Here is a 54737-nt window from a genome sequence, read left to right as displayed (position 1 = left end):
CGGCGCGCCAGACGCTTGCCGACCCGCGTCTTGCCGGCCGCGGGCGGGCCGATCAGGACGACGGGCGTCGTGAGCTCGGACGACACGGCGTCAGGCGTAGGGGGCGCTGACGCGCTCGGTCGTGAGGTTCTCCGGGATGCTGGCCAGGTACGCGTGGAGGTTGCGGGCCGTCTCGCCGATCGAGTCGCCGCCGAACTTCTCGAGCACGGCGTTCGCGAGGACGAGAGCGACCATGGCCTCCGCCACGACTCCGGCGGCCGGAACCGCGCAGACGTCGGAGCGCTGGTGGTGCGCCGGTGCGGCCTCGCTGGTCGCCACATCCACTGTGCGCAGCGCGTGCGGGACGGTCGCGATCGGCTTCATGCCGGCGCGGACGCGGAGCACGCCGCCGGTGCTCATTCCGCCTTCGGTGCCGCCCGCCTTGTCGCTGGTGCGCGCGATGGTGCCGTCAGCGGCGACGAGCTCGTCGTGCGCCTCCGACCCGCGACGCGTCGTGGTGAGGAACCCGTCGCCGATCTCGACGCCCTTGATCGCCTGGATGCCCATGAGCGCCGCGGCGAGCTGTGCGTCGAGCTTGCGGTCCCAGTGGACATGCGAGCCGAGCCCCGGCGGGACGCCGTACGCGAGCACCTCGACGACGCCGCCGAGCGTGTCGCCGTCCTTGTGCGCGGCATCCACCTCGGCGACCATGCGCTCGGAGGTTGCCGGGTCGAAGCAGCGCAGCGGGTCGGCGTCGAGCGTGTCGACGTCGGACGGTCGCGGAAGCGGGGCATCCTCCGGTACGCGGACCGGACCGATGGAGAGCGTGTGGCTGACCAGGGTGATGCCCAGTTCGTTCAGGAACGAGCGCGCGACGGCGCCGAGGGAGACGCGGGCGGCGGTCTCACGGGCGCTCGCGCGCTCCAGGATCGGTCGGGCCTCGTCGAAGCCGTATTTCTGCATGCCGACGAGGTCGGCGTGACCGGGACGCGGACGCGTGAGTGCGGCGCCACGGCCGGACTTCAACACCTCCGGGTCGACCGGCTCGGGGCTCATCACGTCGACCCACTTCGGCCACTCGGTGTTGCCGATGCGCAGGGCGATCGGGCTGCCGAGGCTCAGACCGTGACGGACTCCGCCGGACACCTCCAGCGCATCCTGCTCGAACTTCATGCGCGCGCCGCGGCCGTACCCGAGCTTGCGACGCGCCAGATCGGCACGGATCGCGTCGAGCGAGACCGGGACCCCGGCGGGAAGACCCTCCAGGACGGCGATGAGTTCGGGACCGTGGGATTCCCCGGCCGTGAGCCAACGAAGCATGATTCGATTCTGGCACAGCGCAGTGACTTCACCGGCAGCGTGACGGCCCACCGCGTCGGCTCCGAACTGTCCTGAATTGGGCCGCTAATGGCGGTGGCCTCTGAGGATCGCTTGCGGGACGACACCCGCCGCGAACCCCGCCCCGCTCTGGAAGACGAGTTCCGAAGGGTGGTTCTCCCAGGCTTTCGCAGTCGGCGCTGAATCCGGACGGACTGGACCCGGACAAGTCGTGGGCGGCCGCAATCCTTAGCCTGTACGGACCAGGGGTGAGGAATGATCCATTGAAACTAACGTCTAATGTCGCTGCCGCACAAGATGCTGTAGCCGGTATCGCTGAGATCACAACGGATGTGCAGGCGCAGAAAGTGGAACTCCGTTCCAGCAATATCGCGAGCATGAAGGATGCGGCAGTCGTGACGAACACCGCGCTGGAGGGCATCCTCAAGCTGTCTGCGACATTGATCAGTCACTCCCGGAATGTCGATTCGCTCGCAAAGAAGATCGAGCAGCGCGACAGTCTGGACGCAGCGATCTGGGGTGCTGAGTCATGAGCGGTCACGATCGCGAGAGCCAGGGATCCAGCGCGTCCGAGGAGGAGATCGCGGAGGCTCTTGCACAGGTTCGCGTGCAGGAAGAGCGGTGGGACGAGTATCGGCGCGCGATGAGGGAGCACACCTCCCGGTTCGAAGAGGCGGCCGCTGCCCTGGGCCCGACGAACTACTTCGTACAGAAAGGGCTGGCGGCGCGAAGAGAGCTCGACAGCTACGTCGGCCAACTCACGTATCAGCAGACGGAGCTCCTGAACGAGGCCGAACGGGCGATCACGTCGTCCTCGGAAGTGGGTGCCTGATGGGGTTGATTTATGACGCGGCCGACTCGAACAACCTGAAGACCGCACTCACCGGGAATCTGACCTCGGCGTTGTCAGTGTTGCAGGCGACGGAGAATGCCTCTCGTCGTCTCGTCGAGGCACTGAGTGGCGGTGAGCTGTCCGGTAAGGGCTATTCGGCCGCGCAGCTCGTCCTTACGCGGGATATCGTCCCTCAGATCACGGCTGCCCGGAGTGAGATCGACATCATCCAGAACGACCTCACCAAGTACACCTACGAGGACAGCAAGGTCAATCGTTTCGGCGTCCTGAAAGAAGACGAGCTGAACGCACAGCTCACCGCCACCCGGGCGCAGCGGGATCTCACCGAGAGCCTCAAGGAGATGAACAGCGCGCTCGTCACTGCGGTGAATGCTGTCCTGCCTGGCACAGCGGAAGCCTTGGGCGCCGTGAATTCCCAGTTGGACCTGGTGTTGACGCAACTGGAGAACGACCTCCGCGATCTGACGGACAGGCTCGATGCACTCCATGGGTTCCATCAGGCGACCACCGGGCTCTTCCATAAGACCGTGTCCAAGGGAAAAGGCGTCGACATGTTCGCCCTGAAGGAGGCGAAGCCGGACCCGAAGAAGGACGCACAGTATCTGACGGAACTCTTGAAGGGGATGACTCCGGAGCAACGGTCTGCGTATCTCAACAGTCCGGAGTTCCGGGAGTGGGCGTCGAAGTATTGGGAGGGCGCGAAAGTCGCGATGGACGCGGCCGCCGATTCCGGTCTCATCGCCGTGAAGTCGCCGGAATATGCACACTTCCTCACCGGATATTGGAACCACAAGGCTCTCCTCAAGGCGGGGATCGACCCGGCGACCTGGGACCTCCGTCGTGGAACGGAGGCGAACTGGGAGACGATCAAGAAGGTCTACGACTACTACGGCCGCCTCTATCTGAACAATCCTGATCTTCAATGGGCGGGGATGGCGAACATGATCGGCCCGTCGTTCGCCGGCGGGTTCCGTGACCTGGCCATGCTGCGCAGCATCCTGAAATCGGGAGTGCAGCCCCCATTCATTCCTGACGCCCTGTGGGGGCAGTTGAGACAGTTCAGCGACGAAGAGTTGCGGTTCTACGAAACGACTCTTCTGGGGATGCAGAAGGAGATCTTCCTCGATCAGGCCCGTCAGCACGAGGCGTTCCTCGGTGGCGGCATGAAAGAAATCGAGCGCCTCCGCGCGTCCGGTGCGATCGACCAAAAGACGGAGATTGCCTGGGGTCAGATCGCATCCGGAGATCCGGCACAGGTCTCTCAGGGGAACGGGTACCTGCTCGAGCGTGAGCAGAACGAGATCATCAATGACAATTACGATGCCATGCGGAATCGCGCGCCCACGGGAGGGGCGATGACGCAAATGATCACGCTGATCGGCGCCGCGTCGATACCGGGGGCGAAGACGTTCCCCGAGGTGTTCTCCGAAGGGAACATCTCCGTCAAGGAGGACCGCTGGTCGTTGATCAAGGAAGACACCCTGCCCGTCTATCGGGAACTGCTGAAGAACCAGCCAGAGAAGGTGCGGGAGATCATCGAGTCCGACTTCACCAACCGCACCGAGGGGATGCGCATCCCCAACCGGCTTCCCGAGATTGTGGACCGGTTGCGGCAGGGGTTCACCGGGAAGGAGAACCCATGAGGTACACGAGACCGGCCCGCGCTGCGGTGGCGGGGATGCTGGTGTTCACACTGACTGGGTGCGGAGTTGTCCAGGTACTCACGGCTGACACCTCCCTACCGCAATGCGACACCCGACCGAAACAGGAAGCAACCATGACTAGCGCGACAAACTCGCAACTGGACGAGACAGGACTGAAGAAGGTCTACGAAACCTGTCAGGTCACCTTCGACATCAGCAGGAACGAACTCCTCAAGGAAGACCTCGGCCTCCCCGCCACTGCCCGTTACGTGCCCAGCGTCACGACCGACGGCCCCATAGCCCTCACCCTTCAGGGTTCCAAAGGGACACTCACTGCACGCACTGACCACATCAGGTTCTTCTCAGTGGAGGAAGAACCTTGGGTTGATATCACGTACTTCCTGACCGCCGAGACTTTGGAAGAGTTCGTCACGATCATCCGTGACGGCGTCGAGGCCTACGGCTTCGACAAGACCAGTGCGGAATATCAGATCAAGGCTATGAAAGACCGTCCCAATGATGGTTTCAAAATTGCACTTGATCCCGGCTACAAACTCGGGTTCGAAGTGATCTATGACCTCCGCTATAGGGGTCCAGGGCATGTCAACACCGTCATCGTCTTGGTCACTCCGGCGGTCAGCGAGCCGAGGCCGCATCCCTATTCTGAGCCGACCTCCTGAGATCGCGGACCGCATGCGGCAGGCATGCACGGAAACAAGAACCATGACATACAGCAGGCTGGCCCGCGCTGCGGTGGTGGGGATGCTGGTGTTCACACTGACCGGGTGCGGAGTGGTCCAGGCACTCACGGCAGACTCCTCCCTACCGCGATGCGACACCTCACCGAGACAGGGAACCACCATGAACGACCCGAAGAACTCGCGGCTAGACGAGACAGGTCTGAAGGAGATCGCCAAGACGTGCCAGGTCACCTTCGACCTCACCAGAAACGAACTCCTCAAAGAGGATCTCGGCATCCCCGCCACCGGCTACCCACCCAACCTCTCAACCGATGGCCCGATGACTCTCACACTCCACGGCTCCCACGGAACACTCACCGCCCAATCCGACCACATCAGGTTCTTCACGGTCCCGGAAGAAGCGTGGGTTAGCGAGATCTCGTACTTCCTGACCGCGGACACCCCGGAAGAGTTCTTCGCCATTATCCGAGACGCCGCCGAAGCCTATGGCTTCGATAAGACCAGCGCGGAATATCAGATCAAGGCCATGAAAGACCGCCCCGATGAGGGTTTCGAGATTGCTCTGGATCCCGGTTACAAGCTCGGGTTCGAAGTGGTCTATGACCTCAGCTACAGGGGGCCGGGCCATGTCAACACCGTCATTGTCTCGGTCGATCCGACCGCCAGCGAATTCCAACCCCTGCCAGGACTCTGAGCACCGCGTTTCCCGACCTGAGAAGCGGCCGACACGCTGGTCTCGTCCTCCTCTCAACGCTCTGAGCGCCTGAGGTGTCCGGTCGGAGCTCGTGGGCCTCCGCCCTCAGACCTCCAGCGGAGCGCCCTGCGCGTCGATGCCCACCGCGTCCAGCATGGCCGCGAGCACGGCCTCCTCGTCCTCCAGCGGCTGCAGCGGGTCGCCCGAGACGAACACACGCACCTGCAGAAGGGCCTGGTGGGCCAGCATGGCGAGGCCCGAGACGACACGGCCGCCCACGGACTCCCACTGGCGGGCCAGCGGCGTCGGCCACGGCTCGTACGCGACGTCAAACAGGACGGACCGGCGCCGCGTGGAGTCGGTGTAGACCGCCTCGGTGGTGGTGCCGCCCGGCAGCGTGCTGATGACGAGGTCCGGCACGTCGAGTGAGCGGTCCGCCTGCGCGAACGGACGAATGCGGACTCGCAGGCCGAGCTGGTTCGCCAGCGGTTCGATCCAGGCGCTGCGCTCCAGGTCGCGCACGTGCGCATCCACACGGTCGGCGCCGAGCTCCGCCGCCGCGACGAGCGCCGACGCTGCGGTCGCACCCCCGCCCAGGATGTGGACGTAGTGCGCCTGCTCGAGCCCGGCCGCCTGCAGGGCGCGCACGATGCCGGCGACGTCGGTGTTGAAGCCGCGGACCGCCTCGCCGTCGAGGAGCACGGTGTTCGCTCCTCCGGTCTGCTCCGCGATGCGGTCGGTCTCGGTGAGGAGCGGAAGAACAGCCTTCTTCAGCGGCATGGTCAGCGACAGCCCGCGCCACTCCGGGCCGAGGCCCGCGATGAACTCCGGCAAGGCGTCCTCGGTGACGTCGATGGCCTCGTACGACCAGTCCATCCCGAGCGCCTCGTACGCGGCCCGGTGGAGCTGCGGCGACTTCGAGTGGCCGATCGGCGAGCCGAGCACGGCCAGCTTGCGGCTCGGGGCCTTCGGCTTGCGGGGCTTGGATGCTGTCGACTTCGCGGGGGCCTTGGTCGGCTGCTTCGTCGGAGCCTTCGCAGGCTCCGGCTCGGTGGCCGTCTCGGACTCCGGCTCCGGCTCGGCGGCCGTCTCGGACTCCGGCTCCGCCTCGTCCTCCGGCTCGTCGTGCGGGGCCTCCCGCTCGACGGCCTCCTCCGCCTCCTCGACCGCGGCCTCCTCGGCTTCGCGCTCCCGCTCGGCCTCGACGAGCGCGGCGATCGACGCCTCCGCCGACGCCTCCGAGACGCCGTCCTCGACCGCGGCCCGCTCGTCGGCCTCGTCCGTCTGCGACTCCTCGACCGTGTCGTCTTCGAGCACCGCGGGCTCCGCCAGGTCCTCGTCGCGCCGCTGCTTGCTCGTGTCACTCATAGCCGGGGTTGTCCCTCATCCACTGCTGCCATTTCTCCACCGCTGCCTCGTGTTCGGCCTGCGTGGTGGAGAAGATCGTCTCTCCGGTCTGGAGGTTCCAGGTCACGAAGTACATCCAGGTGCCGTCGGCGGGATGCTGCACCGCGTTGATCGCCAGGTCGCCCGGATTCGAGATCGGGCCGACCGGAAGGCCGGGATGCACATAGGTGTTGTACGGGTTCCCGGCGTCCTCGCGCTCGGCGTCGGTCGTCTCCACCCGATCGGTGTGGCCGGTGCCGTAGGCGACCGTCGCGTCCGACTGCAGGTCCCATCCCTGGGCCAGCCGGTTGAGGAAGACCCGGGCGACCTTGGGGTAGTCGTCCTTCAGGCCGGCCTCGCGCTGCACGACGGATGCGAGCACGACGGTGTTCCAGCGGTTCTGCGGGGCCACGCCGGCCTCGTCGAGCGCCTGGAACATCCGGTCGACCATGGTCTTGATCGCCTGCTGCGCCGTCGTCCCCGGTGCGAAGGTGTAGGTCGCCGGGAACAGGAAGCCCTCGAGCGACTTGGCCTCGGCGGGCAGACCATACGCGGCCGGGTTCGCGGCGGCGCTCTGCAGGTCGGCGAGGGGGATCTTGGTCGCGTCCGACACCGTCTGCAGGATGTCCTTCTCCGGAGTCCCCTCCGGGATGACCGCGGTGTTCTCCACGCGCGACGACGGATCCTTCAGGGCGGCAAGCGCTGCCGCCGCGCTCATCTGCTTCGCGAGCTTGAAGACGCCGGGCTGGAACTCCACATCCGGCTTCTGCCGCAGCAGCAGCGAGTAGAACGCGTCGTACGTCTTGACGACACCCGCCTTCGCGAGGTTCTCCGAGATCGTCGAGCCGTCGTCGCCAGACTTGATCGTGAACATGACCTCGCCCGTCCCTGTGCCCTTGTAGTCGTTCTCGGGCGGGAAGAGCGCGTTCTGCACCTTGGCGATCTGCGGCTGGAAGATGGCGTACGCGGCGCCGGCCATGCCGCCGAGGATGCCGAGCACGACGATGGTCACGATCAGCCGCTTGACCCACCGGCGCTTCTTCGGCGGCTCGTCATGCGACAGATAGTTCTGCTGCCGCCAGACGAGTGGATGCTCGTCCTGGGCGGAATCGTCTTCGGTCTCCTCCAGCACTCCGAAGATGGTACGCGCAGGATGGTCATGGTGCGATGGCGTCTGATCGTCCGAGCCGTGGCGCGCCGCGACGGAGACCGTCTCGGGCTCCTCGACGTGGGCGATGGGGCCGGTGATGACGGCGTCGAAGTCGAGGCCGTCGAGCGCCGCGCGATCCGCCGGCGTCTCCTGGGACGGGATCGGCGAGGAGATCGGCGTGCTGTCGTCGAACAGCGACCACGGCGCCGCGGACGGGGATTGCGCGGCCGAGACGGGAGCTCCGGCGGCGGACGCTGACGGCTCCTCCGGCTGCTCGGGCTGCGACGAGGATGGCTGCTGCTGCACCTGCTCCGGCTGCGCCTGCGACTCCTCCGCCCGGCGCTCCTGCGCCTCGCGGGCGGCCCGCGCCTCGCGGCGCGTCATCGGCGGACGCTCGCCGCTGTCCGTCGCCGGCGTCTGCGGCGGCGACGGCGGCCGGTTCACGGCCGGGAAGGCGGGCGGCTCGGGCCGCTCTGGGGGGTTCTGAGCCAAGCTACTGTCCAATGCTCGATTCGACGGGGTCACCCGGCGGACGGCCTGTGGCCCGTTCCGCATCGAGGGCGTGCTGCAAAATTATCGTGGCCGCGACCTGATCCACCACCGGACGCGCCTTCTTCGCATTCCTGCCCGACGCGCGGAGCGCCGAGGCCGCCGACACGGTCGACAGGCGTTCGTCGACCAGCCGTACCGGGATCCCGACCTCGACGGCCAGGGACTCGGCGAAACCGATCGCGTCCGCCGTGGATGCGGTGTGCGCGCCCGAGAGCGCCAACGGCAGTCCGACGATAACCTCGAAGGCTCCGAGTTCGCCGACGATCTCGGCGATCCGCCGGCGGTCCGCAGCGTCCTCGGAGCGAGGGACCGTCTCGACCGGGGTGGCCAGCATCCCGTGCAGGTCGGACCGGCTCACGCCGATCCTGACCTTGCCGACGTCGATGCCGATCCGCACCCCGCTGCGCACGCGGTGCTATCCGATCGCCGAGACGACGGCGCTCAGCGCCGCGGGGATCGCGTCCGCGTCGGTCCCGCCGCCCTGCGCCAGGTCGGCCTTGCCGCCGCCACCGCCGCCGAGCACGCCCGCCGCCGTCTTCGCGAGCGCACCCGCGTTGACGCCCGCGTCACGAGCGGCCTGGTTGGTGCCGACGATCACGACCGGCTTGCCGCCGGCGCGGGCCGCGAGGGCGACCGCCGCGGCGTCCGAGCCGAGGCGCTCGCGCACCGTGGTGACCAGCATCCGCAGGTCATCGGCGCTGTTCAGCGTGCCCGCGTCCTCGGCTACGACGGTGACCGCTCCGCGGCGCGACGCCGACTCGAGCAGCGTCGGCACCTTGTCGAGCACCGCACGGGCCTCGAACGCCTGGATGCGCTTCTCCGCCGCCTTGAGGCTCGCCATCAGGTCGGCGATCTTCTCGGGCAGCTGCTCGCGCGGCGTCTTGAGCGAGCTCGACAGCTGCGACACGATCGTGCGCTCGACCGCGAGGTCCTTGAACGCCTCCAGACCGACCAGCGACTCGACGCGGCGGTTCGTGGAACCGACGGAGGATTCGCTGACGAGGTTGATCATCCCGATCTCGGAGCTCGTCGAGACGTGCGTGCCCGCGCAGAGCTCGCGCGACCACGGGCCGCCGATGTCGACGACGCGCACGACATCGCCGTACTTCTCGCCGAACAGCGCCATGGCGCCGAGCGCCTTCGCCTCGCTCAGCGGCAGCTCGCGGGTGGTGACCTCGAGGTTCTGCCGGATGGCGTTGTTCGAGATCTCCTCGATCTCGCTCCGCGTCTCGGCGGAGAGCGCCTGGTTCCACGAGAAGTCGAGACGCAGGTAGCCGGCCTTGTTGTACGAGCCGGACTGGTGCGCGTTCGAGCCGAGCACCTGGCGGAGCGCCGCGTGGATGATGTGGGTGCCCGAATGCGCCTGTCGCGCGCCGCGGCGGTAGTCCGCATCCACGATGCTCGTCGCCGGAGCGCCGACGCCGACCTCGCCGCTTCGGACCAGCACCTTGTGGCTGATCAGGCCCTTCACGGGCTTCTGCACGTCGAGCACGTCGAGCTCATAGCCGGGGCCGACGATCGAGCCGGCGTCCGCATCCTGTCCGCCGGACTCCGCGTAAAGCGCCGTCGCGCCGAGGATGACCTCCGCGACCTGGCCCTCGCGGGCGCTGTTCACGGAACGTCCGTCGACGATGAGGCCGAGGATGCTCGACTCCGTCTGCAGCTCGGTGTAGCCGGTGAACACGGTCTCGCCGAGCGAGCGGAAGCTGCTGTACACCGACAGGTCGGCCAGCGCGGTCTTCTTCGCCTTCGCGTCCGCCTTCGCCCGCGAGCGCTGGTCGGCCATGAGCTTGTCGAACGCGCCGCGATCGACGGTGAGCCCGGCCTCCTCCGCCATCTCCAGGGTGAGGTCGATCGGGAAGCCGTAAGTGTCGTGCAGGAGGAACGCGGTGTCGCCCGCGAGCTGCTTCCGCCCCTCCTTCTGCGTGGTCGCCACCGCGGTGTCGAGGATGCTCGTTCCCGCGGTGAGGGTGCGGAGGAAGGTCTCCTCCTCCGCGTAGGCCAGCTGCGAGATGCGGTCGAACTCGGTGTCGACCTCCGGGTACGCCGCCTTCATCGCGTCGCGCGAGACGGGGAAGAGCTCCGGGAAGGTCGCGGTCTCGACGCCGAGCAGGCGCATGGCGCGCACGGTGCGGCGGAGGAGGCGGCGCAGCACGTAGCCGCGTCCCTCGTTCGACGGGGTGACACCGTCGGCCATCAGCATGAGCGCACTGCGGACGTGGTCGGCCACGACGCGCAGCCGCACGTCGTCCTCGTGCGCCTCGTTGCCGTACGGCTTCTCGGCGAGCTCGGCCGCGCGGTCGAGCACCGGACGCACCTGGTCGATCTCGTACATGTTGTCGACGCCCTGCTTGAGGAACGCGACGCGCTCGAGACCCATGCCGGTGTCGATGTTCTTCTTCGGCAGGTCGCCGAGGATCTCGAACTCCTTGCCGTCGCCCTCGCCGCGCAGGTACTGCATGAAGACGAGGTTCCAGATCTCGACGTAGCGGTCGTCGTCCGTCGCCGGTCCGCCGTCGATGCCGTAGGCAGGGCCGCGGTCGAAGAAGATCTCCGAGCACGGGCCCGCGGGGCCGGGCTGGCCGGTCGACCAGTAGTTGGTGTCCTTGCCGAGGCCCTGGATGCGGTCCGCCGGCAGGGTCGAGACGCGCTGCCAGATCTCCCGCGCTTCGTCGTCCTCCTCGTAGACCGTGACCCACAGGTCCTTCGGGTCGAAGCCGAGGCCCCCGTCGTCCTCCGACGTCGTCAGCAGCTCCCAGGCGAAGGTGATCGCCTGCTCCTTGAAGTAGTCGCCGAAGGAGAAGTTGCCGCACATCTGGAAGAACGTGCCGTGCCGCGGCGTCTTGCCGACCTCGTCGATGTCGAGCGTGCGGATGCACTTCTGGACGCTCGTCGCGCGCGGGAACGGCGCCGGCACCACACCGGTCAGGTACGGGACGAAGGGCACCATCCCGGCCACCGTGAAGAGCAGCGACGGGTCGTCGCTGACCAGGGAGGCGGAGGGGACGACGGTGTGGCCGCGCTGCGCGAAGAAGTCGAGCCAGCGGCGGTGGATTTCAGCGGTCTGCATGGGTTCCGGTCGATCGAAGTCTGCGGGTGGGAGGGAAAGGGGGCGTCAGTCGCCCTGGATGGCCGAGCGGATCTCGGCCTCGCGCTGACGGTATCCGTCGGTGACGGCCTCCCCGAAGTCGCGCGCCTTCTGGTCGATGTTGCTGAAGAATTCGCGACCCTTGGCGGTCTCGTTGACCTTGTGGGCGACGGCGAAGCCGATGGCCACGCCGGTGAGCAGCCACAGGAAACTCTTCATGCTGATCCTCCCTCTCTGGATGCCGCCGCGCGCGGGCGCGGCGCACGAGAGTCAAGTCTAGTGCGAGCCGCCGCGTCCCTTCCTGGAGCCGAATCCTCCAGCGGCCCGGAACGCCGCCCGCGCCGCGGCGCTGAAGCCGGCGAGCTTGATGAGCGGGCCGCCGACCGTCGCGGCGAACAAGGCCACCAGGGCAGACACGTTGCCGGTGACGTCCGCGACGTTCTTGGTGATCACGTCCACCCGGGCGAGCTGCTTGTTCGTCTCCTGCAGCGTCGTCGCGGTCTCGTCGAGGATCGGCGTGATGCCGTCGCTCGCCTCCTTGATCGCGTCGCGCGTCGAGTCGAGCACCCGCCCCAGCTTGATCAGGGGGATGGCGATGAAGCCGACGAGGACCGCGAACACGACGGCCGCGATCAACCCTGCGATGTCTCCTCCGGACACGTGGGCTCCTTCCATTCCGCCTCAGGCATACGGCACAAGCGTAGTCGCACGCGCGGGCGGCGGGAACGGCGCCAGCAGGAAAGGCGTGCCCGGAAACGACGAACGGGGCCGCGACGAAGAGTCGCGACCCCGTCCGGGGTGGTGCTGATGCTCAGCGAGCCGCGTAGTACTCGACGACCAGCTGGACCTCACAGGTCACGGGGACCTCTGCGCGCTTCGGGCGACGCACGAGGCGGGCCTGCAGCTTGTCGATCTCGACATCCAGGTAGCCCGGGGTCTTCGGCAGAACGTCGAGGTGACCGCCGGCGGCCGCGACCTGGAAGGGCTCGGTGCCCTCGGAGCGGGCCTTGACGTGGATGAGCTGGCCCGGCTTCACGCGGAAGGACGGGCGGTCGACGAGCTGTCCGTCGACGAGGATGTGACGGTGCACGACGAACTGGCGCGCCTGCGTGATGGTGCGGGCGAAGCCGGCGCGGAGCACGAGGGCGTCCAGACGCATCTCGAGGAGCTCGACCAGGTTCTCACCGGTCAGGCCCTGCGTACGGCGGGCCTCCTCGAAGGCGATCCGGAGCTGCTTCTCGCGGATGCCGTACTGGGCGCGCAGACGCTGCTTCTCGCGCAGACGCACGGCGTAGTCCGAGTCGGCCTTGCGCTTGGTGCGGCCGTGCTCACCCGGAGCGTAGGGGCGCTTCTCCATGTAGCGCGCCGCCTTCGGGGTGAGCGGGATGCCCAGGGCCCGCGACTCGCGGGTCTTGCTGCGGGAACGTGAAGACACGGTTTCCTTTCGAAAGTTCTCTCTGACGTGATGGATGCGGGCATACGTGTGCGCCCGCAGAGAGAGGGATTGTCGCCAGGGACGCCCGGCTACAGGGCTCTTCCCATCGAATCGTGGACGCGGCAGCCGCACCCCGAACACGCTTCTAGGCGCAGAAAGTCTAACAGATCGCGGTCAGCGCCCGCGCACGATGCGGCGCAGCTTCGCCAGCCGTGCGGAGACGTCCCGTTCGTTGCCGTGCTCGGTGGGCGTGTAGTACGTCGTGCCGGCCAGCTCGTCCGGCAGATACTGCTGCTCGAGCACGCCGAGCGCGTCGTCATGCGGGTACTTGTAGCCCTTGCCGTGACCGAGCCGTTTTGCGCCGGGATAGTGGGCGTCGCGAAGGTGCTTGGGCACGCGTCCGATCTTGCCGGCGCGCACGTCGGCGATCGCGGCGTCGAGCGCCATGTAGGCCGCGTTCGACTTCGGTGCCGTGGCCAGGTGCACGACCGCCTGGGCGAGAGGGATGCGGCCCTCCGGCATCCCGATGTACTGCACGGCGTCGGCCGCGGCGATGGCGACGCCGAGTGCCTGCGGGTCGGCCATCCCGATGTCCTCCGACGCCAGCACGATGATGCGGCGGGCGATGAAGCGCGGATCCTCCCCCGCCTCGATCATGCGGGCGAGGTAGTGCAGGGACGCGTCGACGTCGGAGCCCCTCACCGACTTGATGAAGGCGCTGATGACGTCGTAGTGCTCGTCGCCGTTGCGGTCGTAGCGGAGCAGCGCGCGGTCGACGGCCTGCGCGACGAGCTCGGCGGTGATGACCGGCTTCTTCTTGGAGGTCGCCGGCGTGGCCGATGCCGCTGTGACCGAGGCGGCCTCCAGCGCCGTCAACGCCCGCCGGGCGTCACCCGAGGCGAGACGGATGAGGGCGGCACGCGCCTCCGGGTCGAGCGTGTACTGGCCGCCGAGACCGCGATCGTCGGCCACGGCGCGGTCGATGACGACGCCGAGGTCGTCGTCGCTCAGCGTCTCCAGGGTGAGGAGCAGGCTGCGCGAGAGCAGCGGCGAGATGACGGAGAACGACGGGTTCTCGGTCGTCGCAGCCACGAGGATGACCCAGCCGTTCTCGACGCCGGGCAGCAGCGCATCCTGCTGCGCCTTGGTGAAGCGGTGGATCTCGTCGAGGAAGAGGACGGTCGAGACCCCGTAGAGATCGCGCGTCGAGAGCGCCTCGTCCATCACCAGCCGGACATCCTTCACGCCGGCCGTCACAGCCGACAGCTCGACGAACCGGCGGCCCGAGGAGTGCGCGATCGCCTGCGCGAGAGTCGTCTTGCCCGTGCCGGGCGGACCCCACAGGATGACGGAGACCGACCCCGACTGCCCCTCCTTGTCGGAGGCGAGCGCGACCAGCGGCGAACCCGGCTTGAGGAGGTGACGCTGACCGGCCACCTCGTCGAGCGACTTCGGGCGCATGCGCACCGCGAGAGGAGTCGCTCCGGTGCGGAGCCCAGGTTGCACGTCGACCACCCGTCCAGGCTAGTCGTGACCACCGACAGTCCGCCTGGGAGCGCCGAGTTTGTCGTCCATAGGGCCGCCGGATAGGGTTCTCCATGATCCAGCGGGCGCACGCCTCGCGGAGATCCCCCGTACCGACGCCGGAGGACACACGTGGCACCGAAGCAGAACGACCGCGAAGCGCGACAGGCACGCGAGCGGCTGCGCGCCTACCAGGCGCGACAGACCGTGCACGAGCACAAGGTCAAGCGCCGCAAGCGTGACAACTGGGTGGCCGGAATCGCGGCCATCGTGATCGTCGCCCTCGCGGTGGGCACGCAGCTCCTCTACTTCTCCGCCGGACCCGGCGCGGCGAAGGCTTCGTCCTCGTCATCCCCGTCCACGTCGCCCTCCGCGGGCGGCGTCCCGCCGAAGACGCTCGCCGAGGACCGCACCTGGACGGGCACCATGACGATCAACGGCGTCCCGCTGGGGGTCTCGCTCGACGGCGCCGCGGCGCCGCAGGCCGTCTCGTCCACGGTGTCGCTCGTGCAGAAGAAGTTCTACGACGGCCTGACCTGTCACCGCCTGACCAACGGCGGCTTCTACGTGCTGCAGTGCGGCGATCCAAAGGGCGACGGCTCCGGCGGACCGGGCTACGAGTACGGCCCGATCGAGAACGCGCCTGCCGACGACGTCTACAAGGCGGGCACGATCGCGATGGCCCGTCAGGGCAACAACGCCGAGAGCCAGGGCAGCCAGTTCTTCATCGTCTACGAGGACACGAAGATCCCCTCGGACGACGCCGGCGGCTACACCGTCATCGGTTCGGTGACCAGCGGCCTCGACCAGCTCAAGGCGCAGGTCACCGACAAGGGCATCGAAGGCGGGAAGACCGACGGCGCCCCCGCGGTGAAGACGACGATCGACAGCTTCACCCTGCAGTGACCGTGGCACGTGCAATAGGCTGATTCCCAAACGAGGGGCGGCATCCCGCCCGATCGCGCAGCAGCAAGGTGAGGCTCTTGGCTACTTCTGAACAGCACCCCTGGGGACGTGTCGACGACACCGGAACCGTGTACGTCCGCGAGGGCGACGGCGAACGCGTCGTCGGCGAGTACCCCGACGGTACGGCGGAGGAGGCGCTCGCGTACTTCGAGCGCAAGTACACCGATCTCGCCGGGCAGGTCGGCCTGCTGGAGCAGCGTGCGCGCCGGGGAGCCCCCGCGAGCGACGTCGCCAAGTCGGTCGCCAACCTGCGGTCCGCCGTCGAGGGCGCGAACGCGGTCGGCGACCTCGCATCCCTCCTGACACGCCTGGATGCACTGGGCGGCACCGTGGAGGAGCTCACCGAGCAGCAGAGCGCCGAGGCGAAGGCTGCGCTCGACGCCGCCATCGCCGAACGCACCGCGATCGTCGAGCAGGCGGAGGCCCTCGCGGCGCAGGACCCGGCGCGGACGCAGTGGAAGACGACGAGCGCCGAGCTCGACGCCCTGTTCGCGCGCTGGCAGGCCCACCAGCACGACGGCCCGCGCATCCCCAAGAACGAGGCGAACGAGCTGTGGAAGCGTTTCCGTGCCGCCCGTTCGACGATCGAGCACAACCGCAAGGCGTTCTTCGCCGAACTGGACACGCAGCACCGCGACGTGCGCAACCGCAAGAACGCGCTCATCGAGGAAGCCGAGAAGCTCATCCCGCTCGGTGCGGACGGGGTGCCGGAGTACCGCCGCCTGCTCGACCAGTGGAAGGCCGCCGGCCGCGCCGGCAAGAAGAACGACGACGCCCTGTGGGCGCGCTTCAAGGCCGCGGGCGACGCGATCTACTCGGCGAAGTCCGAAGTGGATGCGCGCGACAGCGCCGAGTACGAGGCGAACCTCCAGCAGAAGCTCGCGCTCCTCGACGAAGCCGAGCCGCTGCTGAAGGCCACCGATCGTGAGACCGCCCGCGCGCAGCTGCTGTCGATCCAGGAGCGCTGGGACCAGATCGGCCGCGTGCCGCGCGAGCAGGTGCGGCCGATCGAAGACCGCCTGCGCCGCGTCGAGGCGGCCGTCCGCCGCCTCGACGAAGAGCACTGGGAGAAGAACAACCCCGAGAAGAAGGCTCGCTCCGAAGGGCTGGCCAGCCAGCTCAACGCGGCCATCGCGAAGCTGGAGCAGGAGCTCGCCGATGCGCAGGCGACCGGCGACAGCGCCAAGGTGAAGGCGGCGCAGGAGGCCCTCGACGCCCGCAAGATCTGGCTCGACGCGCTGGGCTGAGTCGTCGTGATGACGCGGCGGTAGTCTCGCCGCCGCGTCGCAGTTCTCCACAGCACGCCTGACGAGGACGTTCTCCACCGTTCCGAGAATCCCGGGCCGCCCGGGATCCTCCCGGACGAGGCTGGAGGCATGAACACGATCTCCGCTCCCCTGCTCGACGCCGACATCCTGCCTGTGGTCGAGCTGCTCTCCCTCTGTCTCGACGGTCACCTGTTCCGTGTCGGCGACGCGTTCGCTCCGGCCGACGCGGTCGACGGGCCGGCGCTACGGTCGCAGGCGTTCGCGCGCACCGCGCCCGGCTGGGCCGTCGCCGACCGTGGGTCGGCGGCCTGGATCCACGGCACGCGCGCCATGGCGCCCCCGGTCCCACAGGTCTGCGTCCCGCCCCATCGCCGGGGAGGCGCGCTCTTCCCCGCTGTCGACACCTCACATCGCGTGCTCGGTGACGGCGAGACCGTCGTCTACGACGGTGTGCGGGTCACGAGCCCCCTGCGCACAGCGGTCGATCTGCTCTGCTCCGGCACGCGCTTCGGCGAGACGGAGGCGCTCGAAGTCCGGCACCTCCTGCTGCTTGCCGGAGTCTCACCGTCTGAACTCGACGACCGGCTGCGGAGCAGTCGGCAGAAGGGATGCGGCCTCGCGCGGCAACGGCTGCCCGCCGTGGCACGCGCACGGCTGCCGCTCGCGATCGAGCCGGCGGTAGGGTCGGCGGTCGTCGGCGGTCAGCCGCCGCTGACGCGGTAGACGTCGTAGACGGCGTCGATGCGTCGCACCGCGTTGAGAACGCGGTCGAGGTGGGTGGTGTCTCCCATCTCGAAGACGAAGCGGCTGAGGGCCAGCCGATCGCTGGAGGTGGTCACCGTGGCCGAGAGGATGTTGACGTGATGTTCGGACAGCACGCGGGTGACGTCGCTGAGGAGGCCGGAGCGGTCGAGGGCTTCGACCTGGATCTGCACCAGGAAGACGCTCTTGGAACTCGGCGCCCACTCGACGTCGATCATCCGCTCGGGCTCCTGAAGCAGCGACTGCACGTTGTGGCAGTTCGCCTGGTGCACCGAGACGCCCTGGCCGCGGGTGATGAACCCGACGATCGGGTCGCCCGGGACGGGAGTGCAGCACTTCGCCAACTTCACGAGGATGTCGGGGGCGCCACGAACGAGGACGCCGGAGTCGCTGTTGCGCAGCTGACGGCGGCCCTTGACCGGGATCTCGAGCTCGCCGTCCGACTCGACCTCGGTCTGCAGCGAGGCGACGATCTTCTCGATGACCGACTGCGTGGAGACGTGCCCCTCACCGACGGCCGCGTACAGGGCGGACACGTCCGGATACTTGAGAGAGAAGGCGACCTCGACCAGGGCGTCCTGCGTCATCAGCTTCTGGAGCGGCAGGTTCTGCTTGCGCATCGCGCGCGCGATCGCATCCTTGCCCTGCTCGATCGCCTCGTCGCGGCGCTCCTTGGTGAACCACTGGCGGATCTTGTTGCGCGCTCGCGGGCTCTTGACGAAGTTGAGCCAGTCCTGGCTCGGGCCGGAGTCCGGGTTCTTCGAGGTGAAGATCTCGACGACGTCGCCCGTGTTGAGGCTGCTCTCCAGCGGGACGAGGCGTCCGTTCACCTTCGCGCCCATCGTCCTGTGGCCCACTTCGGTGTGCACGGCATACGCGAAGTCGACCGGGGTCGCGCCGGCGGGCAGGCCGATCACGCGTCCCTTCGGCGTGAAGACGTAGACCTCCTTCGCGCCGATCTCGAAGCGGAGCGAGTCGAGGAACTCGCTCGGGTCGGCGGTCTCCGCCTGCCAGTCCGAGATGTGGGCGAGCCAGGCCAGGTCGGTGTCCACCTTCGCGGGGCCGCCGGAGCTCTTACCGGTGGTCTGCTCCTTGTACTTCCAGTGCGCAGCCACACCGAACTCGGCACGCTGGTGCATCTCCTCGGTGCGGATCTGGATCTCGACCGGGCGGCCCTGCGGACCGATCACGGTCGTGTGGAGCGACTGGTACAGGTTGAACTTCGGCGTCGCGATGTAGTCCTTGAAGCGGCCGGGCATCGGGGTCCAACGCGCGTGGATCTGCCCGAGCACCGCGTAACAGTCGCGCACCGTGTTCACCAGAACGCGGATGCCGACCAGGTCGTAGATGTCGTCGAACTCGCGGCCGCGGACCACCATCTTCTGGTAGATCGAGTAGTACTGCTTCGGCCGGCCGACGACCTTGCCGCGGATCTTGGCGGACTTCAAGTCGTCGTTGATCGCGTCGATGACCTGCTGCACCAGGCGCTCGCGCTCCGGCGTGCGCTGCTTCACGAGGCTCTCGATCTCGGCGTAGAGCTTCGGGTACAGCACCGCGAACGACAGGTCCTCGAGCTCCCACTTGATCGCCTGGATGCCGAGACGGTGCGCGAGCGGTGCGTAGATCTCGAGAGTCTCGGTCGCCTTGCGCGTCGCCGATGCGGCGGGGACGAAGCCCCAGGTGCGCGCGTTGTGCAGGCGGTCCGCGAGCTTGATGATCAGCACCCGGATGTCCTTCGACATCGCGACGATCATCTTCCGGACCGTCTCGGCCTGCGCGCTGTCGCCGTACTTGACCTTGTCGAGCTTGGTGACGCCGTCGACCAGCATCGCGATCTCGTCGCCGAACTGGTCCCGCAACTCGTCGAGTGTGTACTCGGTATCCTCGACCGTGTCGTGCAGGAGCGCGGCGGCGATGGTCTTGGCGCCGATGCCCAGGTCGGCGATGATCTGCGCGACGGCGACGGGATGCGTGATGTACGGCTCGCCCGAACGACGCTTCTGGCCGCTGTGCGCCCGCTCCGCAACGGAGTAGGCGCGCTCGATCAGCGACAGGTCGGCCTTCGGGTGGTGCATCCGCACCGTGCGCATCAGTGTCTCGACAGCACCGCCGGACGGCTGCGCTCGGGAGAAGATGCGCGGCACGAGACGGCGCAGGGAAGCGCTCTGCGATGTCGTCGTGTCAACCATTCGCGCGCCTCCTGTCGTCCATTATGACCGCTCCGGAACACCGTTCTGTCACGGTGCGGGATCTCGGCCCTAGACGATCGCTCCTGGCGTACCGTCGTCGCGCAGAACGGGACCGCCCTCGGCGTGCCAGGCGCTCATCCCGCCCGCGACGTTGGCGACGGGATAGTTCGCCTCGATGAGCGCATCGGTGACCCTCCGCGACCGGGCGCCGCTCCGGCAGATGACCAGCAGCTGCTGGTCCTCCGGAAGCTCATGCTGCCGCTCCCCCAACTCACCGAGCGGGATGTGGTGCGCACCGGGCGCGTGCCCGGCCTCCCACTCGAAGGGCTCGCGTACGTCGAGCAGCCACGCGTCACCCGCGTCGGTCAGCTCGCGCGCACGTGCAACGGTGATCTCGTCCTCGGGGAGGAAAGGCGTCTGCGGGGCGGCGTCGGTCATCCGGCCAGGCTACTCCGCGGCCGCAGCGACTGCGTCGGCCTTGACCTCGGCCTTCGGACGGATGGACAGCACCTTCTGGTCGTGCTTCCGGATCGCCGGCTCCTTCTCACGGAACTGCGAGTACATCGGCGCGGCCAGGAAGATCGTCGAGTACGTGCCGACGATGATGCCGATCAGCAGGGCGAGGGAGATGTCGCGCAGCGTCGCCGCACCGAGCGCGTAGGCACCGATGAACAGGATGGACGCGACAGGCAGCACCGCCACGACGGCCGTGTTGATCGACCGCACCAGGGTCTGGTTGACCGCCAGGTTGACCGACTCGGCGAACGTGCGCCGGGTCAGCTCCATCTCCTCCTTGGTGTTCTCGCGGATCTTGTCGAACACCACGACGGTGTCGTACAGCGAGTAGCCGAGGATGGTCAGGAAGCCGATCATCGTCGCCGGCGACACCTCGAACCCGACGAGCGCATAGACGCCCGCCGTGATGATGAGGTCGTGGAACAGCGAGATGATCGCGGCGGCAGACATCTTCCAGGTGCGGAAGTAGAGCGCCATGGCGATGAAGGCCAGCAGCAGGAACACCACGAGGCCCTGGATGGACTGCTGCGTCACATCCGCACCCCACGACGGCCCGATGAAGGTCGCCGAGACTTCCGAGGCGTCGACGTCGTACGCCTTCGCCAGCGCGTCCGACACATCGCGCGTCTGCGTCTCCGACAGCTGGTCGGTCTGCACGCGCACGGCGTTGTCGCCGACCACGCTGACGTGCGAGACGGCGCTCGGCACGACACTGCTGACAGCGTCCTGCGCCTTGCTGGTGTCGGTGCTCGACACGTCGCTCACCTGGAACTGCGAACCGCCGCGGAACTCGATCGAGAAGTTGAACCCGCCGCGGACGATCGGCACGAGGATCGAGAGCACGACCATGACGGCCGCGATCGAGTACCAGATCTTGCGGCGGCCGACGAAGTCGATCGAGCGCGCGCCGGTGTAGAGGTCGTTACCGAATTGCACGAGACGGCTGGCCATCAGGAGTCCTTCCCCTCGGTCGATCGATCCGAGGACGTCGAGGCGCCGGCGAGCTCTGCCGCCTTGCGCTCGGCGATCGTCTGGCGGCGAGCCGCCTCCTTGCCCGCTCGCGCGGCCGTTCCCGCCTTGACGGCTGCCGTCGGCGCCCGGAACTGCGCGGCCCCGCGATACACGGCGCCGAGCGCCTGCGGGTCGAGGCCGGACAGCGGGTGACCGGAGCTGAAGAAGCGCGTCCGCGCGAGCAGCTGCAGCGTCGGGTGCGTGAAGAGCAGCACGACGATGACGTCGATGATGGTCGTGAGTCCGAGCGTGAAGGCGAACCCGCGCACGTTCGCCGCCGCGAGCACGTACAGCACGACGGCCGCGAGGAGGTTGGTGGCCTTCGACGCGTAGATCGTCCGGCGGGCGCGTCCCCAGCCGGCCTCCACGGCGGATTCGAGACCCCTCCCATCGCGCAACTCGTCTCGGATGCGTTCGAAGTACACGATGAAGGAGTCGGCCGTGAAGCCGATCGCGACGATCAGACCCGCCACACCCGCGAGGGAGAGCCGGTAGTCGTAGTGCCACGAGAGCAGCGAGATCGTCAGCCAGGTCAGCACGCCTGCCACGACCAGCGAGAAGATCGTGACGAGACCGAGCAGTCGGTACTGGAAGAACGTGTAGATGGCGACCAGGATGAGGCCGATCAGACCCGCGATCAGACCGGCGAGCAGCTGCGCGGTACCGAGGGTCGCCGAGATGGTGTCCTGGCTCTGCACCTTGAAGCTGAACGGCAGCGCGCCGAACTTCAGCTGATCGGCGAGGGCCTTCGCGGTCGTCTCGGTGAAGTTACCGGTGATCTGCGGCTTGCCGTCCGTGATCGCCGCCTGCGTCGTCGGCGCGGAGATCACCTTGCCGTCGAGCACGATCGCGAACTGGTTCTGCGATCCCTGGAGGCCGACGAGGCGCGTCGTGACGTCGGAGAAGGCCTTGGTGCCCGCTCCGTTGAAGATGATGTTGACGGCCCACTGGCCGGTCGTCACGCCCTGCGAGCTCTGCACGAGCCCGGCGTTCGCGTCGCTGATGTCCTGACCCTTGACCTCGACCGGGCCCAGAAGGTACTTGACCGTGTTCTGGTCGTCACACGTGATCAACGGCTGGTCCGTCGGCGCGGAGCTCGTCGTCTTGTTCGCGTTCGCCTTGCAGTCGTAGGCGTTGAAGTCGGCCTGGAGCTTCGGCGTCACCCAGGCGAGGTCGCTCCCGTTCGTCGGCTTCGTCGACGGTGTCGCCTGCAGGTCGGGAGCCGGTGACGGCGCCGGGGTGGACTTTCCGTCGGCGCCGACGACCTCGTTGGTCGGGCCGCCGGCGATGAGCACCGGACGGAAGTCGAGACGTGCGCTGGACTTCACGCGGTCGAGCGTCGCCTGGTCCGGCTTGCCGGGCAGCGAGACGACGATGTTCTTCGAGCCCTCGGTGGAGATCTGCGCCTCGGACACGCCGGACGCGTCGATGCGCTGGCGGATGATCGACACCGCCTGGTCCAGCTGCTGCTGCTGCACCGACTGGCCGTTCTCGACCTGCGGGGCGAGGATGATCTGCGTTCCCCCCTCGAGGTCGAGGGCGAGCTTCGGCAGCCAGGTGGCATTGCTGAACAGGACGCCTGCCGTGAGGGTGCCGAGGAGCACCACCACGATGACGCCGAGCCACGTCAGCGAACGCCAGGCTTTCTTGACCGGGGTCGACTTTGCCACCAGGAACTCAGCTTTCTACGAGCGCTCCGGCCCCGCGTGGGGGCCGGAGCACAGGGGATGTGTCAGTCGTCGCTCTTCGAGCCGGGCTTCTTGGGCGAGTCGTCGAGACGCTCGCCGTACTCCGGCGTCGTGGAGTCCGACGCGTCGTGGGTGATCGCGTGGTCTTCGTTGAGTTCGACACCGGGGGCCTCGGCGTCGTCGCTCGTGGCCTCCGCGTTCGTGGGCTCGACGACGCGGGCGAGCACCTGGCGGTGCACCTTGACGACGTGGCCGGGGCTCGTCTCGATGGTGGCGGTGTTGTCGTCCTCGTTGACGGACAGGAGCGTGCCGTAGAGACCGAAGTTGGTCATGACCTCGGCGCCGGGCACCATCTTCGAACGCGTCTCCTCCTGCTCCCGGCGCCGCTTGCGGCTGTTCCGGAACATGAAGAACACGAGGGCCGCCAGGATGACGACCATCAGGATGGTCAACGGGTCAAAGACCATGAAGCTGCCGAACCTTTCGATGGGGGCAAGGGGGTTGGCCGAACGGCCAGCTTGGATTATATGTCATCGACGAGCGTCGGAGGCTGGGAGGAATCCCGCCGCGGGCTCGGAATTCCGAGATGACGCCATGCCGCAGCGGTCGCCATGCGGCCGCGAGGCGTTCGGGAGAGCAATCCGATGCGCACGAGGAAGGGCTCGACGACGGACTCGATCGTCTCCGCCTCCTCCCCGACGGAGACCGCGAGGGTGTTCAGTCCCACCGGTCCGCCGTCGAATCGTTCGAGGATGATCTGCAGCACTGCGCGGTCGAGGCGGTCGAGGCCGAGCGGGTCGACATCGTAAAGCTCGAGCGCCGCGCGCACGGCATTCACATCGGCCCGGCCGCCGTGGACGAGCGCGTAGTCGCGCACCCGGCGCAGCAGCCGGTTGGCGATGCGCGGCGTGCCGCGGCAGCGCCCGGCGATCTCGGCCAGCGCCTCCCGGTCGACCTCGAAGTCGAGCATCGTCGCCGCCCGCGTGAGCACCTGGGTCAGCTCGGCCTCGTCGTAGAACTCGAGGTGTGCGGTGAACCCGAAACGGTCACGCAGCGGGTTGGGCAGCAGCCCCGAGCGGGTCGTCGCGCCGACCAGCGTGAACGGGGCCAGATCGAGCGGGATGGACGTGGCGCCCGCGCCTTTTCCGACCATGATGTCGATGCGGAAGTCCTCCATCGCGAGGTACAGCATCTCTTCCGCCGACCGCGCCATGCGGTGGATCTCGTCGATGAAGAGTACCTCTCCCGGCGTGAGCGACGACAGCAGCGCCGCGAGGTCGCCGGCGTGCTGGATGGCCGGACCGCTCGAGAGGCGCAGCGGGCGCTCGCTCTCGTGCGCGACGATCATCGCGAGCGTCGTCTTTCCGAGCCCCGGGGGGCCGGCGAGCAGGATGTGATCGGCCGTCCGCTCCTGCATCCGCGCCGCGGTGAGCAGCAACTGGAGCTGGCCGCGCACCTTCGCCTGCCCGACGAACTCGGACAGCGTGCGCGGCCGCAGGGCTCCCTCGAAGGCGAGCTCGGTCTCCGACTCGAGCTCCGGGGTGGTCAGATCGTCGCTCATCGCGCCGGTCCGAGCCGCGAAAGGGTGAGGCGCAGGAGGGACTGGACGCTGTCGCGCTCCTTCTCCTCGGTCTCGGCCGTGACCTCGGCGACCGCCTCGGCGGCGACGCGCTCCGGCCAGCCGAGCCCGACGAGGGCGACGAGCACGCTGTCGCCGACCGACGACGGGGCTCGGGATGTCTTCACCGCGGGCGCCGGACGGCGGACGGCGGTGAGCTTGCCGGCGAGGGAGACGACGATCAGCTTCGCGGTCTTTGGCCCGATCCCGGACACCTTGCGGAAGGGGGCGTCGTCGTCGGCTGCCACCGCGGTGGCGATGTCGTCCGGCGACAGCACGGACAGCACGCCGATGGCCGACTTGGGACCGACGCCCGACACGCCGTTGAGAAGCTCGAACACCTCCAGCTGCTCCCGGTCGGCGAACCCGAACAGCTGCAGGGCGTCCTCCCGGACGATGAGCGAGGTGTACAGGAAGGTCTCTTCACCCACGCGCAGAGACAGCACGTGGTCGGGCGTCAGCTGCAGGGCGAAGCCGACGCCGCCCACCTCGACGACGGCGGTGCCGCCGCTCGCCGAGAGCACGGTACCGCGGAGGGAGGAGATCACCGTGCAAGCCTACGGGGCACCGCCGACGTGCGGCTGGAGCGCTCCGCGGCGCGCCACGCCTGCTGCGCGGGGGTGAGCGCGGTGTCCGTCGCTCCCCCGGCGTCGGCCGCCACCGGGCCGCCGCGCCAGGCGTGGCAGATGGCGATCGCGAGGGCGTCCGCCGCATCCGCCGGCTTCGGCGCCTCCGCGAGCCCGAGGATGCGCGCGACCATCGCCTGGACCTGCCTCTTGTCCGCAGAGCCGTAGCCTGTGATCGCCGCCTTCACCTCGCTCGGCGTGTGCAGGGCGACCGGGAGGCCGCGCTTCGCCGCCGAGTGCAGGGCGACCCCGCTGACCTGCGCGGTGCCCATCACGGTGCGGAGGTTGTGCTGCGCGAACACGCGCTCGATGGCGACGACCGCGGGCAGATGCTGGTCGAGCAGGCGCTCGATGCCGTTCCCGACCGCAAGGAGCCGCTCCTCCAGGGCCATGCCCGGCGGAGTGCGGATGACCGTCACATCCACCAGCGTGGCGCGACGGTCCGCCTGCACGTCGACGATCCCGACACCGCAGCGCGTCAGACCCGGGTCGATGCCGAGCACCCGGATCGTCACGGCCGCGACCTACTCGTCGTCTTCGTCGAGCTGCGCCTGCACCTCAGGGCTGATGTCGAGGTTCGTGTACACGTTCTGCACGTCGTCGGAGTCCTCGAGGGCGTCGATGAGACGGAACACCTTGCGGGCCACCTCGGCGTCGGCCTCGACGTTGACGGTGGCCACGAACTCCGCGTCGGCCGAGTCGTAGTCGATACCGGCCTCCTGCAGCGCGGTGCGCGCCGCGACCAGGTCGGAAGCCTCGGTCAGCACCTCGAAGCTCTCGCCCCGGTCGGTGACCTCCTCCGCACCGGCGTCGAGCACGGCGGTGAGGACCGTGTCCTCATCCACACCATCGGCGTGCGGCACGACGATGACGCCCTTGCGGTGGAAGTTGTAGGCGACGCTGCCCGGGTCGGCCATGGTGCCGCCGTTGCGGGTCATCGCGGTCCGGACCTCGGCTGCGGCCCGGTTCTTGTTCTCGGTGAGGCACTCGATCAGCAGTGCGACGCCACCGGGGCCGTAGCCCTCGTACATGATCGTCGTGTAGTCGATCGACTCGCCGGTGAGGCCGGCGCCGCGCTTGATGGCGCGGTCGATGTTGTCGTTGGGGACCGAGGTCTTCTTCGCCTTCTGCACCGCGTCGACGAGCGTGGGGTTACCCGACAGGTCGGCACCGCCGGTCTTCGCCGCAACCTCGATGTTCTTGATCAGCTTCGCGAAGGACTTCGCGCGGCGGGCGTCGATCACCGCCTTCTTGTGCTTGGTCGTTGCCCACTTGGAATGCCCGGACACTGGTGCTCCCTCGTCTCACGTCTGAAGATCCTGACCATTGTAGGACGACTGCCCGCCCCGCTTCCGCACCGACCCTCGCGGCGGGGTCAGGCCGCGCGCAGAGCCGCCCGGCGCACCTTCCCGAGGAAGTACTCGTGGAAGCGGGTGTCGCCGGTGATCTCGGGGTGGAACGACGTGCCGAGCAGGTTGCCCTGCTCGACGGCGACGACACGGCCGTCCGCGACCGTTGCCAGGGGTGTCGCCCGCTCGCCGACACTCTCGACGATGGGTGCACGGATGAACACCGCGTGCATCGGCTCCTCGCCGACCGCCGGGATGTCGAGGTCGGTCTCGAACGAGTCCACCTGCGAGCCGAACGCGTTGCGCCGCACCGACACATCCAGGCCGCCCAGGCTCTGCTGGCCGGCGATACCGTCGAGGATGCGGTCGGCGAGCATGATCAGCCCGGCGCACGTCCCGTACACGGGCAGACCGTCGGCGATGGCCTGGCGCAACGGCTCCGCGACGCCGAATGCGCGCGAGAGCTTGTCCATCACGCTGGACTCGCCGCCCGGGATCACCAGGCCGTCGATCTCCTCCAGCTCGGACGCACGGCGTACGGGGACGGCGTCGGCGCCCAGGCCCCGCAGGACCGCGATGTGCTCGCGGAAATCCCCCTGCAGGGCGAGGACGCCGACCCGCGTCGTCGTTCCGGTCACGCTTACCAGCCGCGCTCGGCCAGACGGTGCGGAGCGGGGAGGTCGCCGACGTTGATGCCGACCATGGCCTCGCCGAGGCCGCGGGAGACCTCCGCGATCACCTTCGGGTCGTCGTAGAACGTGGTCGCCTTGACGATCGCCGCCGCGCGCTGCTCGGGGTTGCCGGACTTGAAGATGCCCGAGCCGACGAACACGCCGTCCGCTCCCAGCTGCATCATCATCGCCGCGTCGGCCGGGGTGGCCACGCCGCCCGCGGTGAACAGCACGACCGGCAGCTTGCCCGTCTCGGCGATCTCCGCCACCAGCTCGTACGGGGCCTGGAGCTCCTTGGCCGCCACGTACAGCTCGTCCTTGGTCATCGACTTGAGGGCGTTGATCTCCGAGGTGATCTTGCGGATGTGCTTCGTCGCCTCGGAGACATCGCCGGTGCCGGCCTCGCCCTTCGAGCGGATCATCGCCGCGCCCTCGTTGATGCGGCGGAGCGCCTCGCCCAGGTTCGTCGCACCGCACACGAACGGCACGGTGAAGCGCCACTTGTCGATGTGGTTGACGTAGTCCGCGGGCGAGAGCACCTCGGACTCGTCGATGTAGTCGACGTCGAGCGCCTCGAGCACCTGTGCCTCGACGAAGTGGCCGATGCGGGCCTTCGCCATGACGGGGATGGACACCTCGGCGATGATGGCCTCGATCAGGTCCGGGTCGCTCATCCTGGCCACGCCGCCCTGGGCGCGGATGTCGGCGGGGACACGCTCGAGCGCCATGACGGCGACAGCGCCGGCGTCCTCGGCGATGCGGGCCTGCTCGGGGGTGACGACGTCCATGATGACGCCGCCCTTCAGCATCTCGGCGAGGCCGCGCTTGACCCGGCTCGAACCGGTCGCGCTGCCCTGTACGTTGTCTGTCATCATCGCCCTCTCGTGCGGAACAAAGAATGTTTTGGCCTATGCCGAACGATAGCATCCCGGTCGCGGCTGGATAGACTCGACCGCGGGACCACCGGGCGGGGAGCGTAATGGACGGAAACGGCATCACCGGCGCCACGGCGTCGGAGATCGCGGCGAGCGTGCGAGCGCTGCACGAACGCGGTGCGCTGCGCCGCGGCGACGCCCTGCCGCCGGTGCGCGAGCTGGCGGCGCAGCTGCAGGTCAACCGCAACACCGCCGTCGCCGCCTACCGCTTGCTCGCGCAGGCGGGCGTCGTCACGGCGCGCGGCCGGGCGGGCACCGTCATCGCCGGGGTCGAGGCGGTCGCGCAGGAGGGCTACGCGCAGGACAGCGTCCTCCGCGACATCGGGACGGGCAACCCGGACCCGCGCCGCATCCCGCAGCCGTCCGCAGCGCTCGCCGGCGCCATCGGACGACCCGTCCTGTACGGGGAGCCCGTCATCGACCCGGCCCTCGAGGAGCGCGCGCTCGCCTGGGTGCGCGACGACCTGCCCGACCAGACGGTGCGCATCACCGTGACCAACGGCGCCGTGGATGCGGTCGAGCGTCTGCTCGCGCAGGCTCTGCTCCGTGACGACGCCGTGGCGCTGGAGGATCCGTGCTTCCTGGCGAGCATCCACACCGTCCGGCTCGGCGGGTATCGGGCCGTCCCGGTGCCGGTGGATGCGGAGGGCATGACCGTGGACGGCCTGCGTGCCGCTCTCGCCGCGGGCGTCCGCGCCGTCATCTGCACGCCGCGGGCCCAGAATCCCACCGGCGCGACCCTCTCCCCCGCACGCGCCGCCGAACTGCGCGCGATCCTCGCCGACCATCCCTACGTGCTCGTCATCGACGACGACCACTTCTCCATGCTCTCGCAGCGCCGCTACGAGACGCTGATCGGGCCGGGGCACCGGCGCTTCGCACTCATCCGTTCGGTGTCGAAGTTCCTCGGCCCGGACATGTGCCTCGCCGTCGCCGCCACCGACCCGGAGACGGCCGAGCGCCTCGCCTTCCGGCTGAGCCCGGGCACGACCTGGGTCAGCCACATCCTGCAACGACTCGTGCTCGCCCAGCTGACCGACGAGACCGCACTCGCCGAGATCGCCGACGCAGGCCGGCATTACGCCGAGCGGAACCGCGACTTCGCGGCGGAGCTGACCGCGCGGGGACTCCCCGCCGAGCCGGCCGACGGCCTCAACCTGTGGGTCGAGCTTCCCGTGCAGGCGCGGACGGTGGCGGAGCGCCTCATGCGGCGCGGCTGGCTGGCGCGGACGGGCGACGAGTTCCAGCTGGCCGAACATCCCGAACCGTCACATCACCTGCGCCTGACCGTGCACGACCTCACCGCCGAGGAGAGCGCGCGGCTGCTCGACGACCTGGTGGATGCGGCGCGCTGAGCCCCGGACCAGATGAGAGGATCGAGGGATGAAGATCCTCTCGATCCAGTCCGCGGTCGCCTACGGTCACGTCGGCAACTCCGCCGCCGTCTTCCCGCTGCAGCGCATCGGCGTCGAGGTCCTGCCCGTCTACACGGTGAACTTCTCCAACCACACCGGCTACGGCGCGTGGCGTGGACCGCTCATCTCCCCCGACGACGTCCGCGAGGTCATCACCGGCATCGAGGAGCGCGGCGTGCTCGGCCAGATCGACGCCGTGCTCTCCGGGTACCAGGGCAGCGAGGGCATCGGCGACGTCATCATCGACGCCGTCGCCCGCGTGAAGGCGGCCAACCCGGACGCCGTCTACGCGTGCGACCCGGTCATGGGCAACGCGAAGTCCGGCTGCTTCGTCGCCCCGGCCATCCCGGTGCTGCTGCGGGAGCGCGTCGTGCCGGTGGCCGACATCATCACGCCAAACCAGTTCGAGCTCGGGTTCCTGACCGAGACGTCGCCCGACACCCTCGAGTCGACGCTGGAGTCGGTGGATGCGGCGCGCGCGATGGGCCCTCGCACCGTCCTCGTGACGAGCGTCGAGCGTCCGGATGCGCCCGCCGACACGATCGAGATGCTCGCCGTCGACGACGCGGGCGCGTGGATCGTGCAGACCCCGCGCCTCCCGATGAAGGCCAACGGATCGGGCGACGTGACGGCGGCGCTGTTCACGGCGCACTACGTGCGCACCGGCGATGCCGAGCTGGCCCTGCGGAAGACCGTGTCGAGCGTGTTCGACCTGCTCACGCGCACCCTGGAGTCGGGCGAGCGCGAGCTGCAGCTGGTCGAGTCGCAGGACTCCTACGCCAACCCGCGCGAGCAGTTCGCGGTCACGCGCGTGCGCTGACCCGCCTCCCCCACTGTCAGCTCCTGAGTTTTTCGGGCAAATCGCCGCCAAGACAGAGAAAAACTCAGGAGCTGTTGGCTAGGGACGCGGCCAGGCGTCTGCGATGGCCGCGCGGACCTCTCCGAGCAACTGGGGCAGCGCCTTCGTCTTGGCGATGATGGGCAGGAAGTTCGCATCCTGAGCCCACCGCGGCACAACGTGCTGGTGCAGGTGCGCCGCGATTCCGGCTCCGGCGACCTCGCCCTGGTTCATGCCGATGTTGAAGCCGTCGTTCTTCGACACCTGACGGATGACGCGCATCGCCGTCTGGGTGAGGCTGCCGATCTCGGCGACCTCCTCCGGCGTCGCCTCGTCGTACGTGGCGATGTGGCGATACGGGCACACGAGCAGGTGGCCGCTGTTGTAGGGGAACAGGTTCAGCAGCGCGTACGCGTGTGTTCCGCGCGCGACGATCAGCGCATCCTCGTCGCTCATGCTCGGGGCGACGCAGAACGGGCAGTCGTCTTTGCCCGGCTGCTGGCCGTGCTGAATGTACACCATCCGGTGCGGCGTCCAGAGCCGCTGGAACTCGTCCGGAACGCCGACGAGGTACGACGGGTCGTCGACGCGGATGCGCTCCGCATTGACGCTGTCCCGGATCGCCCCGTCGGCTGCGCCGTCTCCGTTCGGGTCGTCGGACGTCCCGTACGAGTCGAGGTTCAGTCGTGCCATGCCGTGTCGACCAGCTCGTGCGAGCGGATGCTCTCGACGATCCGCTCGATCGCCTCGTCGACGGTCACGCCGTTGCGCTGCGTGCCGTCGCGGAACCGGAAGCTGACCGTGCCCGCCGACGCATCCTCTTCTCCGACGATCAGCTGGAAGGGGACCTTCGCCTTGGTGTGGGTGCGGATCTTCTTCTGCATGCGGTCGTCGGAGTGGTCGACCTCGGCGCGGACGCCGCGGGCGCGGAGCCGCGAGATGACGTCGTCGAGGAACGGCGCGTACTGGTCGGCGACCGGGATGCCCACGACCTGGACCGGCGACAGCCAGACCGGGAACGCACCGGCGTAGTGCTCCAGCAGGATCGCGAAGAACCGTTCGATCGAGCCGAGCAGCGCCCGGTGGATCATGGCCGGCTGCTTGCGTGTGCCATCCGCCGCGTTGTACTCCAGCTCGAACAGCTCCGGCTGGTTGAAGTCCAGCTGGACGGTCGACAGCTGCCAGGTACGACCGATCGCGTCGCGCGCCTGCACCGAGATCTTCGGGCCGTAGAACGCCGCCCCGCCCGGGTCGTCCACGAGCTGCAGACCGGACTCGATCGCCACCTGGCGCAGCGTCTCGGTCGCGGTCTCCCAGCTCTCGTCGCTGCCGACGTACTTGTCCGGGTCCTTCGTGGAGAGCTCCAGGTAGAAGTCGGTGAGGCCGTAGCCGCGCAGGGTCTCCAGCACGAACTCGAGCTGGCGGGCGACCTCGTCCCGGATCTGGTCTTCCGTCACGTAGATGTGGGCGTCGTCCTGGGTGAGGCCGCGGACGCGCGTCAGACCGGCCAGGGTGCCCGACTTCTCGTACCGGTACACCGTCCCGAACTCGGCCAGCCGGAGCGGGAGCTCGCGGTAGCTGCGCCCGCGCGCACGGAAGATCAGGTTGTGCATGGGGCAGTTCATCGGCTTCAGGTAGTAGTCCTGGCCCTGCCGGGTGACGTTGCCCTCCGCGTCGCGCTCCTCGTCGAGGTGCATCGGCGGGAACATCCCCTCCTTGTACCAGTTGAGGTGCTGGCTGGTCTCGAAGAGGTGCGCCTTGGTGATGTGCGGCGTGTTGACGAGCTCATAGCCGTTGGCGATGAGCCGGTCGCGCATGTAGTCCTCGATCTCCTTGCGGATGATCCCGCCCTTCGGGTGGAACACCGCCAGGCCCGAGCCGATCTCGTCGGGGAAGCTGAACAGGTCCATCTCGGCGCCGAGCTTGCGGTGGTCGCGCTTGGCGGCCTCCTCCATGCGGGTCTGGTAGGCGCGCAGCTCCTCCTTGCTCGCCCAGGCGGTGCCGTAGATGCGCTGCAGCTGCTTGTTCTTCTCGTTGCCGCGCCAGTAGGCGGCGGCGACACGCGTCAGCGCCCAGCCGTTGCCGATCATGCGGGTGTTCGGGAGGTGCGGGCCGCGGCAGAGGTCCTTCCAGACCGTCTCCCCCGTCTTCGGGTCGACGTTGTCGTAGATGGTCAGCTCGCCGGAGCCGACCTCGACCGACTCGCTCTCGTCGAAGGCGGCGGTGTCGCCGTGCTGGACTCCGCCCTTGAGGCCGATGAGCTCCAGCTTGTACGGCTCGTCGGCGAGCTCCGCGCGCGCCTCCTCGTCGGTGACGACACGGCGGACGAACCGCTGGCCCGCACGCTGGATGCGCGACATCTCCTTCTCGAGAGCCTTCAGATCCTCCGGGGTGAACGCCTCCAGCACGTCGAAGTCGTAGTAGAAGCCGTCCGTGATGGGCGGCCCGATGCCCAACTTCGCCTCGGGGTTCACGGCCTGCACGGCCTGCGCGAGGACGTGCGCCGTCGAGTGGCGCAGGATGCTGAGGCCGTCGGGCGAGTCGATGGTGACCGGCTCGACCTCGTCGGTCGTCGTGACGGTGGTCGCGAGGTCCTTCAGCTCACCGTTGACGCGCATCGCGACAACGGAACGGTCGGTGAAGAGCTCGAAGCCGTCGGCCACCTGTCCACTCCTTGTTCGTGGGTCGATTTGGGAACCCTCCAACTCTAGCCGGACCGGGGATACCGCTCGGAGCGCGGGTGCACTGCGTAGGCTGCAGCCATGCCGATGTCCGAGTACGTTCAGTCGATCCGTGACCGCGTCGGTAACGACTTCCTGCTCCTGCCGGGAGTCAGCGCGGTGATCCGAGATGGCGACCGGTTCCTCCTGGCGCGACATGCGCACTCCGGCCTCTGGAGCCTGGTCGGCGGGGGTATCGAGCCCGGTGAAGAGCCGGCCGAAGCACTCAGACGCGAAGTGCTCGAGGAGACCGGTGCTCGCGTGCAGGTCGCCGGCATCATCGGTGCGTACGGCGGCGAGCCGCTGATGGTCGAATACCCGAACGGCGACCGCGTGGGCTACGTCACCGTTGCGTACGACTGCGAGCTGCTCAGCCCGGCCGCCCCGGACATGGACGAGCTGCTCGAACTCGGCTGGTTCGAGCGCGACGCGATCGCCGCGCTTCCCCGCCGCACGTGGATCGACAGGGTGATCGCCGACACGGGAGCCCTGTCATGACCGAGAGCGATCGCGAGGCGTCCGACGGCCACCGTGTCCTCACGTGCGTCCTCGACCAGTGAGATCGCCTCGTCTCCCGGACTCTCACGCTGGATGCGTACCCCTGGTGCGCGGCAATCGGTCCCGTCACACTTGAAAGGAGTGGACGAGGGAGGTTCCGAATGACGGTGACCGCTCAGCATGCGATCAAGCCGCTGACCCTGGAGACCTTCCCGGCCTGGCTGGCGCTCGCGCAGAAGCACAACGGCGTCTGGGGCGGGTGCTACTGCTCGTACTTCCACGGCGACACGGAGGACACCGTCAAACGCGAGTACGACGGTCCGACCTTCAAGCAGCGGCTCGTGGCGGAGGGCGTGGCCCACGCCGCGCTCGTCTTCGACCGTGACGATGCGATCGCCTGGTGCGAATACGGCAGTCCCGCCGAACTGCCGAACATCTACCACCGCAAGCAATACGACGCCGGCGAGACCCGTCCTGCGCCGTGGCGCATCACGTGCTTCTTCGTCGACCGCGACCACCGTCGCGAGGGGGTGGCCCGGGAGGCACTGGATGGGGCGCTCGAGCTGATCGGGCAGGCCGGTGGTGGCGAGGTGGTCTCGTTCCCCAACGAGCTCGCCCCCGGGAAGCGGACGTCGTCGTCGTTCCTCCACAACGGCACGAGGGCGATGTTCGAGAAGGCCGGATTCACCTTCGAGCGGCACATCGGCAAGAGCAAGACGGTGATGCGCATCACGGTCCCGCCGTCGGCGGACTGACACAGGCACCTGCGACGAGGTCTCTCCGCTCTCCGTCGATCGTGCGCTCGTACACTCGGCACATGCGGACGCATGACGTGATCGTGATCGGTGCCGGGCTGGCGGGTCTGCGCTGCGCCGCCGAACTGGCGGCACGCGGTCGCGAGGTGGTCGTGCTCGAGGCAGCGGATCGGGTCGGCGGACGCCAACGGACCGACCACGTCGACGGCTTCACCCTCGACCACGGCTTCCATGTGCTGAACACCACCTATCCGGCGGTCCGCGCGGCGGTAGACGTCGACAGCCTCTCCGTCGCGGCGTTCCCGACAGCGGTCCGGGTGCGTCGCACGGACGGCTCGATGGCGGCTCTCGCGCATCCACTTCGGCACCCGGGTCTGATTCCGGCGACACTCGCCAGCGGTCTCGTCACACCACGTGACCTCGTCGGCCTCGCCCGGTGGCTCGGTCCCCTGGTCCTGCGGCCGCGCGCGACGGTCTCCCGCCCCGACCGCACCGTCGGCCGGGGCTGGGACGAGGCCGGTCTGACTGGGCCGCTCCGCACTCAGGTGTTGTCGCCGTTCTTCTCAGGTATTCTCGCTGACTCCTCTGAAATGACGTCGGACGCGTATGTCCGCCTGCTCGCACGATCGTTCCTTCCGGCTGCTGCGGGCCTCCCCCGCGAGGGCATCGCCGCGCTCCCGCACGCGCTCGCTTCGCGCGCTCGTGCGGCGGGGGCGGACATCCGGCTCGGCCGCACGGTGAGCCGGCTGCGGCGGCGCGACGGTCGATGGGATGTGGATGCGCTCGGGGAGGAAACCCTGATGGCGCGCGACGTCGTCGTTGCGGTGGCTGCGGACGCAGTCGAAGGACTCGTGGACGTGCCTGCGCCATCCACTCGGGGATTGCAGACGTGGTGGTTCGCGGCGGATGAAGCTCCGGTCTCCGGGTTGCTGACGATTGATGGGAGTCGCGAAGGCCCGATCGTCAATGCGCTGGCGATCTCCGCCACGATCTCGGAGGCAGCGCCGCCCGGCCACCACCTCGTGCAGGCGACCTGCCTGTTGACTCCTGGCAGCGCGGCGAGCGAGGTCGACGTGCGTGTCCAGCTCGCGCGGCTGTATAGGTCAGCCTCCTCATCGTGGCGGCTCCTGCGCCGTGATGACATCCCGCACGCGTTGCCTGCGCTGCCCCCGCCGATGCGGCGCTCGTCGCCCACTCGCATCGGCCCCGGCCTGCATCTCGCGGGCGACCACCGCGAGTCCCCGTCGATCCAGGGCGCGCTCCATTCGGGACTGCGGGCGGCGAGATCGGTGGTTCATGAACCACGGTGATGGCGCGGACGAGCGCTACGATCGCGCTGTGTCGTCCTCTCGGTCACCGGCGCGGTTCCGCCGGACAGGAGCGGTGATCGTCGCGGCGGTCCTGTCGTTCTGCTACTCATTCGTGCTGACGTTGTTGGCCGCCGCCCTTGTCGTGCAATGGGTCACCGGGCAGGGCACCATCGGGAATCTCACTAGCAACGCCGCAAATCGCGGCGTCGCCTTCCTCGTCGTCGTTTGCGTCGGCGGCGCCATCGCTCTCGCCGTGGGCGCGGGAAGGGCGTGGAGGGGCCGCCGCGGCCTCGCAGCGATCATCCCTCTCGCTGTGCTCGTGCTGTTCGGTCTCATCGGCGAATCGATCGATATCGCGTCCGGGAACCCGCTGCTCGACAACCTGATCGGTGCCGCGATCATCGTGGCGGCAGCCGTACCGCTGGTGCTGCTTCTCCTGCCGAGGCGACTGCACGTGGACTCGAAGGAGCCGAGCACTGCCGTCGGCACTCTTCCGGGATGATCACCAGGATCTAGTCGGAACCCCACACCGGACGGGCCTCAGAGGCCCGCGCGAGAAGTGGTGCGGTATCCAGCACGACGTGCGACTCCGGGATGTCGAACGCCGGCCACTGGACGACCACCTCGAGGGGGCCCTCCGGAGGAAGCGGCCACAGCCACATCCCGTCATCGAACCGGTAGATGTCTTCACCACCCCCGCCATTCCCGCCGGAGGGGTTGAGGCTGTGCTTCTCGGGGGTGACGCCGTACATGCCCGGCGCAAGATCGGAGATCAGCTGCTGACCGTCACCCAGCACGACGCCGTAGCGAACGCGATCCGGGTCGTACCGGGCGAAGTGGTTGTGGATAGCCGACTGCATCTCCTGCCACTCCAAGCGGGTCGCACGTCCGCGGCGGATGCGACGGTCGATGATGAGCTCCACGCCGTTGCTGTAGACCCGAGCCATCGTCAGGATGAGGGCGACTTTGTCGTTTCTGGCGATCGTCTCACCGATCGGGAAGATCACAGCCAGCTCACCGTCGGACGGCTTCCACCATGGCGCGGCGACACTCTCGACGGTCTCGTTCTCGTCCTCAGGCGGGTCCAGCGGGAAGAAGCTCACGGTCGCCACCTGACCACAGAGCTGGCGCTGCTCGCAAGAGGTAGCTCTTGTTTCCCGGGCCGTCCTCGCTACGCTGACACTCATGATCCCGAGCACCCAGGGCAAGCCGCCAGGCAAGCGGCCGTGGTGGGTCCCTGCCGCCAGCCTGCGGAACTCGCGAAATATGGCTCTGTGGTACACAGCCATCTTCGCGCTCAATGGGTCGATCGTCATAGCATCTCCGCCGCCCAACCCCTGGTTCGTCGTCGTCTGCCTCTTGTGGGGCATGCTCGCCGCTTGGGCGTGGCTCGGTCTGCACTACTTCGCACGGAAGGGTGAGCAGGGCCGCCCTGCCGGACGTCGGTGAGGTGAAGGCGACGCGGGTTCGGCATGCAATAACCGTTGCTTTGAGTATCGTCGCCGTCACGCTCCTTGCGGGCTGCGCCCCACTGTTCCCTCTGTGTTCTATGCCCGACATTCGGCCGCCTCACATCACCGTCGACGCTGCCATCTGGCTGCGGATGCATCCTGGCGGCACGGTTCACGCCTGCTACGCCGGCGCGTGCGACGACGAGGACGGAGTGAGGCCGTCCTTCGAAATCGTGGTCCCTCGCACCGCGAATCTCAGCAAGCAGCACGACCTTGTGGTCACGTTGACCGATCGGACGGGGACGACGACTGAGACGGCGCGGATGGCGCTCGAGCTCATCCCGGGGCAGAAGGGTGCACCGTGTCCTATGCCGGACCAGTGGAGCCGCATGGTCCTCGTCGGGACGGACGGGAAGGTTCAGGTGGGCGGGGCCGACGACGGCCGCCTCATCGTCCCGACCCCGGCGGATCGGGAATGACAGCGTCCCAGCGACGCTGATTGTCGCTTCGCACTCACATGATTGCCTGTCCACCGCAACGTCAATCCACTCCAATTCGACCGAAGCAGTGCTCCAGTCGACGTCGCCTCGGCGCGCGCCGGTGAGTTCCGGGTACTCATCATCGACATGCTCCTGCAGGATCAAGCCCAACTGCTCGATCGCTGCGCCGAGGCATGCGTCGAGCAGTGCTTCTTCGGAAACATCGGTCACAAGGCGGACGGCTCCGAGCAGGCGCGTCAACTCACTATCGCGAGCGAGCCCCTCCGTGGGCGAGGCGTGCCGCGGCGTGACCGATTGGCGGTCAGCCGCTGGCCCGCTCAGAGGTAACAGTTGGTTCCGATCGCGAACTCCGCGAACAGCGTCCAACCACTCATCGCCCAGGCGATCAGTACGCCAGCCGCTGTCGCTGCGAGGAAGGCCCCGACGGCGAGCAGAACCCGGCGGGCGATCTCTCCGCGAGTCGTGAGAAGCAGCGCGATCAGAGCCCCCGCGCTCACGAGCACGAGAGGCGCGACGCCGAAGATCAGGAGGAACTGTAGATCGCTCGTCCCTGCCGCGCGCGCCTTGCACTCATCGTCGTACGTGTCGCCTAGCACCAGCGCGAACCAGCACCAAGCGACGATGATCGCTGCCGAGGAAAGAACGATCGCCGCCGGAGAGTAGGTGCGCTGCGTCGTGGAGGGGCTCGCTGAAGTCATCGACGCTCACTCTAGTTAGGTGGGCGGCGCGGCCGCCGCGTAGGGTCGAAGCATCCACGCGGCGGCCTAGGTCTCAGTCCCCGGCTGCCGCGTCATCTCCCTTCGTCTGCGCGGTGCCGTGGAGGTCGATGAGGCGGTCGTAGCCCCACTTGATGAGCTCCTCGATGGAGGCGCCGTTGTCGGGAACATGGGGGGTGCTAGAGGTGGGCATGTGAGCCTCTCGGTCAAGGGCGGGCTCCCGCCGGTTGCGGGTGCCCCTTGACCGGGTAGATGCGGCGGAAATGCATGTGTGCTCATGACGTCCTTCTGCTGGTTCGGCGACCGAGGTCCGGTCAATCTCTTCTACGGATGACGAGGCCGCCGAGTCCAACGCTTCGGTGGATCCGCGCCCAATAGGTTCTACGGCGCAGCGGCAGCGAAAAAAAGCAAAGTTGAAGCGGTCGGGGATGGTGCTCATACGTTTCCTCCACGGTCCTGGTGGAGCATCCACCGGATGCGGGTGCCCTCACCTCTGGATGGGCCGAGCCGCGCAGTCGCACAGATTTGGCCCTCACTACCTAGAGGTGCCGAGCGCGCAGTGAGCTTCGGTCGCGGTTGCCCTTCGCTCTTAGGAAGTGCGCCAACTGGAGGCTTTGTGACACGGATGCAGCGAATTTCTTCTGATCGCCTGCGACGTGATCGCGTGACCGACCGGAAGCGCAGCGTCACGGCAATACGCTGGCCCCATGACCACGACGCCCCGCGAGCTCGAAGCCGAGCTCGACACCTCCGCGAAGAGCATCCGAGCGCTCCTGCGCGAGGAGTACCCGGAGCACGAGCACGGCGCACGGTGGGAGCTGGATGACGACCAGGCGACCGTGGTGCAGGCGCGGTTCTCGGATTGACGATGGCGACGCTCTTCCTGATGGTCGGACTGCCGGGCAGCGGCAAGACGACACGAGCACGAGAGCTCGAACGCGAGCATGCTGCGATCCGGATGAGCCCGGACGAGTGGATGAAACCGCTCTTCGGGGTCAGCGACATGGATGGCCGTCGGGACGTACTTGAAGGGCGGCTCATTTGGACTGCGAGTCAGGTACTGCGACTCGGCAACAACGCGATCCTCGACTTCGGCCTCTGGGGCCGTGACGAGCGCGCAGGGCTGCACTGGTTGGCCGGTTCCCTCGGCGCTACCGTTCAGACGGTCTTCGTCCCGGTCGACCCGGGAACTCAGCTCGAGCGTGTGCAGCAGCGCTTCGTCGACGACCCGAGTGGCACATGGGAGATGGATGCAGCAACGCTCGATCGATGGCGAGCGGTATTCCAAAAGCCGGGGCCCGAGGAGCTTGATGGGAGCTGGCGCCCTGAACCGCCAGCGGGGTACGCCTCCTGGCTCGACTGGCTCAGCGATCGCTGGTCGACCTCGCTAATCTGACACCGAGCCCCCGATAGAACGAAGCGGAGCTGTGACAACCGAACCTTCATGGCGTGTGACCGTGCCCCCGGGCGCCGCGATGTTCTTGCACGACCGCTTCGGCGCACCGGGTCTCCTCCTTGCAGGCGCCGGCTTCTGGGCAACGCTGCACGCGGCACCGGGCCGGCTCTGGCTGGTCCGCGGCAAGGACGTCATCGAGATCCCTGAGATCGAGGACGTTGGAACCGGCCCATCGGACAACGGCCGCGGTACCTGGACGCAGGCTGTCATCGTGACCAGCCACGGTGAGAGTCTCCCGCTCATGCCGTACGAGAAGCACGGGCTGCTTCCGCACACCGTTCAAGACCCGACCGCGATCGCCTCCGAGATCCGGTCAGTCGTGTTCGGTGCTTAGTCGCCGCTCCACGCAGAGCGGCCGGCCGACACCTGGTTTCCTCTCCGCTTACGGCCGGCGCGCTACTCGTTTGACCAGTTGAGCGCTCCGGGGGCGGAGCATCGGCTGAAGGCCGAGCTCAATATGGGGCGGCGCAGGCGCGGCCGCCGATCGGTGCTTGGGGTTCACCGCCGCGGCCTCGGTCCTGGCTCAGTCGACCTTCTCGATGAAGACCTCGACGCTCACGCCGTCATTCGGATCCGTCCCGGCCAGGCGGATCAGGTCCGAGCGACGCGGAGTCTGGAAGTCGTGGACAGCCTCGTCCTCGATCTCGACGAACAGCTCGAACCGGCGCCCACGGGAGTGCTCGTTCGCCCACGCCATCGCTGCGTCGACATCGTCCGCCTCGGTCAACGCGAACGCCTCGAGCTGCCAGCCGGTGTCCGGTCCGGGACGTTCCCAGAAGTTCACTCGATAGGTCGGGCGGCCGACGATTCGTCGCGGTTCGGCGTGAACTGTCTCGTGTGCTCGCACCGCGCGAGCTTATCCACCACCAGTCGTGGCACCGCCGGCCCTTCTGCAAAGATGAGGCTGACCGGGGACGATCGGGGGAATCGGATGACGGTATCGGAGCGCGGCCTCGCCGTCGCGCGGGCGACGACGCGGTTCCGCCGGCGCACCATCGCGGCGAACATCCTCGTCGCGGTCGCCGCGCTCGTGCTGCTGCTCATGGCGGCCGTCGACTGGTACCTCCTCATCCAGCTGAACCCGGTGACAAGGTTCTTCATTTTCGGCACGCTCCTCGTAGTCGGCTGGCTCCCCGTCGCGCTCGTGATCACAGCGGTGTGCCTGCGGCCGTACTGGTTGACCTTCATCTCGCTCGGCGTCGTCGGCGCCTGGATGATCGCGACGCTCGTCGTCGTCTGGGCGGTCCCGGATGCGCCCCACCCGTATCCGGAGATCTCGTGGCCGCACCGCGGATCATCCTGACGAGCGAGGCAGCTCCTCCGCTGGTGTGACGCTCTCACCGCTGCGGATGGCCAGAGTAAGACAGTGCGGTGGAGAACGGTTCTGGGGTGGGTGCCCGCCACGCTCTGCATCGTGCTCGTCGCCGCGGGCATCTGGCTTGACGCCGCCAGGACCGGAATCCCGGGTGTGCTCCTCGTTGGAACGCTCGACAGCGGGCAGCTCTCCGTGCTGCTCGTCGCCATCGGTGCCGCCTGCGGAGTCGTCGCCGCCATCCAGGCGGCGGTCCTGGCTGGCCGGCTCCGGCGGCCGTTCCTCCGGGTGCTCGTGCGGGCGGTCTCCGGGCTCTTGCTTCTGGCAGCTCTTCCGGTGGGCTACCTGCTGATGCTCTTAGCCGCGTTCTCCAGCGTGCATGCGTACGAACCCATCGCCGCCCCTGGGCACAACGTCGTCGTCCGATCCTTCACCTGGCATCACCGCAGCCTCGACTTGCTCGAGCAGGACGGGCTGCTGTTCCACGAGGTCGCGATCTGCGGCGAGGGAATTCCGGTAGATGGCTACGACGCCTTCGCTGCCGGGCAGTACGACCTGGTTTCTCGCGGCGACCGCGACGTGATCCGGTTCGCAGAGCGGCCGGGCGGCCCATTTACAGGCGAGGCGATCCTCGGATCGCGGCCAGGGGATGACGTGACCGCGAGCTGCAGCTCGCGATGAGAAAAACGAAACCCCCACCGCCGGGAGGCGACAGGGGTTCGTTAAGCGGGCGAGCTACTGCTTCTTCAGCTTGATCGTCGTTGTGGTGCCCAGGGCGCTGGCGGAGTAGCTGATGGAGTCGTCCTGGAAGGTGAACTCCTTGGTGGCGTCGCTCGAGGCGAGCATGGCCGACTCGGTCGCTGCGACGTCGCGGGTAGAGGTCCACTTGTACGGCGTCGAGGCATCCGTCGGTGCCGCGAAGCTTCCGACCCAGTAGATCGACTTGGTGTCGCCGTTGTCGGTCACCCAGTTGATGGTGATGACGTTGCCGGTGATCTCGGCTTCCTGGTAGCTGTCGGCGGCTGCCGAGTTGGTCTGCTTCCAGGTGCCCGTCAGGTCGGCCGGCTTGTCGACCTCCTTGGTCGGCTCCGTGGAGTTGCTGGAGCCCGATGACGAAGATGCTGACGACGATGCCGTGTCCGAACCGGTGCTGCATCCGGTGAGGGCGAGGGCTGCGGTGATGGTTGCTGCGATTGCGATTGGTGTGAGCTTGTTCATGATCACCTTCATCGTGTCATTTCGACGCGGGAGACTCAGGACCCCAATCGGGGGCAGAGAGTGACGAGACGGGCCGGAACGCTGACGCAGTCGGTCCGACGCCGACAAGGACGGAAGGCCGTCGACCGCGTGCGCGCGAACCGACGACACGCGCGGTACGGAAAATCGCAGGATTTTTCTTGCACGTATACGAGGTAGAACGCGACTTAGGCTGCGAGGGGCGAAAGGGAGAACTTTTCAGCGCGGTAGATTCCCTGATCATGAGCGATATCGAACACCAAGGCGCGGGCGCCGAAGCCAAACCACGGTGTCGAGAACTGCACGGTTGGCTGCACAGGGCATACCTGTCTCGTTGGAAGCGATTAGCTATCCAGGAACCAGGTCGCCTGGTCGTGTTTCCGGCCTTCTGGCGTCTGCGCACCGGGTGGTGCGTGTCCTTTCTCGAGGCGGTTCTTCCCGTCTCTGCGCTTTCGTTTCGCGCTGTTCATTTGTATGACGTGGGCGTTATCACAAAGGATCGCTACTGACGCAAACTGTCTAACCCACGAAGCAGGCTATTTCGCGACCCCACGTTGACCCCACGACGCGTCCATTTGGGGCGCTATGACGCTCACAAAACGACGAAACCCCCGGGTCTCCGGGGGTTTCTCTCTGTGGGCGATACTGGGATCGAACCAGTGACCTCTTCCGTGTCAGGGAAGCGCGCTACCGCTGCGCCAATCGCCCGAGCCTGAACGCGAAGCTCAGGATCGAGGTGGATACGGGATTCGAACCCGTGTATACGGCTTTGCAGGCCGCTGCCTCGCCTCTCGGCCAATCCACCGAACGCCACAACACGGAAAAACCCGTACCGTACCTGAGAGGCCCGATCCGTAGACCGGGCCGACTCGAGCGGATGACGAGACTCGAACTCGCGACCCTCACCTTGGCAAGGTGATGCGCTACCAACTGCGCTACATCCGCATTTCGCCCCGCAGTTCCCTGCGGCACTTGAAAGACTCTAGCCGATCCGGAGGCGCAAGACAAAACCGGTTACGCCCGCCGGGTGTGTCGCCTGCGGCCGCGTTCGGGCGCCCCGTGTCGATGTGCATCGGGGCCCTGGAGTCGGCTAGTATCGAATCTCGCAGCACACGGGCGATTGGCGCAGTTGGTAGCGCGCTTCCTTCACACGGAAGAGGTCATCAGTTCGAGTCTGGTATCGCCCACCAGAGAAAACCCCCGGTCCGCCGGGGGTTTTTCGTTCCTTGTTCTGGGCCGAACCCGTAGAGCACGCGCGGCTGCCGAAACCGTGAAGTCAGGATCCCGTCTCCCTCGTCGGTGAGCCATCATCTCGGACCGTCGCATCATCGGCACCCTCCGGCGCTGCCGACACTTCTGTCGTCGGGTGTCGGAGCACCCACACGAGTGAGATCCAAGCGATCGCAGCGGCCAAGACGAAGAACACCCCGATGAGTAACCACCACCAGTCGCCTCGGCGCAACGCGAGGAGCGGTTCGATGCAGGCAAGGGCGGTGTAGAAGATCGCCATCCACCACGAGCCCGGGCGCGAGGAGGTAAGGATCCACCACGGCTTCTTCGACGGCGCACCGGTCACGAATCGGACTCTATGCCTGGAGGGGATGAACGTCGACGGTGTCGGCGCCCGCCCCGCAGGTACTGAGTCACCCGGATGATGCCAGCGGTGGTGTGAGCAGCACCGCGACGACCGCGAGCATTGCCACCGTGACAATCACTCCGGTGAGAACCACCAGCCACACCCTTTGTCCGGCTGTGCGGGCTGCGAACCCGGAAGCAATAGCTGCTCCGGCGAGCACTACGAGCGACATGAGTCCCCAGATCTGCGCCTTCACAATCGTCTCGCCGCCGTTGGCCTCGGCGATGCTGCTCCGGTAGGGGCCGGGCCAGCCGTAGTGGAGCGCATGCTGCCACTCCCCGTACGCGGACGCGGCCGGGACGACGAGGACGACGGCTGCAGCTCCGAAGATGAACGCGGCCGCGCGGGCACGGTTGAGTTCCGCCTTCGATCGACGTGAGGGCACGTTACTCATCGTCCAGACGCTATCGCTCGTCCCCGCGCCGGGCCATTCGTGTCTCCGCCCGCTACCCCGGTACTTTGTTCGAGGGGGGACATCGATGAGTGGATTGCGTGGCCGCCTCGGCGGGGCCTCTGTGCTTGCGGCGTCGCTCGCGTGTGCCCTCTCCGGATGCCAGATCGGCGACTACACCGCCGTTCCGCGCGACTGCGAAACCATCGCCGAGCCCTTCGCCCGCTGGCTCTCCGACCAGCCGCTCGTGACCTCCGCGACCGTCGTCTCATCGGAGGCGGTCCTTGACACGGACAGCTGCGACCTGACTTTGCGTGCCGTCGTCCCCGACAGCGCCACGAAAGCCCAATTCCTGCCGCTCGGCCGAGCGATCCAGCGCCACCTTCCGGCCCACGCCTCGACGACGGTCGAGATCGCCCACGGCGAGTCCACCGAATTCGTCGACTTCCGGACGGATCTGGACGACATCAGCTGGTGAAGCGGAGCGGTGGACGCGTGCAAACTTCTTCAGCAGGATGAGTCTCTATGGAGAGTCTGCCCGAGGTCGCCGCGATCGTCGGCTGCGCCTGGATCTGTCTGATCGCGACCGCGCTGATCGTCTTCCGCGTCCGGATTGTCACGCTCCTCGAGCGTGCCGTGCCGCCGGACAATCGCACCGAGGCACAGCGCCGGGAGGCGAGCATCGGAGTGGTCCTCGTCGCCGTGTTCGCCTACGTGCTGGCCGCAACGGTGGCCGCGATGTCGCTCCTTCCGGCCGGCGACAAGGCGTGGCCACTCGCCATCGGACTGCCCGTCGCTGCACTCGTCAGCGTGCTGTACTGGCTTCGGTTCGCGAACGCCGGACTCTCCCTCACTGCGTGGCTGCGGCGGTGATCGCAGCGGCCAGACGGCGGAACGAGGCGACTACAGGTCGGCGGGAACCGCTGGGTTGAGGCGGTTCAGTGCCTGGAGCATCGGCGTGAAGTCCTGGCGCTGTGCGGAGACCACGACGGGTGGGTAGCCGCTCCCGCGTAGCACGCACGTGGACGGTGCACCGAAGAACCGGCCGGCGCGCTCGATCGCATCCACCGGGATGCTGCCGCGCCGAAGCGGCGCTCGCCAGTTGAGGTTACGGCCGACGAGTTCGACCCGGTACGCGACTCGGAAAAGCCACCAGTACATGCTCCAGCCGAGCGCAAGGATCCACAACGCGCCAAACCACACCGGTGGCCCGGGCTGCCCGCTGATGGTGCGAACCGCGAGGAAGATCCCGGCGATCACCAACACGGTCATCACGAACAGCACAAAGGCAATCTGTAGGACCGGCTGGGACCAGGTCACGTCAGCGCTCTGGTGATCGGTATCGCGCGATGTCATGCTGCCTTCCCGTCAGAAATCTGCTCCCGCAGGCTACCAGCGCCCTTGCCTCACACCCGGCTAAGCAGCGGACCCAGCCGCACCGCCGTGTCGGCGACCAGCGACACCAGCCCGTCGCGGTCCGCCAGGCGCGCGGCCGGGAGCGCCAGCGCGAGACCGGCCACCAGGCGCTGGTCGTCGCCGCGGACCGGTACGGCGAGGCAGCCGAAACCGGGGACGAGCTCGCCCTCCTGCGTCGTGAACCGGGTGGGTGACGGCACGGCCCGCGCGGCCTGCTCCGCCAGGAGGAGCCGGCCGAGGGCGGAGACGCTGAGGTCCGACTGGATGCGCTTGGGGTCCGAGAGCGGGAAGTCCGGGTCCACGTCGACCGGCACCACTCGGTCGGCTCGGTAGACGGCCAGGTGGACGCCACCGCGGATGCGCCCCCGCAGGTCGGCGACCGCTTCCCGAGCGGTGGCGGCCGCATCCTGTGCCTGAGCGACATCGGCCAGCTCCGCGACCTTGCGGCCCAGGGCGAAGCCGCGGAGGTCGGGCATGCGCACGAGGTACTCGTCCTGCACCAGCAGATTCAGGATGCGGTACGCCGTCGCCCGCGGCAGGCCCAGGCGCGCGGACAGCTGCTGCGCGGTGATCCCGGGGCCCGCGTGCGCGACCTCCTCCAGCACCGCGAACGCGCTGTGCACCGCGCCCGGCTGTCGTCCGCTCAGCTCCGGGATGGCGTTCATGGCGCCCCGCCGAGCACGTCCCCCATCGTCGGCTCGTCGTACAGGCCGATGCGGCGCAGGGCATCCGGCCTCCTGCGTCGGCACACCGCCCACAGCGCGAACGCGACGGCCGCCACCCCGGCCAGCAGCAGGACGGCGAGGGCGCGGTCGCCCGTGACCTCGAGCCAGAGGTCGAGCGCGAGCGCTGCCACGAGACCCGCGGCCGCGACCGCAGCGGCCACGGCCGGACCGACCGTCAACTCGCCGATCCGGCGCAGGAAGAACGGCGTCGCGACGCAGACGAGCGCGTACGCGGTCATGTACCCGGCCGCCGCGCAGACGACCACGACGCCCATGGCCTGCCACGCCCCCATTCCGGCCAGCACGAGGACAGCGGGTACGGCGACCTCGACCGCGACGCCCACCGCCAGCGCGACGTGCGGGGTCCGGAAGCGGCGATGCGTGCGCCCGAGGGCGCGCGGCGCGATCCCCTCCCGACCGAGGGAGAACAGGACGCGGGCGAGAGCCGTCGTCGAGGCAAGGGCGCAGGCCAGGAAGGAGCAGGCGAGCGCCGCATCCAGCAGCAGGCCGATCCACTCGACCCCCGCGCGCGCCGCCAGGTCGTTCACCGGGCTGTCGCTGGCCACCAGGTCGCCGCCGAGCGCCTCGAAACCCGCCAGCTGCGTGTATGCGGAGAGCAGGTACAGCAGTCCCGCCGCGATCACGGTCCAGCGGATGGTGCGCGGGATGGTCGCGAACGGCCGCCGCGACTCCACGCCGAGCGTCGCAGCGCTCTCGAAGCCGACGAAGGCGGTGACGGCGACGGTCGTGCCGGCAGCGAGTTCCGGGATGCCGACCGAGCGGGGCAGCGCGACCGCCGCGAACGACGAGCCGGGCACGCGGACGAGCAGCACCACGATCAGCACGAGGATGCCCACGATCGACAGCAGCTCGATGACGAGCGTGACCCGGGTCGACAGCCGGATGCCGCGCCACAGCACGAGCAGGCAGACGGCACCGAACCCGGCCAGCAGCAGGAGCACCAGCCCGCGCGAGCCGGTCACACCCGGGACGGCATGAGCGAGCAGCATCAGCCCGTAGTAGGCGGCGCCCAGCAGGGCGAACATCGCGACGAATCCGTAGCCGACGATCATGGCGGCACTGGTCGCGAACCCGGCCCGAACCCCCAGGCCGCGCGCGGCGAACGTGTAGAGGGAGCCGGTGGCGGCCATCCGCCGGGTGAACTGGTTGACGGCGTACGCGACGAGCGCCATCAGCACGCCCGCGAGAAGGAACGCGAGCAGCGTGCCCGATCCGGCACGCGCCGCGACGAGCACAGGGCAGGTGGCCGCGGCAGCGGAGGGGGCGACGGCGCCGACCGACTGGGCCAGCACATCCACGAAACCGAGGCTGCGGCGGTCGAGGCCGGCCATCGGCGAGCGCGCAGCCAGGCCGTCGACCGGTGTCGGGTCGGCGATCGCTCGGCTCAGGGCCGTCACGGGGGGCTGTGCTGTCACGGTGTGCTCCTCGCCCGCGAGGCTACGGCGGGCGTGTTGCGTCCGCGTTTCGTCGGCGTCACGGGCACGTGACCCCCGAATGCGACACGGTCTGTCCCATTCGGCGAGCGCCGACTCTTCACAGCGGCGGAACGACCGCGCAACACCGTCTCGCGAGACTGGCGGCACCCACCCTCTCATTCCCCCTGGAGGAACCCATGACGGCTGCACAGGAGCCCCAGGCTCTGCTCGGCGATCCGATCGCCATCCGTGGTCCCGGCGCCGCGCGCCAGCTCTCCGGCCGGCTCGGCGTCGGCTCGATCGTGTTCATGGTGGTCGCCGCTGCGGCGCCGCTCACCGTGATCGGCGGCGGCTTCCCGGTCGCCGTGCTGCTGGGCAACGGCGCCGGCGTGCCGAGCATGTTCGCGATCGGCGCCGTCATCCTGCTGTTCTTCGCCGTCGGGCTCAGCGCGATGAGCCGGTTCATCCCCCGACCCGGCGCGTTCTTCACCTATGTCGGCTACGGGATGGGGCGCCCGCTCGGCCTCGCCGCCGCCTATCTGGCGCTCCTCACCTACACGACCGTCCAGGTGGCGGTGTACGGCTACCTCGGCGCGACGCTGGAGTCGTCGGTCGTCGCGCTGCACGGCCCGGACATCCCCTGGTACGTCTACTCGCTCGCGATGATCGCGCTGGTCGGAGTCCTCGGCTACCGGCACATCGAGCTGAGCTCGCGTGTACTCGGCATCCTGCTCATCGCGGAGGTCGGGATCGTCATCGTGCTGAGCTTCGTGATCATCGGGACGGGCGGTGCGGAGGGCCTGTCACTCGCGCCGTTCGAGCCGAGCACCGTGCTGTCGGGCTCCCCCGGCATCGGGCTGATGTTCGCGCTCGCCGGATTCATCGGGTTCGAGTCGACGGCGATCTTCCGTGACGAGGCCAAGGAGCCGGAGAAGACCATCCCTCGGGCGACCTACATCGCAGTGATCGCCATCGGCGTCTTCTACACGTTCGCGTCCTGGGCGCTGGTGATGGGATGGGGACCCGCGAAGATCGTGGATGTGGTCGCGGCCGACACCGGCGGCTTCATCGTGAACACCGCCATCCACTACCTCGGATCCGTCGGCGGGGTCATCGTCAACGTCCTCCTGATCACGAGCCTGTTCGCCTGCGTGCTCTCCTTCCACAACGTGGTCACGCGGTACCAGCACTCGATGTCGAACGCGTCGGTCTTCCCAGCGGCGATCGGGCGCGTCCACGGCCAGCACTCGTCGCCGTACGTGTCGTCGCTGGTGCAGACCGCGACCGCGGCGGTTCTGATCGTGGCGTTCGCGCTGTTCCGCCTCGACCCCGTGCTGCAGGTGTTCACCTGGTTCAGTGGCATCGCGACCCTCGCGATCGTCGTGCTCATGGCACTGACCTGCCTGGCCGTCATCGTCTACTTCGCCCGGAAGAAGACCGGTGCCGGTCTCTGGCGCACGGTGATCGCTCCCGTCATCGGCCTGCTCGGCCTGATCGGGGTGACACTCATCATCGTCGACAACTTCCCCCTGCTCATCGGCGATGTGGATGCGAAGGGAACCCCGGTGGTCGGCCCACTCTCGATCGCCTTCTTCGCCGCCATGCTCGCCGTCCCCGTGATCGGCGTGGTGCAGGCACTCATCCTGCGCCGGAGCAAGCGCGCCGCCTACGAGAACATCATCGACACCATCAGCGCCTAGGAGACCTGACATGACGACCGAACTGCCCCTGACCCTCCCCGACGACGACACCACTACCCCCGGTCCGCTCTCGAGCCTGACGGCGGCCGAGATCGAGGCCGTGGCGCGCATCCTCCGTTCGGCCGGCGCCGTCACAGACACGACCCGCTTCGTCTACGTCGGCTTGCTGGAGCCCGACAAGGCGGATGTGCTGGCCGCGCTGGCGGGCGACGCACCGACGCCGGACCGCGAGGCGCGCATCCTGCTGCTCGACGTCGCCACCGGCGAGAGCGTCGACGCCGCCGTCTCCCTCGCCCGCGACGAGGTCATCGCGGTCGTGCCGATCGACGGCTCGCGCGGCCAGGTGCCCATCCTCGAGGAGGAGTTCGAGGCGATCGGCGGCATCCTCGCCGCGGACGCCGGCTGGCTGGCAGCGCTTGAGAAGCGCGGGCTGGTGAGCGAGCAGGTCGTCTACGCTCCGCTCTCCCCCGGCTCGTACGACATCCCCGGCGAGGAGGGCCGACGGATCATCCGCGTCTTCGCCTTCCGGATGGACCACGCCGAGGACCACCCCTGGGCGCACCCGGTGGACGGGCTGTGCGCGTACGTCGACGTCATCGCCCGCGAGGTCACCCAGGTGGTCGACGCGTTCGAGCTCCCCGTCCCCGAGGAGCCGGGCAACTTCCACCTGGAGTCGGAGCGCCCCGCCCCGCTCGACACGCTCAAGCCGATCTCGATCACCCAGCCGGAGGGACCGAGCTTCGCGGTGGACGGAGACACGGTCACCTGGGCCAACTGGTCGTTCTCCCTCGGGTTCGACGCCCGGGAGGGACTCATCCTGCGGAACCTCGGTTTCGCCGACCCCGACCAGGGCGGCGAGGTGCGTCCGGTGGTCTACCGCGCATCCATCGCCGAGATGGTCGTGCCCTACGCGGACCCCTCGCCGACGCGGTACTGGCAGAACTACTTCGATACCGGCGAATACCTGTTCGGCCGGTTCGCGAACTCGCTGACGCTCGGCTGCGACTGCCTCGGCGAGATCCGCTACTTCGACGCGGTGCTGTCCGACGAGTTCGGCCGGCCGAAGACGATCGAGAACGCGATCTGCATGCACGAAGAGGACTACGGGACGCTGTGGAAGCACACGGACCTGTTCACCTCGGCGAACGAGGTGCGACGGTCGCGCCGGCTCGTGATCTCGTTCTTCACGACGGTCGGCAACTACGACTACGGCTTCTACTGGTACCTGTACCTCGACGGCACGATCGAGTGCGAGGCCAAGCTGACCGGCATCCTCTTCACGTCGTCCTACGTCGAGGGCTCGGCCACCGCGAGCGAGGTGGCGCCCGGGCTCGGTGCGCCGTACCACCAGCACCTGTTCTCGGCACGGCTCGACATGATGGTGGACGGGCTGGCGAACGCCGTGGAAGAGGTGGATGCGGTGCGTCTGCCGGTCAGCGAGAGCAACCCGTACGGCAACGCCTTCACGAAGCGCGCCACGCGCATCCTGAGCGAGGCCGACGGCGCTCGGGAGGCGAACGCGTCCGTCGGCCGCACCTGGCACATCGTCAACACGGAGAAATCCAACCGGCTCGGCCGGCCTACCGGGTACGTGCTCCACGCGGAGCAGAACCCGACGCTGATGGCCGACCCCTCCGCCACCGTCACCGCCCGGGCCGCGTTCACGACGAAGCAGCTGTGGGTGACGCAGTACGCCAGCGACGAGCGCTACCCCGCCGGCGAGTTCGTCAACCAGAACCCGGGAGGCGACGGCCTGCCCGCCTACATGGCGGCGGACCGGCCGCTCGACGGCGAGGACATCGTCCTCTGGCACACCTTCGGGCCGACCCACTTCCCGCGCCCGGAGGATTGGCCGGTCATGCCGGTCGACTACGCCAAGTTCACGCTCAAGCCGTACGGCTTCTTCGGCCGGAACCCCGCCCTCAACGTGCCGGCGGAGGCGCCCGCGCACTGCGCGCCGGGGCACCACGGGCACGGGGAGGCGCACGGCGGGCACGACGGGCACGGCGACCACGCGCACGGCGACCACGCGCACCACGGATGATCGAGGCTCTGCACCTCGGCAGCATGCTCCCGGCCACGCTGGGGGCATGCTGCGTCGCGGGGAGCGCCGACCGCCGCTCCCCGCTCGCGTGGTTCGGGATGCTCGCCATGCTCGCGGCGATGGCGGACACGATGCTGCTGCCGCATCCTCTCGTCGCCCCCGTGGTGTGGGCGGCGCTGCTGGTGGCGACAGGGGTCGCGACCGCAGTGGCGCTTCGGTTGCGGCCGGCGGGCCGGGGTGGCGCGGGGGACGCGCAGGCGGCGCATCCCGCGTATCCGGCTCACCCCGCCCGGGCGATGGCGCTGCACCGCGCGCTGCAGGCGATCCTGATGGGCGGGCTGATCGTCGCGGCGGGGGCGCACCATGGCGCGGCGGGCGGCGGACACTCCGCGCACGGGGTGAACGTCATCGCTGCACTGGGAGTCGCCGCACTCGCCTTCGCGGTGGCGTCCGGGCTCCTGGCGTTCCGGCGGCGGCTCCCGCCGCTCCCGCGCGCCGAGGCGGCACTCGGGGCGGCCTCCGTCGCGCTGATGTCGCTGCCACTGCTCGCGTAGCGCCGCCCGCGCCACATTCGTGCCGAATGTGCGGAAAGGCGCCGCCAAAACGCACATTCGGCACGAATGTCGGCGCGCTCAGCTCCGCAGCGTCGGCCAGCGGCCGTCGTCGTCGAACGGTTCGAGCTCGACGAGCAGCGTGCCGTCCTGGGCCAGACACGACGGCAGGTGCTTCACGTCGTCGTCCGCGGTCTGCTCCTCCGTCTCGCCGGTACGACGGTCGTACCAGCCGTGCAGGTGGTCCCAGGTGGCGAACAGGACGAGACGGTGGTCCGCCTCGTTGTCGACCCATGCGCGGGTGATCGTCGGGATGCCGGTCTCCCGCGCGATGCGGCGAGTGCTTTTGGCACTCAACGTCTGGATGGTCATCGCTGTCAGTGGGAAGCGTCCTATCGGGTCCCCGCTCAGCCCGCCTGCGTAGGCGGTGTCTCCTGTCGCAGCGAACTGCGCCCGATCGTGAACCAGAGGATCGCTCCGAGGAGCGGCGCCAGCGTCACCAAGATGAGCCACCCGACGGTCGGACCGGCGGCGGCGCGCATCGCGGCGATCTGGATCACAGCGATCAGCCACAGGACGAACGGGATGACGAACATCCCGAACAGGATCAACACATGCCATCCGGCGAGCCCACTGAACACGAATCCCCCGTTCGTTCGGTGACACGACACTACCGGACGACCGATTCTCGCAAACGCCCTCCCGCGACCCTGTGGAAAGCCGGGCGTTATCCACTACGCTGATCGCATCGACGATCGGGGGATATCGTGCCGACGCTTATCGAGGAGTACGACCGGGACCGCGCCATCCACCTGCGAGCCCGCTGGCTGATGGTGGGCGTCGTGGTGGCGATCGTCGGGGTGTTCCTCACCGGACCTCTCGGTGTGCTCCGTCTGGTCGACGGCGACGGCCTCGGCTGGCTGCTCGTCGCCGCCGCGGTCGTGCTCGCCGGGGCGGCCGTCCTGCTGTTCCGCGCCAGCCGCCGTGCCGTTCCCGCTCAGGGCTACCGCATCACCGCGGACGCCTCGCAGCAGCCGGATCCCGAGGGCGCCCCCATCTGGACCCGTAAGGAGATCGGCTGGTCGGCCAACGCCATCCGCCAGTGGAACCCCTGATCGGTCAGTGGAACCCCTGATCGGCGATCTTCACCGCCACCCGTAGCGCGTGGCGAGAGCCCGGCGCACGGTGTCGAACCGCCGCGCGTCCAGCGCGGCCCCCTCACGGCGCATGCCGCCCTGCTGCACCCGGAACACCCGGTCGAGCCGGACGAAGCTGGGGCGGTGGCGTCCGTCCCACTCCCCCGATCCGATCGGCAGGTACTCCGGCCGGCCGGGATGCTCCTGACTGGTCAGCGCCACCGCGAGCACCGAACCGGACGGCTCGGCGGCGACCACGAGCACCGGACGGTCCTTGCCGCGGCCGTCCGCCTCCTCGTACGGCACCCACGTCCACACGATCTCGCCGGGGTCCGCGTCGCCGTCGAGGCTGGGGTTGTACGACGTCCGGATGCGGCCCAGCCGAGACGGATCGACCTGGACGGTCTCAGCCGGCCGGCTCGGAGTCCGATCCGCTCGCGACGGACGGAACAGTGCGCCCAGGGCCGACAGGACGCTTCTCACGGATGCCACGATCGGCACCATAGCGGACCCGCGTGAGCCCGACGGTGAACCGCAGCGCGAGGGCGAGCAGCAGGGAGACGGTCGTCGCGTACAGCAGCACGGACATCCCGGCGATCCCCTGCGCGATGAACAGGTCGAAGTTCCCGCTGTCGACCATCCCGCTCCCGATCGCGAACAGGCCGGGGAAGAGGAGTCCCACCAGGCTGCCGACGATCGTCACGACGGACAGCGTCAGGGCCGGCCCGAAGCGGGCGCGGGCCGCGAGGTCGACCATCGTGGCGCAGGCCAGAGCGGACAGCGCGCCGACGAGCATCGCCCAGCCGAGTGTGAGCACACCGGAGGCGGCGGTGGCTCCGACCAGACCGGCCAGTGCCCCGCAGGCGGCGCTCGTCAGGGTCGGCCGGCGCAGCACCACCGCATCCACCAGCATCCACATCAGGACGCCCGTCGCGGAGGCGAGGAAGCCGCCGAACGCCATCAACGGCGCGTACGCGTCGAGGGCGCCCTCCGAACCGACGATCAGCCCCAGCCAGCCCACCCACACCAGGGATACGCCGATCGCGACCAGCGACGGCCGGCTGGCATGCGTCGGCAGGTGCTCGCCACGACCGCAGGCGAGCAGGATGCCGACAGCACTCCCACCCGCAGCGAGCACCGCGAGAGACCCACCGAAGTCGACGACTTTCAGCCCGGCGACCGCCCAGCCGTCGTCGAGGGCGAAGACGCCGTACGCCACCGGCACGATCACCACCGGGAACCAGAGCACCGTGAACACGATCCACGCCCGCAAGGTCAGCCGCGAGGCGACGGCTACCCCGACGATCGCCGTGCAGAGCACCAGAAGGGCCATCAGGTATCCGGCGCGGGCGAGTGGATAGGGCGACGCGTCGGCCGCGCCGGGGCCGGCCATCGACGCCAGCCCGACGTCCGGACGGCCGACCAGGTGCGGGATCAGCGGGTCGCCGACGATCATGCCGTACCCGCCCAGAACGGCGAGCAGCACGACGACGGCCGCGCCGACCAGCACGAACCGCAGCGCCCGGGCGGCCCGGGCGCGGCCGGCCATGCCG

At 68.4% G+C, this 54737-nt stretch carries 64 protein-coding genes and 4 tRNA genes (2 of these 68 cut by a window edge); 28 read left to right on the top strand and 40 right to left on the bottom strand.

What is annotated here, in order from left to right; translation table 11 throughout:
- Together ABIC47_RS16570 and aroC are read right to left on the bottom strand one after the other, a co-directional pair.
- A protein-coding gene (locus ABIC47_RS16570) for a shikimate kinase (protein WP_018191212.1) crosses the window boundary here: on the bottom strand, positions 1-86 show its beginning. Its footprint begins 433 nt before the window's first position; 86 of the gene's 519 nt are visible here — the first part of the coding sequence; its start codon is at positions 84-86; its stop codon lies off the left edge, out of view.
- Between the two features lie 4 nt (positions 87-90).
- Positions 91-1299 (bottom strand): chorismate synthase, encoded by a 1209-nt coding sequence (gene aroC / locus ABIC47_RS16565; RefSeq protein WP_020077483.1) that lies wholly within the window; start codon positions 1297-1299, stop codon positions 91-93.
- A gap of 266 nt (positions 1300-1565) precedes the next feature.
- On the opposite strand from aroC, the gene ABIC47_RS16560 reads away from it, so the two are divergent.
- The 5 genes from ABIC47_RS16560 to ABIC47_RS16540 all read left to right on the top strand — a co-directional run bounded on the left by ABIC47_RS16560 (position 1566) and on the right by ABIC47_RS16540 (position 5208).
- Positions 1566-1850, top strand: coding sequence for a hypothetical protein (locus tag ABIC47_RS16560; protein WP_354482090.1), 285 nt, complete (start codon positions 1566-1568; stop codon positions 1848-1850).
- A complete protein-coding gene (locus tag ABIC47_RS16555) occupies positions 1847-2149 on the top strand; it encodes a hypothetical protein (RefSeq protein WP_354482087.1) in 303 nt (100 codons plus the stop codon). The genes ABIC47_RS16560 and ABIC47_RS16555 overlap by 4 nt, the downstream gene beginning before the upstream one ends.
- A complete protein-coding gene (locus ABIC47_RS16550; protein ID WP_354482085.1) occupies positions 2149-3813 on the top strand; it encodes a hypothetical protein in 1665 nt (554 codons plus the stop codon). The genes ABIC47_RS16555 and ABIC47_RS16550 overlap by 1 nt, the downstream gene beginning before the upstream one ends.
- Positions 3810-4493, top strand: a complete 684-nt coding sequence (locus ABIC47_RS16545) for a hypothetical protein (protein WP_354482082.1) — start codon at positions 3810-3812, stop codon at positions 4491-4493. Before ABIC47_RS16550 ends, ABIC47_RS16545 begins: the two co-directional genes overlap by 4 nt.
- A 181-nt stretch (positions 4494-4674) precedes the next feature.
- Entirely contained in the window at positions 4675-5208 is a 534-nt protein-coding gene (locus tag ABIC47_RS16540) for a hypothetical protein (protein WP_354482079.1), read from the top strand.
- 105 nt (positions 5209-5313) lie between these two features.
- Here the strand turns inward: ABIC47_RS16540 and ABIC47_RS16535 are convergent, their stop codons facing one another.
- The 8 genes from ABIC47_RS16535 to ABIC47_RS16500 form a co-directional block, all read right to left on the bottom strand.
- Complete coding sequence (locus tag ABIC47_RS16535; protein ID WP_354482076.1) at positions 5314-6576, bottom strand: shikimate dehydrogenase; 1263 nt, start codon at positions 6574-6576, stop codon at positions 5314-5316.
- Positions 6569-8236, bottom strand: coding sequence for an endolytic transglycosylase MltG (gene mltG, locus ABIC47_RS16530; RefSeq protein WP_354482073.1), 1668 nt, complete (start codon positions 8234-8236; stop codon positions 6569-6571). Before mltG ends, ABIC47_RS16535 begins: the two co-directional genes overlap by 8 nt.
- A 1-nt stretch (position 8237) precedes the next feature.
- Entirely contained in the window at positions 8238-8705 is a 468-nt protein-coding gene (ruvX, locus tag ABIC47_RS16525; RefSeq protein ID WP_026307193.1) for a Holliday junction resolvase RuvX, read from the bottom strand.
- A 6-nt stretch (positions 8706-8711) separates the two neighbouring features.
- Positions 8712-11366, bottom strand: coding sequence for an alanine--tRNA ligase (gene alaS / locus ABIC47_RS16520; protein WP_020077474.1), 2655 nt, complete (start codon positions 11364-11366; stop codon positions 8712-8714).
- Positions 11367-11411: 45 nt separating this feature from the next.
- On the bottom strand, positions 11412-11603 hold the full coding sequence (locus ABIC47_RS16515) for a hypothetical protein (RefSeq protein WP_018191224.1): 192 nt from the start codon (positions 11601-11603) through the stop codon (positions 11412-11414).
- 57 nt (positions 11604-11660) lie between these two features.
- Positions 11661-12044 carry a DUF948 domain-containing protein gene (locus tag ABIC47_RS16510; protein WP_018191225.1) on the bottom strand — a complete coding sequence of 128 codons (384 nt, stop codon included), beginning with the start codon at positions 12042-12044 and terminating at the stop codon, positions 11661-11663.
- Positions 12045-12195: 151 nt separating this feature from the next.
- Positions 12196-12819: a 30S ribosomal protein S4 gene (gene rpsD, locus ABIC47_RS16505; protein WP_018191226.1), complete on the bottom strand. Its 624-nt coding sequence runs from the start codon at positions 12817-12819 to the stop codon at positions 12196-12198.
- A gap of 174 nt (positions 12820-12993) precedes the next feature.
- Complete coding sequence (locus ABIC47_RS16500) at positions 12994-14334, bottom strand: replication-associated recombination protein A (RefSeq protein ID WP_081630431.1); 1341 nt, start codon at positions 14332-14334, stop codon at positions 12994-12996.
- A gap of 141 nt (positions 14335-14475) precedes the next feature.
- Between ABIC47_RS16500 and ABIC47_RS16495 the strand changes: the two genes are divergently transcribed.
- The 3 genes from ABIC47_RS16495 (at position 14476) to ABIC47_RS16485 (ending at position 17300) form a co-directional block, all read left to right on the top strand.
- Positions 14476-15249, top strand: a complete 774-nt coding sequence (locus ABIC47_RS16495) for a peptidylprolyl isomerase (RefSeq protein WP_354482068.1) — start codon at positions 14476-14478, stop codon at positions 15247-15249.
- Positions 15250-15326: 77 nt separating this feature from the next.
- Complete coding sequence (locus ABIC47_RS16490) at positions 15327-16556, top strand: DUF349 domain-containing protein (RefSeq protein ID WP_354482066.1); 1230 nt, start codon at positions 15327-15329, stop codon at positions 16554-16556.
- Between the two features lie 129 nt (positions 16557-16685).
- Entirely contained in the window at positions 16686-17300 is a 615-nt protein-coding gene (locus ABIC47_RS16485; protein ID WP_018191230.1) for a type IV toxin-antitoxin system AbiEi family antitoxin, read from the top strand.
- Here ABIC47_RS16485 and ABIC47_RS16480 read toward each other — a convergent pair.
- The 11 genes from ABIC47_RS16480 to pdxS form a co-directional block, all read right to left on the bottom strand.
- Positions 17279-19528: a RelA/SpoT family protein gene (locus tag ABIC47_RS16480; protein ID WP_354482064.1), complete on the bottom strand. Its 2250-nt coding sequence runs from the start codon at positions 19526-19528 to the stop codon at positions 17279-17281. The genes ABIC47_RS16485 and ABIC47_RS16480 overlap by 22 nt on opposite strands.
- A gap of 69 nt (positions 19529-19597) precedes the next feature.
- On the bottom strand, positions 19598-19966 hold the full coding sequence (locus tag ABIC47_RS16475) for a rhodanese-like domain-containing protein (RefSeq protein WP_018191232.1): 369 nt from the start codon (positions 19964-19966) through the stop codon (positions 19598-19600).
- Between the two features lie 9 nt (positions 19967-19975).
- Positions 19976-20995: a protein translocase subunit SecF gene (gene secF, locus ABIC47_RS16470; RefSeq protein ID WP_354482061.1), complete on the bottom strand. Its 1020-nt coding sequence runs from the start codon at positions 20993-20995 to the stop codon at positions 19976-19978.
- The gene (gene secD / locus ABIC47_RS16465) at positions 20995-22725 is read right to left on the bottom strand and encodes a protein translocase subunit SecD (protein WP_089876137.1); all 1731 of its coding nucleotides are present in this window, start codon (positions 22723-22725) and stop codon (positions 20995-20997) included. The genes secF and secD overlap by 1 nt, the downstream gene beginning before the upstream one ends.
- A 62-nt stretch (positions 22726-22787) precedes the next feature.
- Positions 22788-23210, bottom strand: a complete 423-nt coding sequence (yajC, locus tag ABIC47_RS16460; RefSeq protein ID WP_018191235.1) for a preprotein translocase subunit YajC — start codon at positions 23208-23210, stop codon at positions 22788-22790.
- A gap of 56 nt (positions 23211-23266) precedes the next feature.
- Positions 23267-24304 (bottom strand): Holliday junction branch migration DNA helicase RuvB, encoded by a 1038-nt coding sequence (gene ruvB / locus ABIC47_RS16455; protein WP_018191236.1) that lies wholly within the window; start codon positions 24302-24304, stop codon positions 23267-23269.
- Entirely contained in the window at positions 24301-24909 is a 609-nt protein-coding gene (ruvA, locus tag ABIC47_RS16450) for a Holliday junction branch migration protein RuvA (RefSeq protein WP_354482058.1), read from the bottom strand. Before ruvA ends, ruvB begins: the two co-directional genes overlap by 4 nt.
- The gene (gene ruvC / locus ABIC47_RS16445; RefSeq protein WP_354482147.1) at positions 24906-25496 is read right to left on the bottom strand and encodes a crossover junction endodeoxyribonuclease RuvC; all 591 of its coding nucleotides are present in this window, start codon (positions 25494-25496) and stop codon (positions 24906-24908) included. The genes ruvA and ruvC overlap by 4 nt, the downstream gene beginning before the upstream one ends.
- 15 nt (positions 25497-25511) lie before the next feature.
- Positions 25512-26276, bottom strand: a complete 765-nt coding sequence (locus tag ABIC47_RS16440; RefSeq protein ID WP_018191239.1) for a YebC/PmpR family DNA-binding transcriptional regulator — start codon at positions 26274-26276, stop codon at positions 25512-25514.
- Positions 26277-26362: 86 nt separating this feature from the next.
- Positions 26363-26974: a pyridoxal 5'-phosphate synthase glutaminase subunit PdxT gene (gene pdxT, locus ABIC47_RS16435; protein ID WP_018191240.1), complete on the bottom strand. Its 612-nt coding sequence runs from the start codon at positions 26972-26974 to the stop codon at positions 26363-26365.
- 2 nt (positions 26975-26976) lie between these two features.
- A complete protein-coding gene (pdxS, locus tag ABIC47_RS16430; RefSeq protein WP_018191241.1) occupies positions 26977-27882 on the bottom strand; it encodes a pyridoxal 5'-phosphate synthase lyase subunit PdxS in 906 nt (301 codons plus the stop codon).
- 104 nt (positions 27883-27986) lie between these two features.
- On the opposite strand from pdxS, the gene ABIC47_RS16425 reads away from it, so the two are divergent.
- Together ABIC47_RS16425 and pdxY are read left to right on the top strand one after the other, a co-directional pair.
- Entirely contained in the window at positions 27987-29297 is a 1311-nt protein-coding gene (locus ABIC47_RS16425; RefSeq protein ID WP_354482053.1) for an aminotransferase class I/II-fold pyridoxal phosphate-dependent enzyme, read from the top strand.
- Between the two features lie 28 nt (positions 29298-29325).
- Positions 29326-30177, top strand: a complete 852-nt coding sequence (pdxY, locus tag ABIC47_RS16420) for a pyridoxal kinase PdxY (RefSeq protein WP_354482050.1) — start codon at positions 29326-29328, stop codon at positions 30175-30177.
- A gap of 78 nt (positions 30178-30255) precedes the next feature.
- On the opposite strand, the gene ABIC47_RS16415 is transcribed toward pdxY, so the two are convergent.
- Together ABIC47_RS16415 and thrS are read right to left on the bottom strand one after the other, a co-directional pair.
- Positions 30256-30888 carry an HIT family protein gene (locus ABIC47_RS16415; protein WP_089876145.1) on the bottom strand — a complete coding sequence of 211 codons (633 nt, stop codon included), beginning with the start codon at positions 30886-30888 and terminating at the stop codon, positions 30256-30258.
- Positions 30876-32858 carry a threonine--tRNA ligase gene (gene thrS, locus ABIC47_RS16410; protein WP_354482047.1) on the bottom strand — a complete coding sequence of 661 codons (1983 nt, stop codon included), beginning with the start codon at positions 32856-32858 and terminating at the stop codon, positions 30876-30878. Before thrS ends, ABIC47_RS16415 begins: the two co-directional genes overlap by 13 nt.
- A 99-nt stretch (positions 32859-32957) precedes the next feature.
- Here thrS and ABIC47_RS16405 point away from each other — a divergent pair, with 99 nt between their 5' ends.
- From ABIC47_RS16405 to ABIC47_RS16390, 4 genes are all read left to right on the top strand, one after another.
- Complete coding sequence (locus tag ABIC47_RS16405; RefSeq protein ID WP_354482044.1) at positions 32958-33413, top strand: NUDIX domain-containing protein; 456 nt, start codon at positions 32958-32960, stop codon at positions 33411-33413.
- Between the two features lie 161 nt (positions 33414-33574).
- Positions 33575-34168, top strand: a complete 594-nt coding sequence (locus ABIC47_RS16400) for an N-acetyltransferase (RefSeq protein WP_354482041.1) — start codon at positions 33575-33577, stop codon at positions 34166-34168.
- A 62-nt stretch (positions 34169-34230) separates the two neighbouring features.
- Complete coding sequence (locus ABIC47_RS16395) at positions 34231-35478, top strand: FAD-dependent oxidoreductase (RefSeq protein ID WP_354482039.1); 1248 nt, start codon at positions 34231-34233, stop codon at positions 35476-35478.
- 28 nt (positions 35479-35506) lie between these two features.
- Entirely contained in the window at positions 35507-35980 is a 474-nt protein-coding gene (locus ABIC47_RS16390; protein WP_354482036.1) for a hypothetical protein, read from the top strand.
- 10 nt (positions 35981-35990) lie between these two features.
- Here the strand turns inward: ABIC47_RS16390 and ABIC47_RS16385 are convergent, their stop codons facing one another.
- Entirely contained in the window at positions 35991-36590 is a 600-nt protein-coding gene (locus ABIC47_RS16385) for a hypothetical protein (RefSeq protein WP_354482034.1), read from the bottom strand.
- Between the two features lie 305 nt (positions 36591-36895).
- Between ABIC47_RS16385 and ABIC47_RS16380 the strand changes: the two genes are divergently transcribed.
- Positions 36896-37408: a hypothetical protein gene (locus ABIC47_RS16380; protein WP_354482031.1), complete on the top strand. Its 513-nt coding sequence runs from the start codon at positions 36896-36898 to the stop codon at positions 37406-37408.
- A 338-nt stretch (positions 37409-37746) separates the two neighbouring features.
- On the opposite strand, the gene ABIC47_RS16375 is transcribed toward ABIC47_RS16380, so the two are convergent.
- Entirely contained in the window at positions 37747-38127 is a 381-nt protein-coding gene (locus ABIC47_RS16375) for a hypothetical protein (RefSeq protein WP_354482028.1), read from the bottom strand.
- 73 nt (positions 38128-38200) lie between these two features.
- Positions 38201-38338: a hypothetical protein gene (locus tag ABIC47_RS16370; RefSeq protein ID WP_020077449.1), complete on the bottom strand. Its 138-nt coding sequence runs from the start codon at positions 38336-38338 to the stop codon at positions 38201-38203.
- Between the two features lie 514 nt (positions 38339-38852).
- Here ABIC47_RS16370 and ABIC47_RS16365 point away from each other — a divergent pair.
- Genes ABIC47_RS16365 through ABIC47_RS16355 form a run of 3 tightly spaced genes read left to right on the top strand, consistent with a single transcriptional unit; the run spans position 38853 to position 39935 of the window.
- Positions 38853-39011 (top strand): hypothetical protein, encoded by a 159-nt coding sequence (locus tag ABIC47_RS16365; protein ID WP_354482025.1) that lies wholly within the window; start codon positions 38853-38855, stop codon positions 39009-39011.
- 2 nt (positions 39012-39013) lie between these two features.
- Complete coding sequence (locus tag ABIC47_RS16360) at positions 39014-39541, top strand: P-loop nucleotide/nucleoside kinase family protein (RefSeq protein ID WP_354482022.1); 528 nt, start codon at positions 39014-39016, stop codon at positions 39539-39541.
- Positions 39542-39572: 31 nt separating this feature from the next.
- Positions 39573-39935: a hypothetical protein gene (locus ABIC47_RS16355; protein ID WP_231374437.1), complete on the top strand. Its 363-nt coding sequence runs from the start codon at positions 39573-39575 to the stop codon at positions 39933-39935.
- Between the two features lie 189 nt (positions 39936-40124).
- Here ABIC47_RS16355 and ABIC47_RS16350 read toward each other — a convergent pair whose 3' ends face one another.
- Positions 40125-40448, bottom strand: a complete 324-nt coding sequence (locus ABIC47_RS16350) for a hypothetical protein (RefSeq protein WP_231371284.1) — start codon at positions 40446-40448, stop codon at positions 40125-40127.
- 84 nt (positions 40449-40532) lie between these two features.
- Here ABIC47_RS16350 and ABIC47_RS16345 point away from each other — a divergent pair, with 84 nt between their 5' ends.
- Both ABIC47_RS16345 and ABIC47_RS16340 read left to right on the top strand, forming a co-directional pair.
- Entirely contained in the window at positions 40533-40904 is a 372-nt protein-coding gene (locus tag ABIC47_RS16345; protein WP_354482019.1) for a hypothetical protein, read from the top strand.
- A 90-nt stretch (positions 40905-40994) separates the two neighbouring features.
- Entirely contained in the window at positions 40995-41594 is a 600-nt protein-coding gene (locus tag ABIC47_RS16340) for a hypothetical protein (RefSeq protein ID WP_018191259.1), read from the top strand.
- A gap of 54 nt (positions 41595-41648) precedes the next feature.
- On the opposite strand, the gene ABIC47_RS16335 is transcribed toward ABIC47_RS16340, so the two are convergent.
- Positions 41649-42131 carry a hypothetical protein gene (locus ABIC47_RS16335; protein ID WP_354482016.1) on the bottom strand — a complete coding sequence of 161 codons (483 nt, stop codon included), beginning with the start codon at positions 42129-42131 and terminating at the stop codon, positions 41649-41651.
- 260 nt (positions 42132-42391) lie between these two features.
- Between ABIC47_RS16335 and ABIC47_RS16330 the strand changes: the two genes are divergently transcribed.
- Positions 42392-42658 carry a hypothetical protein gene (locus ABIC47_RS16330; RefSeq protein WP_354482013.1) on the top strand — a complete coding sequence of 89 codons (267 nt, stop codon included), beginning with the start codon at positions 42392-42394 and terminating at the stop codon, positions 42656-42658.
- 127 nt (positions 42659-42785) lie between these two features.
- Here ABIC47_RS16330 and ABIC47_RS16325 read toward each other — a convergent pair.
- From ABIC47_RS16325 to ABIC47_RS16315, 3 genes are all read right to left on the bottom strand, one after another.
- Positions 42786-42857, bottom strand: a tRNA-Val gene (locus ABIC47_RS16325).
- A gap of 26 nt (positions 42858-42883) precedes the next feature.
- A tRNA-Cys gene (locus ABIC47_RS16320) sits at positions 42884-42954 on the bottom strand.
- A 67-nt stretch (positions 42955-43021) separates the two neighbouring features.
- Positions 43022-43094, bottom strand: a tRNA-Gly gene (locus ABIC47_RS16315).
- 169 nt (positions 43095-43263) lie between these two features.
- On the opposite strand from ABIC47_RS16315, the gene ABIC47_RS16310 reads away from it, so the two are divergent.
- Positions 43264-43339, top strand: a tRNA-Val gene (locus tag ABIC47_RS16310).
- A gap of 86 nt (positions 43340-43425) precedes the next feature.
- Here ABIC47_RS16310 and ABIC47_RS16305 read toward each other — a convergent pair.
- Entirely contained in the window at positions 43426-43725 is a 300-nt protein-coding gene (locus tag ABIC47_RS16305; RefSeq protein ID WP_354482010.1) for a hypothetical protein, read from the bottom strand.
- Positions 43726-43792: 67 nt separating this feature from the next.
- Complete coding sequence (locus ABIC47_RS16300; RefSeq protein WP_354482008.1) at positions 43793-44179, bottom strand: hypothetical protein; 387 nt, start codon at positions 44177-44179, stop codon at positions 43793-43795.
- A gap of 85 nt (positions 44180-44264) precedes the next feature.
- Between ABIC47_RS16300 and ABIC47_RS16295 the strand changes: the two genes are divergently transcribed.
- On the top strand, positions 44265-44654 hold the full coding sequence (locus tag ABIC47_RS16295; protein WP_354482005.1) for a hypothetical protein: 390 nt from the start codon (positions 44265-44267) through the stop codon (positions 44652-44654).
- Positions 44655-44701: 47 nt separating this feature from the next.
- The gene (locus ABIC47_RS16290; protein ID WP_354482002.1) at positions 44702-45049 is read left to right on the top strand and encodes a hypothetical protein; all 348 of its coding nucleotides are present in this window, start codon (positions 44702-44704) and stop codon (positions 45047-45049) included.
- A gap of 30 nt (positions 45050-45079) precedes the next feature.
- Here ABIC47_RS16290 and ABIC47_RS16285 read toward each other — a convergent pair whose 3' ends face one another.
- From ABIC47_RS16285 to ABIC47_RS16275, 3 genes are read right to left on the bottom strand one after another with little or no spacing between them, the layout of a single operon-like run.
- Entirely contained in the window at positions 45080-45532 is a 453-nt protein-coding gene (locus ABIC47_RS16285; protein WP_354481999.1) for a hypothetical protein, read from the bottom strand.
- Between the two features lie 50 nt (positions 45533-45582).
- Positions 45583-46257: a helix-turn-helix domain-containing protein gene (locus ABIC47_RS16280; protein ID WP_354481996.1), complete on the bottom strand. Its 675-nt coding sequence runs from the start codon at positions 46255-46257 to the stop codon at positions 45583-45585.
- Entirely contained in the window at positions 46254-47753 is a 1500-nt protein-coding gene (locus tag ABIC47_RS16275) for an APC family permease (protein ID WP_354481994.1), read from the bottom strand. The genes ABIC47_RS16280 and ABIC47_RS16275 overlap by 4 nt, the downstream gene beginning before the upstream one ends.
- A gap of 197 nt (positions 47754-47950) precedes the next feature.
- On the opposite strand from ABIC47_RS16275, the gene ABIC47_RS16270 reads away from it, so the two are divergent.
- From ABIC47_RS16270 to ABIC47_RS16260, 3 genes are read left to right on the top strand one after another with little or no spacing between them, the layout of a single operon-like run.
- Complete coding sequence (locus ABIC47_RS16270) at positions 47951-49453, top strand: APC family permease (RefSeq protein WP_354481991.1); 1503 nt, start codon at positions 47951-47953, stop codon at positions 49451-49453.
- Between the two features lie 10 nt (positions 49454-49463).
- Positions 49464-51497: a primary-amine oxidase gene (locus ABIC47_RS16265; protein ID WP_354481988.1), complete on the top strand. Its 2034-nt coding sequence runs from the start codon at positions 49464-49466 to the stop codon at positions 51495-51497.
- Entirely contained in the window at positions 51494-52051 is a 558-nt protein-coding gene (locus ABIC47_RS16260; protein ID WP_354481987.1) for a hypothetical protein, read from the top strand. The genes ABIC47_RS16265 and ABIC47_RS16260 overlap by 4 nt, the downstream gene beginning before the upstream one ends.
- 78 nt (positions 52052-52129) lie before the next feature.
- On the opposite strand, the gene ABIC47_RS16255 is transcribed toward ABIC47_RS16260, so the two are convergent.
- Entirely contained in the window at positions 52130-52420 is a 291-nt protein-coding gene (locus ABIC47_RS16255) for a hypothetical protein (RefSeq protein ID WP_354481984.1), read from the bottom strand.
- 35 nt (positions 52421-52455) lie between these two features.
- On the bottom strand, positions 52456-52689 hold the full coding sequence (locus tag ABIC47_RS16250; RefSeq protein WP_354481982.1) for a PLD nuclease N-terminal domain-containing protein: 234 nt from the start codon (positions 52687-52689) through the stop codon (positions 52456-52458).
- A 126-nt stretch (positions 52690-52815) separates the two neighbouring features.
- Here ABIC47_RS16250 and ABIC47_RS16245 point away from each other — a divergent pair, with 126 nt between their 5' ends.
- Complete coding sequence (locus tag ABIC47_RS16245; RefSeq protein WP_018191269.1) at positions 52816-53163, top strand: hypothetical protein; 348 nt, start codon at positions 52816-52818, stop codon at positions 53161-53163.
- A gap of 30 nt (positions 53164-53193) precedes the next feature.
- Here the strand turns inward: ABIC47_RS16245 and ABIC47_RS16240 are convergent, their stop codons facing one another.
- Positions 53194-53667: a type II toxin-antitoxin system PemK/MazF family toxin gene (locus ABIC47_RS16240; RefSeq protein ID WP_502910268.1), complete on the bottom strand. Its 474-nt coding sequence runs from the start codon at positions 53665-53667 to the stop codon at positions 53194-53196.
- Positions 53591-54737, bottom strand: partial view of an ammonium transporter gene (locus tag ABIC47_RS16235; RefSeq protein ID WP_354481977.1) — the 3' portion only. Its footprint extends 98 nt past the window's final position; the window shows 1147 of its 1245 coding nt (coding positions 99-1245); its start codon lies off the right edge, out of view; its stop codon occupies positions 53591-53593. The genes ABIC47_RS16240 and ABIC47_RS16235 overlap by 77 nt, the downstream gene beginning before the upstream one ends.

This window comes from Leifsonia sp. 563 (assembly GCF_040545055.1).
In the GTDB taxonomy this organism is placed as follows: Bacteria; Actinomycetota; Actinomycetes; order Actinomycetales; family Microbacteriaceae; genus Leifsonia.
The sequence above is the reverse complement of the archived record's forward strand: the minus strand, read 5'-3'. Positions and strand labels throughout refer to the sequence as shown.

What these genes read in the sequence shown, in the direction of transcription:
- aroC (WP_020077483.1), bottom strand. Translation starts at nt 1,299, where the DNA reads ATGCTTCGTTGGCTCACGGCCGGGGAATCCCACGGTCCCGAACTCATC.
- ABIC47_RS16555 (WP_354482087.1), top strand. Translation starts at nt 1,847, where the DNA reads ATGAGCGGTCACGATCGCGAGAGCCAGGGATCCAGCGCGTCCGAGGAG.
- ABIC47_RS16550 (WP_354482085.1), top strand. Translation starts at nt 2,149, where the DNA reads ATGGGGTTGATTTATGACGCGGCCGACTCGAACAACCTGAAGACCGCA.
- ABIC47_RS16545 (WP_354482082.1), top strand. Translation starts at nt 3,810, where the DNA reads ATGAGGTACACGAGACCGGCCCGCGCTGCGGTGGCGGGGATGCTGGTG.
- ABIC47_RS16540 (WP_354482079.1), top strand. Translation starts at nt 4,675, where the DNA reads ATGAACGACCCGAAGAACTCGCGGCTAGACGAGACAGGTCTGAAGGAG.
- ABIC47_RS16535 (WP_354482076.1), bottom strand. Translation starts at nt 6,576, where the DNA reads ATGAGTGACACGAGCAAGCAGCGGCGCGACGAGGACCTGGCGGAGCCC.
- alaS (WP_020077474.1), bottom strand. Translation starts at nt 11,366, where the DNA reads ATGCAGACCGCTGAAATCCACCGCCGCTGGCTCGACTTCTTCGCGCAG.
- ABIC47_RS16515 (WP_018191224.1), bottom strand. Translation starts at nt 11,603, where the DNA reads ATGAAGAGTTTCCTGTGGCTGCTCACCGGCGTGGCCATCGGCTTCGCC.
- ABIC47_RS16485 (WP_018191230.1), top strand. Translation starts at nt 16,686, where the DNA reads ATGAACACGATCTCCGCTCCCCTGCTCGACGCCGACATCCTGCCTGTG.
- ABIC47_RS16480 (WP_354482064.1), bottom strand. Translation starts at nt 19,528, where the DNA reads ATGGTTGACACGACGACATCGCAGAGCGCTTCCCTGCGCCGTCTCGTG.
- ABIC47_RS16475 (WP_018191232.1), bottom strand. Translation starts at nt 19,966, where the DNA reads ATGACCGACGCCGCCCCGCAGACGCCTTTCCTCCCCGAGGACGAGATC.
- secF (WP_354482061.1), bottom strand. Translation starts at nt 20,995, where the DNA reads ATGGCCAGCCGTCTCGTGCAATTCGGTAACGACCTCTACACCGGCGCG.
- yajC (WP_018191235.1), bottom strand. Translation starts at nt 23,210, where the DNA reads ATGGTCTTTGACCCGTTGACCATCCTGATGGTCGTCATCCTGGCGGCC.
- ruvB (WP_018191236.1), bottom strand. Translation starts at nt 24,304, where the DNA reads ATGAGCGACGATCTGACCACCCCGGAGCTCGAGTCGGAGACCGAGCTC.
- pdxS (WP_018191241.1), bottom strand. Translation starts at nt 27,882, where the DNA reads ATGATGACAGACAACGTACAGGGCAGCGCGACCGGTTCGAGCCGGGTC.
- ABIC47_RS16425 (WP_354482053.1), top strand. Translation starts at nt 27,987, where the DNA reads ATGGACGGAAACGGCATCACCGGCGCCACGGCGTCGGAGATCGCGGCG.
- pdxY (WP_354482050.1), top strand. Translation starts at nt 29,326, where the DNA reads ATGAAGATCCTCTCGATCCAGTCCGCGGTCGCCTACGGTCACGTCGGC.
- ABIC47_RS16415 (WP_089876145.1), bottom strand. Translation starts at nt 30,888, where the DNA reads ATGGCACGACTGAACCTCGACTCGTACGGGACGTCCGACGACCCGAAC.
- ABIC47_RS16405 (WP_354482044.1), top strand. Translation starts at nt 32,958, where the DNA reads ATGCCGATGTCCGAGTACGTTCAGTCGATCCGTGACCGCGTCGGTAAC.
- ABIC47_RS16400 (WP_354482041.1), top strand. Translation starts at nt 33,575, where the DNA reads ATGACGGTGACCGCTCAGCATGCGATCAAGCCGCTGACCCTGGAGACC.
- ABIC47_RS16395 (WP_354482039.1), top strand. Translation starts at nt 34,231, where the DNA reads ATGCGGACGCATGACGTGATCGTGATCGGTGCCGGGCTGGCGGGTCTG.
- ABIC47_RS16375 (WP_354482028.1), bottom strand. Translation starts at nt 38,127, where the DNA reads ATGACTTCAGCGAGCCCCTCCACGACGCAGCGCACCTACTCTCCGGCG.
- ABIC47_RS16370 (WP_020077449.1), bottom strand. Translation starts at nt 38,338, where the DNA reads ATGCCCACCTCTAGCACCCCCCATGTTCCCGACAACGGCGCCTCCATC.
- ABIC47_RS16365 (WP_354482025.1), top strand. Translation starts at nt 38,853, where the DNA reads ATGACCACGACGCCCCGCGAGCTCGAAGCCGAGCTCGACACCTCCGCG.
- ABIC47_RS16360 (WP_354482022.1), top strand. Translation starts at nt 39,014, where the DNA reads ATGGCGACGCTCTTCCTGATGGTCGGACTGCCGGGCAGCGGCAAGACG.
- ABIC47_RS16345 (WP_354482019.1), top strand. Translation starts at nt 40,533, where the DNA reads ATGACGGTATCGGAGCGCGGCCTCGCCGTCGCGCGGGCGACGACGCGG.
- ABIC47_RS16335 (WP_354482016.1), bottom strand. Translation starts at nt 42,131, where the DNA reads ATGAACAAGCTCACACCAATCGCAATCGCAGCAACCATCACCGCAGCC.
- ABIC47_RS16330 (WP_354482013.1), top strand. Translation starts at nt 42,392, where the DNA reads ATGAGCGATATCGAACACCAAGGCGCGGGCGCCGAAGCCAAACCACGG.
- ABIC47_RS16300 (WP_354482008.1), bottom strand. Translation starts at nt 44,179, where the DNA reads ATGAGTAACGTGCCCTCACGTCGATCGAAGGCGGAACTCAACCGTGCC.
- ABIC47_RS16295 (WP_354482005.1), top strand. Translation starts at nt 44,265, where the DNA reads ATGAGTGGATTGCGTGGCCGCCTCGGCGGGGCCTCTGTGCTTGCGGCG.
- ABIC47_RS16290 (WP_354482002.1), top strand. Translation starts at nt 44,702, where the DNA reads ATGGAGAGTCTGCCCGAGGTCGCCGCGATCGTCGGCTGCGCCTGGATC.
- ABIC47_RS16285 (WP_354481999.1), bottom strand. Translation starts at nt 45,532, where the DNA reads ATGACATCGCGCGATACCGATCACCAGAGCGCTGACGTGACCTGGTCC.
- ABIC47_RS16280 (WP_354481996.1), bottom strand. Translation starts at nt 46,257, where the DNA reads ATGAACGCCATCCCGGAGCTGAGCGGACGACAGCCGGGCGCGGTGCAC.
- ABIC47_RS16270 (WP_354481991.1), top strand. Translation starts at nt 47,951, where the DNA reads ATGACGGCTGCACAGGAGCCCCAGGCTCTGCTCGGCGATCCGATCGCC.
- ABIC47_RS16265 (WP_354481988.1), top strand. Translation starts at nt 49,464, where the DNA reads ATGACGACCGAACTGCCCCTGACCCTCCCCGACGACGACACCACTACC.
- ABIC47_RS16260 (WP_354481987.1), top strand. Translation starts at nt 51,494, where the DNA reads ATGATCGAGGCTCTGCACCTCGGCAGCATGCTCCCGGCCACGCTGGGG.
- ABIC47_RS16255 (WP_354481984.1), bottom strand. Translation starts at nt 52,420, where the DNA reads ATGACCATCCAGACGTTGAGTGCCAAAAGCACTCGCCGCATCGCGCGG.